A 56,642-nucleotide genomic window follows, 5' to 3' on the forward strand; every position below is an offset into this window, starting at 1 on the left:
TGAGCTCCGCCATAGTCCACACTCTTTTCCTCCGGCAGTAAGATCTTATTTATTTTGATTAAGCAGCGAAAATTTGAAAGAGACCAATGTATCCAGACAATATAATTCGTCCTGTACCACTTAAAAGTCAGGTTTTTCTTGACCAAAGAGGCGAGTCATTATCACGTTTCACGCTGGCTGCTTTCTTATTACTTTCGGGTGCCTTGTTCGTAGAAGACGAACGGCACTTAGAAGATCGTCTTGATCTTCCCACATCTGAAGAGCTTGAGTTTCTTGGAATTAATGCTGAGGTGCGTGAGACCGTGCCACGTGGCGCATTTAATCTTAGGCAGTTTTCGGTAGACGATTCGGATAACGTTCCTTCATCTGCTTTGGCTAGTTTAGCGGCAGAGGTAAATGAGCGAGGCAATCCTCGCGATGCAGCGCGTCTCGTTGCCTTGGGATGCAATTCAAGCGATGAGTTGGTCCGAATTTGTGCCTTGGGGTCTGCTGTTGATTTCTTCCGTCTGGAGACCATCAACATCCACCGCCAGCTTGTATGGTTTTTTGACAACGCCCTAGATCTCGATACATTCGAACTTCTCTTTGTGTTGATGGCCCGCGTTTTTCAGGTCGCCGCGATGGGGAATCTCTCCCCACCGACAAACGTACCGACCACGACCCCAACTGGCTTGATGGCCGTCCACGGCACGGTACTTCCCTACTCTCAGGCTAATAGGCCCGAATGGTCTGTCCCGCCAAAAGGTAGCCTCTTCTCCCACATAAAGACCTTCCGGAACGATATTTACGGATCACCTGACTTTTTCCGATGGGAGGGCGGATACACCGACTATGCCCGCGAAGTTGCGATCAATAGTCTGTGCGACTGGATCAACCGCAGGAGTCTTAACGGCATCGACGTAGTGGCGCACAGCCACGGTTGTAATGTGGTGATGGGCAGTACTTCGATCAGCACCAATTTCAGAAAAATCGTAATGTTGAGCTGCCCAGTTCATTGGGGAAAGTACAGTCTGCCAGCGGCCATGATCACAAATGATGTAGTTTCGATTCGTACTAGGTTTGACTTTGTTATCATGATGGATCGTGGCGGTCAGAGATTTCCAAATGGAACGATCAAGGATGTCATCCTACCATTCTGGTTCACATCGCACAGCTCGACCACCAAACCAAACATATGGAGATCACAAAATTTGGACCAATATCTTCGCTAAAAATTCGTCAAACCGCTAATTTTTACCTATTCGGACCCTACGGTTGCATTATCCGCAGTTTATGAATTCTCTAATAAATAGATTCTGCAGCGATATGACGTTTGTCTTCTGCGAAGGGGCGTACGGAGCAGAACATAGTTAGTCTAATCTTCGCTTCGGGCAGGAAACACAGCTTTGGCCTTCAGGTTTACAGGGCTGTATCGTGGGAACGGCAGTTCATTATACCAACTCGGTGGCATGCCGGTGATCGACGGTATATAGACTATTATATCCGGCAATCGGCGGGGTATAGCAGACAAAGTGGGGTTCGAACACATATCTTGGATCAACCGGCTGGCGCTTGACTGTTTCATAAGCAAATATCGGCTTTCAAAAATCTAACAAATTATTTGAACGATCAGAATGGGGTGAAAGCCTCCGCAAGGGTCGTCTATTTGAATATCCGCTTTTACCGATTGCCTTACACAAAGCAGACCTTCCGTCCCCACCCCATAGCTGACAAACTTCTCCTTTCCAGCATCCCTCAAAACCTTGAGAGCAGGATATTCCCCCGGCTGCGAGCGCCGCGTTCATACCCACAGCGCCGCAGCACCGGAAAAACGTCCTGGACCCACCGTCCATGCTCGGTGTCTTCCATGATGAGATGATCGGGCCACAACGCGGCCGGTGCCTCGCGGAAAAACGGCAGCAGCGCCCGGTCTTCGTAGCCTTCGATGTCGATCTTCAGAACATGCACGGCCGTCACATCACAGGCCTGCAGAATATCCAGAAGCGGACGGATCCGCACTGGAGCACCGTGCCCCGCGCCGATCCGACCGCCACCAAAATCCCCGTTCACCTGTACAAGCTGACCAGAGCCGTCCTGGTCGCCCACCGCAACACGCAAGAGATCGGCCCGCATTCCGTTCAGCCTCATATCGGTGGCCAGCCGTTCGAACAGGACCGGGTTCGGCTCGATGGCAATGACGCGGACCTCCCGCTGGGCGGCATAGAGGGAGAAAAACCCCATATTCGCACCGACATCCACAAACGTGCCGCCTTTCGGCAGATGACGACGCAGCCATTTCAGCTCACGATGATTGTAGCACGCGCCACAGACCGCCGATTTTGCATCCGTCTGGTTGTCATGGGGATAAAACCGCACTTTCAGCCCGAACAGGGTCGCATCAACAGGACCTGAGGAGCAGTCTCGTTTGAAGCGTTCCATGAACGGCCGTCGCAGACGGCTGTACCCCAAGGGTGTGTTGAAGAAGACTTTCCGGATCTTCTTCTGCGCCTCTGTCAGCGGATAGGAGCCGAAAGGAAGCGCACGCGTAAGGTCGTGTCCGTCCAGCACGATGTGCTCAGAAGATGGATCTGAGTGTTCTGACATAAGAGATGATGACCGTATGGGAGGGAGCAACAGGGCTTCGATGAAGCAAATGGCAGGGTCAGGACGCGCAGTGTCCGACGGACCGCTCCGTCACAGCTTCCCGACCTCGCGACAGAGCTGAAGCAGACTGCCCATCCGCTGCTGCAGCACGGCCCCGAGCACCATCACGCCCTCCAGCAGGCGCGCGCCTTCCGTATCGGCCCGCAGGCTCTCCAGCCGCCCTTTGAGCAGAGCATGCTCGATCTCGATCAGACGCAGCACGTCATGCAGACCGGCATGTAATTCTTCGAGACCGGCTGGACGGGGTGGTGGCAACAGTGGATCTTCAGGCATGACAATCCCTTGGACAAAAATGTCGGTTTCATGCGAGGATCTGACCATGACGAGTCACGGGCCACGCAACATTTCAATGCCAAGAGATACGGTTTTCCGACTTCCATATCAAGCGGAATATCGTATTCATGCCTCATTTCCGAATGAGGACCCTCCGCGTGCCCCGACATTCCAGGCGAAAGCGTAAACTCATGGACGACCAGATCCGCCTGATGCGCGAGCGCGGTGAGCGCCTCCGCGAAGCGGCGCAGAGTATTGGCATCACCCATGCCGCCAAGGCGGCGGGCGTGCCGTATACGACCCTGAGAGACTATATGAATGGCGGGGAGATGAAATTCTCCGCCCTTGCGTCACTGGCCCGGGTCTGCGGTGTCTCTCTGGACTGGATCGCCTTTGGCACAGTTGGCGGCTCACCTTCCGGCACGACGGCGGTCCAGACCACCTCGACCCGTCAGATTGTCGTGCCCTGGTATGATCATCATGAAGACGGCCTGCGGATTGGTCGCGACTGGTTGCAGAGCGTCATCCCCCGGGACCTCACGTCCCTCTGCCTCATCAGTAATGCGGGGGATGCGATGGAGCCGACTTTGTCCTCAGGCGATCTGGTCATCGTGGACCGGAGCGTCACGACCGTGACGGGCAGCGCGCTCTATGCGCTGGAGAGTGCGGGTGCCGTGCTGATCCGTCGCCTTGATCCCAAACTCGGTGGTGGCGTCCGGGTGATTGCCGACAATCATCGCTACCCGCCCCAGGACGTCGAGGCTGATCGCCTGGACTGCTTCAAGCTGCTCGGCGAAGTGGTCTGGATCGGCGGCGCGCCTCATCCCTGAGGCGTTCTTGATATACGGGAACCTGTTTCTACAAACAGGCGTATATTCGTATTGACGATGCGCGGGGAATCGTAGATCATCTGGCTTGTTGAGTTCGCCGGGTGGCAGGGTCGTCCTGCCACACAGGAACTGCAAGGAGCTGGCGATGATGTCTTTGTCCCGTTGTGTCTTCCGGTCTGGTCCCTGTTCTTGCCTGTCAGGGGGCGTCTGACATGGTCGTCTCCATTCTCCTTGTCCTGATCGTTCTTCTCCTGCTGGTGCTGGCGCTGGGGTCGTCGGTCAGGCTGTTCGCGTGGCTCAAGGCACGCGACGTCCTACCCCCTGCGGCTCTGATGCTGGGTACGGCGCTGGTCGTTCGGGTCGTCTTCCATGCCCACTGGGGGAGATAAGCGCTCATGACGTCTTCAACAGACGGTCTGTACAGCGAGGCGACCGAAGCAAAACGCGCGGCCCGTCTGGCTGCCTATCTCGAAGAATATGGTGCCGAGGAAGATGAGACACGGCTTCTGCTGAGATATGTCTCGTGGTTCGGAGCGGGCGCCTGTCTTTTGTGCGGCATCGCTCTGGCCCTGCCCTGGCATCCGCTCTTTGCATTCGTTGTGGGCATGAGCTGTTGGACGGCTCCCCGAGAACCGTTTCTTCGGAAACTGAAAGCCGCCGAAGACCGCCGCAGGCTTCGCGGGCTGGACTGAGACGGTCCGTTCGTTTTTTGGTGGGTCGTCCGCCTTTTTCCAATTGTCCCGTCATCGACTGTTTTGCAAAAACAGCAAAGGATCCCGCATGTCTGTACGTCTCCTCAGAACCCTTGCCGTCACGTTGTCTCTCACGGGGCTGGTCGCCCTGACAGGCTGTGCCTCGGAAGGGAACGAAGCCCTCAAAAACGAGACCGGTGCGTCCATCGATCAGAAGATCCATGATGGCGTGACAACCAAAGAGCAGATCCGGGCCCTGTTCGGAGACCCGCGCGAGAGCACGTTCACCGATAGCGGTCATGAGCAGTGGCGCTATGCGTTCACCAACGCTTCGTCTGACGCTGCCAACTTCATTCCGCTCTATGGCGATCTGCATCAGGGCACTCATGGCACGGAAAAGACCCTGACGGTGATCTTCAACGGCGATGTCGTCTGGCACCACACCATGAATGCCTCCGCTGTCAAAACCGGCAGCGGGCTGTTCTGAGGTTACAGGGGGAAAGCCCCCTCTGCTGTTGCGAGCAGAGGGGGTAACCCAGGCCGCTGAAGAGCTGGATGCATCGTCCGGGTCTGAGGGCATTTTCAAACCTTCCTAAGTCACCGTCGACGCCTCCGCTGGTCACTCAGTCTTCCAGCATGGCAGGACCTTGAGGCAGACAACTCCACTCTGCGGCCTGACCGAAGGGTTCCTCGTCGCCAGGCGGTGGAGAGACAACATTGCCTGACAGCACCAGCAGCCGGGTCAGCGGCTCCCACTCCAGCAGTGTTTCAAGCAAAGCAGCTGCGCAGTTCAAACGCAGAAAAGGGCTGTCCTGCGTCAGTTCTGTCATCAGGTCTGTCCGCAGTTCGAGAACGGATTCCTGCAACCCGCACGGCCGCAACCAGGACGCCCGCTGTCGTGCGAGCCGGTACAGGCAGAGATCATACGGTGGCCGATCCTGCGGTCCGCCCATCACACGGCGCAGGAACGACATGTGAAATCCCGCCAGAACAAAGGGTCGCGGGGCATCCACCGGCATCACGGCCCGGAACAGGGGATCACTGATGGTCAAGGCTGGCTGACCATGCTCATCGGGACTTTCCTCCAGACGACCCAAGGAACGCCGGGGGGCGCCGAGCCAGAGAAGGCTGCGTCCTTCGACAAAGCCGTCCCTTTGCAGCAGCGTGACGGGAGCGCCCGCATAGGGCGCTCCTTTCTGATCCGGCGTGATATCGAGCAGTTTCAGGCGCGTGACGGGCCAGCGCGGCAGCCGGATCGGACCAGGAGTCATGATCTGCCTCCCGCGCGAAGCTGCGCTACCAGGGCAAGGAAACGCTCCTGTAACTGCGCTGGCTCAAGAAGATCGTTGAGATACCAGATCTCGGGCTTAAGGCACTTCTGCCGGTAGACCTCCAGCCGCCGGTCAAACTGCGCCAGCAAATAGGCTTCCCAGTCATTGCGTGTCACGCGGTCCGCACCGCAGGCGCCCACGATCTCGATATGCATGACACGTGACCCGAAACGGATGGCGAAATCGGAATAGAACCGTGGCTGCTGCAACGGGTCGAGGGCAATTTCCAGATCCAGCGCAACATCCCGCGGAACGACGGGTTTGACGGCCTCATAGGCAATCCGTTCGAGTGCTGAATTCAGCAGGGTTCCGTCAGAGGCAACGCGGCCACGGCTGGGCAGACCCGGCCAGCGCTGCTCGACCCTGCGCAGGAGACAGGCCCAGACACTAGGTCGTTCATCACCGAGTTGCATGAGATGACGCCCCGCCGGCTGAAGGTAGCGGAACAGGCTTGAGGGCGGTTGCGCCTTCAGTCTGACGCTGATGTCGCGATACAGATCGAGATCGTCGTCTGTTGGCTCGAAGAAAGAGCGCACGTGACGAGGCGCGGTCGTCGCAGCGACCGGGATTTTTGTAAGAAGCATGAAGCCTCCAGATTTTTGTGGGGAGAAAATGAGAGGCCGGAGTTGTCCGGCCTGTCGGTGTCAGGTGTTACAGGCGATACGGGAGGCCGCTCCCAGGCACCTGTCCGGTCCAAAGGGTTTCGATCAGTCGGGCCGCGGCATAAATGCGGACGAGATCGGAAGCCGGATGAACGCCTGACCGGTCTTCCGCTGCAAACCGGGCCAGAAGGGCTTCGGTCGTGTTCCCGGTTTCTACCAGCTCTGGCGCAAGCTGGTGCATCAGATCGTCCAGGGTCATGACCTGTGGCTTCTCTGACGACCAGGGCCCGAGCCAGATCATCTCTCGTTCCCCGATAAGCAGAACGATATCTGGAAGCAGGACAGGAGAGAGAAAAGCGCCATCTTCAGTGTGCTCCGCTGCACCGGCTGGGGACGGCATGGGCTGCTGCAGGATCTGGTCCCGCAGAGCCTGTCTGTGTGCCGGGTCCTGATCGGCCTCCTGACAGGGAAACCACAGGCCCAACCGTTCAGCCACGGCAAAGGGTTCGGCCCGGGACAGAACAAGATCGTACAGGCAGACGGCAGTCCCGGTCGGCCGGAGCGGAGCGTCGGGGCGATCGCGGGAGGAGACAAGACCCATCAGGCGGACAGCCAGGTCCGTGCACAGGAAGGACGTCATGTCCGGTCTCCTGCGTTCTCCGTCAGCGCTCTGTTCAGTGAGCGGACTGTCTGCGCCAGAACGATCAGCGTGCCCTCAAGCCGCGTGTCGCTGGTGAAGGCTCCGGGCTGTGCGATCACATCGCGCAGTGTGGGAAGAACGACGCCCGCAAGCACGGCGTGGGCGTCGAAAAGCGTGTCGAGTTCGGTGACTAATCTGGTCATTGCGAAAGGCTCCAGAAAGAGAAGAGAGCCCCAGAGAGAAAACCCTCGCTCTGGTCGCACGGCGACCATTCCAGCTCACGCCCCGCGTGAGCCCTCTGGGGTGAGGACCAGCCCGGTCCTCCCTTGCGAAGCCAAAAAAAACGACAGAACCGCTCTGATCATTTTCCGTCATGAGAGAGAGGAAGAGAGGTTGAGTTCTGCACCGCCGCCCCATGGGCGGCGCGACCCCGGAACGGGGGCGCGTGCAGGTCCGGATGACGCGTCACAGCGTGATGCGGACGCCCACGGCAGCGCACGAACATGAAACGGTTTTAAGGCACTGTTTTGAAAGGGTTTTTGCTGCTTTGCGGCAAAAACCCAGTATCGTGCCATCTTAGGCGATCTGGCAGCCCGATTTTATGGCGCATTGCCATGGTCTGAGGTTGCTGATCGGGTATCACCCTGATCCGCCCTCGTCGTGTGACGCTTGAATGACGCATGCGTGACGCGTCATCGGGCTTTTGAGGGGCCTTCAGGGCGATCGGAAGAGTTCATGCATTTTGCCACAGACACGGAGACGGGGTTCTGAAGGCGCTGAAACCATTCCTTGTCCGGAAAGGTTTTCTGAGGTTTGAGACCCGGTCAGGCGTCTGAATCCCCGATGTCAGAGTCTTTCCAGGTGAAGAGCGGGGCGCTGTCAGGATTGGAACGCGGAGGCTTTGCGACCGCCTCCGTGGATTGCCCGGCACAGAAGCGTTCCCAGGCATGCATCATCTCGAAACGCCTGTTGAAGAGATCCCCGCGACGATAGGCGGCCTCAACCTTGTCACCGATGGCATGGGCCAACGCCATTTCGGCGACCTCGCGTGGAAAGTCGGTTTCCTCGGCCGCCCAGTCCCGGAAGCTGGAGCGCAAACCATGGATCGTCACATCCTTCGTGCCTGCGGCCTGATGGAGGGCCTTCGAGACTGCGACATCGCTTAGCGGTGATCCGACCCGGCCACCGGGAAACACGAAACTGTCCTCACCGGAACTGGATCTCAGAGTCTGGACTTTATATAGCAGGGCCATCGCTCCGTTCGTCAGGGGTACACGATGCTCCCGCCCGGCCTTCATCCGCTCGGCCGGGATGGTCCAGATCTTTTTCTTCAGATCGATCTCCGACCACAGGGCCTTGCGGACCTCGCCAGACCGGGTGGCGGTCAGGCAGACGAACCGTGCGGCCAGGGCTCCCACACCATGCTCGGCGCCGAGCCGGCTGTAGACCGGCGGGAGATCGCGATAGGGCAAGGCGGCATGGTGCACCACCTTCGTGACTGCTGTGGGTTTGGGAAGAATGTTGCCCAGGTGCCCCCGCCAGCGGGCCGGGTTCTCCCCCTCGCGCCAGTGATGGCTCTGCGCGTAGTCCAGAATACGCTCCATCCGTCCACGCAGCCGTGTTGCGGTTTCGGTCGTGCTCTCCCAGATCGGTCGCAGGACGGCGAGCACGTCTTCTGTCTGCACGCTGCCAATCGGTCTCGAGCCGAGGACGGGATAAACATGACGGTCCAGAGAACTGCGCCACATGGGCGCCGAGCGCGGATCTTTCCAGCCCGGCGCCTGTTCGGTGATGTACTGCTCGGCAACCTGTGCGAAGGTGCGCTCCTGAACGTCAGGTCCCTTCTGCCGGGCTTTTTCTTCCAGCGGGTCGAGCCCTTCTAGAAGCAGGCGCCGGTTCTCGGCTGCCCGGAGCCGGGCATCGGCCAGAGAAACATCCCGGGCGGGACCGAGTCCCATCTCCCGTCTTTTGCCGGTCTTTGGGCTTTTGTAGCGGAAGGTTCAGGCCCGGGTGTCGCCCCGGACGGTAATCCATAGATTTCCGCCATCGCCGTGAACCCCGTCTTTGAGAGAGGCGACCTTGCGGGCATTCATCTGGTTCGGCGAACGCTTGCTCATGGCTTTTCAGTCCCATCTTCCGTCCCACCTTACGGGCTGGGTTTCAATGCGTCTATCTGCTTCTTCAGGATGGCATGAATTTCTGTAAAACCATGAAAAACAACGGTTATTGCGCTGATCTGCATTTCCGTGACGCCCCAGGTCGGCGGACACCCTCTCCGCCATGATTTCTAAGATATGTATATCTGACCGTGACCCTTGCGAAGATTAGTCTCCGTCTTGAAGCGTGGGTTATGTCGCGGTACTGGGAACGCATCAGAGTAGATTGTAATCGCTCTGCAATCTTCGAAATTCCCAAGCTATGCGAGAAGCGTACTTCTCCTGCCGCTTAACGTGACTCTTGTACTTTCAGATGGCTGCGCTCGCCTCTAAATGGGCGGCTCGCATCCAGGAAGTCTGCGTTCGTTTGCATCGTATAAGCAATAACGACGAGGTAAGTGATTGCCCGGGTCATTTCCAGTCGCGTGACCAGATCCGTCTCATGCTCATCCAGAGCGCGCAGTCGTCTTACGGCCGCATTGGCGACACGAGCGGCCTTATCATGGCGTCGGGTAGACTGCTCGACGTAATGGAGCACCAGTTGGATCGGGCGTCTTGCGCTGTCGGGAAGGTATTCGCGGTCCAAGAGGGTTCGTAGGCGAATAATGTTCAGGCCCAGCGTGAGTGTGGCGAGCGTCCCCAGAATACAGGCTTCGATGAGCGGAGCAGGGGTGGGGCCAGCATGGCGGATCAGACGTGCGAAACGATCTGTGTTACGGCCGATCCAGATACTGATTTGTGGTGTCTGTGCGGGATCTGCGAGGCCGCGCAACTCAGCCAGCATAATTCTGCGGAGACGCAGCCGTTCATCAGAACTGTTGAAGGGCAATACTGTCCTGAAAACCAGAACGCTGATGCCCACTGCCATAACCACGGCCATATTGCCGTTATAAAATGCCACTTCGTTCATGACGTGATGGTTCTCCAACCCAAGCATGGCAGGAAGAAGAAGGCCGTAAGCTGCCGCGCCGCCAGCAGTGGAGGGGTTGCCTTTCGCCAGACCGCCAAGGAACATGGCCGGCCCTAGGAAAAGCGTCAGGGTTTCAAACGTTGTGACTTTGGGCATGAGCACAAAGACAAGTATCCAGGCCACAATGTAAGCGACCAGTGCTCCTTTCAAGAACTCCGTAGTCCCAAGGACTGGGTTTTCTTTGGTCGCAAACAGGCCACAGACCAGCGTTGTAATGGCGATAAAGCCAAGTCCGCTTGGCCACGCTGTGATTTCATAAATCAGGGCCGTAACCAGTACGGCGCATGCTCCGCGGAGGCCATTATGAATGGCTTCGCGTGTGTCGCGGTGGGTCTGACGTTGGAAATGAAAATGATCGCCTGGAATGGAGTGTGTACTGGCCTCGTATTCCTTGATGGCAAGTTCCAGGTCTCCGAGTAGCTCCCCAAGTGACATGAAGAGAACGCGTTCATCGAGGTGTGTCTCGGTATCCTGCTCATTCAGGCGTAGATCGAACGGGTCTGTTCCCGGAATGGGTTCATTGCTGTTCTCCAGATCGGTAATCCGGTGAGGGGCAGCATACAGGCGGCAAACATCACGGAGATGCTGGAGTTCTGCCAAAAGATCCGGAACGGACTCAGTATTTGCAATACGCTTCGGGAAATCCTTAAGAAACGAGAGGATCTCATCAGCGGCCTGCGTGAAGGCAGGGTGGTCATGGTTCAGAAGTTGCAGGCGCATTGCCATACCGAACCCGCGAGAGAGCAGGGCGGATACGGAGGCAAGAGCGGCACGGGCATGGTCACCTTCGTGTCCATGCGGGCCCATCTCGACTTCTGCAAATTCAATCTGGTCGTTAATGCTGAGGATGGTGCCAAACTGCCTGCGTGCTGCATTCAAGGCGCCGCGTTCCTCACCGAGAATACTCGTAAGCGTCTTCGTAACGAGAACCAGAGCAGATTCCAGCTTCTGGCGCAGTTGGATCCGGGCCTGCCGTTCCTGAGTGGTGGCAAAGATCAGACCCATGAAGGCTTCACACAGAACGCCAAGGGTAATGTAAGTGGTTCTGGAAACGGCAACGGTGAAGATATTGTCAGGATCGGAAGCCGCATCCATGCAGATGATCGAGCAGGTATATCCTGCAAGAACAAGAGCATAGGATCGGAAGTTACTTACGAATGTTGCGAGCCCACTGCACACGCCGATCCAGACGGCGATCATGGGGAAGAAGAGCCAAGGTGCCTGAGGCGCGGCAGCCATCAACGCAATGGATGCGACCGCTCCGGTAATTGTTCCAATGATACGCCATTTGGCTTTGGACTGGCTTTCACCACGGGTCGCCTGTGCAACAGCCCAGACAGTCATTGCGGCCCATGCAGGACTGTCCAGCTCCATCCAGAAGGCAATTCCGATGGCGAGACAGGCTGCAAATGTATTTCGCAGAGCAAAAGTCAGGGTCGCTGCTGATGGCGCATAGATCCATGACAGGGGCAGCTTGACCCTGGGCCGCAGAGCGGCTGACGCACCTGCACCTGATGGGGAACTGTTCGGAGTCGGACGTCCTGTTGACGTAGTACTGCCACTCATTGTGCGGCTTTCTTACTCCTGAAGCCGTCAATTAGGCGAGAGCGGAAATGGCCATTCTCAAATCTGCGACAAATTTTGTGTATTCGCGTGTCCTGCTGTCCTCATCCGGAATTCTGAGCAGGTAAGAGGGATGGACGGTCACAATGCCAGTACTGCCATCGTCCAAAGTCATGTAACGGGAACGCTCCCGTGAAATAGTGATGGGTCGTCCAAGAACGGAACTTGCTCCGGTCACGCCGAGCAGAACTGTAACCTTTGCCTGAAGGATACGCCGTTCAGCTGTGATCCACGGGGCGCAGGATTTTACGTCTGTCGCATCGGGTTTCTGATGAATGCGTCTTGCACCGCGGCGGACAAATTTGAAATGTTTGACCGCGTTACTGATCCAGGCCTGTTCCCGATTGCCCCCGGCTTCCTGAAGTGCGCGCTCGAAGAGCTGTCCGGCTGGGCCAACAAATGGTCTTCCCTGAAGATCTTCCTGATCTCCTGGTTGCTCGCCGACAAAAAGGATCTGGGCCTGCGTCGTGCCTTCTCCGGAAACGGTGCGTGACGCGTGGTGACAAAGATCACAGAGAGAACAATCGACGGCGAGGGACCGCAGGTTTGACAAAGAGGACGTCTTTTCAATCTCCTCCAGATCAGGTGTGACATGTACTGTGGCCGGGTTGGCCCAAAAGGCATTGTCTTGCCCGGCGGTCGCAGTTTTCTGTGCAAGATCAATCAGATCTGCCTCTGGTTGTCCTGCGTCACTAATGGGTGGTCCAACACGATACTTGTGGCCGTCCCAGCAAAGGGTCGTCTCGTCTGAAAGGAGAACCCAAGGGGAAACCCGCAGTCTGATGAGAGGGTATCTCTGACTGTCTATGAGCTGTAGTTTTTGGCGTGTTCGAATGATCTGCCAGTCTGTTATCCGGTTCTGTGGGAACGCGCCTCTCAATTCAAGAATCTGCTCTCGAACGGTGCTGGCAATCTGCTCAAACCGGGTGATGTCTGTCTCACGTGGGCTTCCGTGCTCTTGGATATGTTCCAGGGCGCGATAGAGAAGATCAAATCTCTCCGGGATATTGGATGCAAACACGGACGGGATCAGGGCCGCAAATTTTCGGGGCAGACGCAAAGGGGAGGGAGTGTCAGGTAAATCCCGATCTGTTTTCGCTGCGTAAAGAGCGGCAGGCGCTCTAATACTCCAAGTGATGGAAGACGCCGGGATTCGCTTGCTCAGGAAATTACGCGATTGTGTTCGCCATCCTGAAAAATCACTTGGTGAACAGAGTGTAGCGTCAACGGTTTGCATAAGGCTTCCCGGAAAGAAAATTAGCGAATTCCGAAACACGCTCTGAAGTGATTACTTCTTTTTTAAGGAACGTGTGGTCAATTTGGTATTAAAGTTGAGTGGCTATCTCGGTGGTATTGGGTATATATTCTGCAAACAGGCTCGGCAGAATGATTTCACGCTGTTGAGCATAGTAAAAATGCTATTTTGAATGGAAGGTAAGATATTATGTCGGAGAATACATCCCACCCGGATCTGTTGGAGCTTACAGCGCAGATCGTTGCTGCACAGGTTTCCAAGGGTAATGTGGATGCGGCGTCTCTCCCGGCATTGATCCGCCAGGTTTATGAAGCTCTTGCAAATGCTGGTGCTCCACAGGAAGAGCCGCAGCCAGAGCGTCCGCAGCCTGCTGTGCCGATCAAGCGTTCAGTATTCCCGGATTACATCGTCTGCCTTGAAGACGGTAAAAAGCTGAAGATGCTCAAGCGTCACCTTCAGAGCGCTTATAATATGTCCCCAGAGCAGTATCGTGAGCGTTGGGGTCTTCCGTCCGATTATCCGCTGGTTGCTCCGAACTATGCGCAGCGTCGCTCTGCTCTGGCTCGCGAAATTGGTCTGGGCCGCAAGATCAGCGCAACAGGCGAAAGCAAGAAAGAAACTGGCCGGACGCGTCAGTCCAAAAAGCAGGACTAATTCCCGGCTTTCTGGAATTGTCTTTCTAAAAAAGCACTATCTGTCATGTGGTCGGAGAATACTGTTTCATGAGTTTAGAGGCAGAGACGCTTCTCCGATCAATGGCTGACAGCAAGCGCCTCCTTCTCTGGAGAGGCGCTGCGGTTCTGTTTTTTCTTGCCGCGCTTATTATTGCTGTTGGTAAAAGCCACTCAACTGTTTCCAGTTTAGATGCGCGTCCGCACATTGCGCGTCTGGTTATTCACGGCGTGATCGGAAATGACGTTTCCCAGATCACGACGGCTCTTCGTAAAGCACAGAAGTCCTCTTCAGTAACCGGACTCCTGCTAGTTGTTGATAGCCCCGGCGGCGGTGTCACGGGCGGGGAGCGTCTGCACGATTCGATCGAGAAATTTGCACAGGTAAAGCCTGTTGTCGTCACGATGGGCGATATGGGCGCGTCTGCCGCCTACATGCTCTCAGTTCCAGCACAGCATATCGTGGCATTGCCTTCCACACTGACAGGCTCGATCGGTGTAATCCTGCAGCGGCCCGATCTTTCTCCGCTGCTAGGGCGTGTCGGCATTGATGTTGCTGCAATTACATCTGGCGCTATGAAGGATCAGACTGATCCTACAAGTCATCTGACGCCTGAAGGGCGCACGATGCTTCAGGGATTGGTCAATGATCTCTTCGATCAGTTCGTCGCCATGGTCGTTAAAGGGCGGCACATTCCTGAAGACAAGGTGCGAAGCCTTGCGGATGGTCGGGCCTATACGGGTCGTCAGGCTTTGAGCCTGGGCCTGATCGACGAGTTGGGAGACGAAGACACTGCTCGGCAATGGCTCAGGCAGCGCCTGAAAATTGGAGACGCACAGTACCCAGTGATGCCGTTGCTCTCTGTAAGCAAGCGACACTGGTATGATTTTCCTCGCAAACGGGCCATGCTCGAAGGTGTGTTTGGATCAGGCTTTACGGAGATGCTGGAAGGGCGATTAACCCTCAGCAGCCTTGACGGGGCCGTTGCGATTCTGCAACCCTGACAAGCCAGTTTCATGGGCGGAGGCAGATAGGCTGCAGTCATGACCAAATCGGAACTTATTGCAGAGCTTTCCACGATTTATCCTCACCTTCTGACGCGGGATATCGAACGGATCGTTCACACCATTTTTGACGAAATCAGTGCAGCTTTGACGCGAGGCGATCGTGTTGAACTTCGCGGGTTCGGCGCATTCATTCCCAGGCGCCGAGATGCGCGGACGGGTCGGAATCCACGCACTGGAGACACTGTTTCTGTCGAAGAAAAAAGCGTTCCCTTCTTTAAAGTGGGGAAAGAGTTGCGTGAGCGTGTGAATCAAAGCGCGACCAAGTCAGCCACGGCAGAATGACAGGAGTTTCTGTTCCCTGTGTTCTGGATGCCGCTTTTTGAAGCATAAAAGCGGAGCTAATGCTTTCAGGCACGCGTTGAGAAGCGTCGTGCGCTATTGTGGGGCAATGTGGAAAGCCCCTTCATTATCTGTCTGGATAATTTCGATTTTTATAGGGGCTCTGTGCTGTGCCGGGGCGTCCTCGGCAAAAGCTGCCTCAGGATCTCCTCTGAAAAAAGCAGCTTCAGTAAAAATGCTACAGAATCAGAAGGGTCGGGCTACTGTCACGCCCTGCTATCATTCCCAGTTGGGGCTAATTGTTCTCAAGAGTAATGTAGAGAGCACTCATTCCAGGCATGGAAATGGTTTTGCGCCTGTCGGGGAAGCTGTCTTCCGGTCCAGTGCAGCCCAACATGTTTGCATCACGGGGCATGGCCGCCGCGGATGAGCGCGGCGGCATTCTATGGGCTTTATTCCTGGCCTTTGAGGCTGCTGATTTCCGAAAGCAGAAAATCTCGGAATACGGCGATTCTTTTGGAAGTCCGCAGTTCTTCCGGATACACGAAGTAAGCCTCGACCAACGGAACGGCCTGATTGGGAAGAACTCTGACTAGGTTGGGGTAGGACGCAGCCGTGTAGAGCGGCAAAGAACCAATACCTGTGCCTGAAGCAATCGCAGTCGCAACGGCAGCAATATTGTTGATGGCCAGCCTGCTGCCCCGATGAGCCAGACCTTCATGACGAAGGAGGTCCAGAAGCCAGTTTACATTCGGCAATGGCAGGTGGCGTCCTGCAAAGCCGATGATCTGATGTTCCGCTAATTCCTGCAGATTTGTCGGCGTGCCGTACCGATCCAGATAGTCTGGGCTGGCATAAATTGGCATCGGGAAATTGGCCAGATGGCGCTGTACAAGGTCTGGCTGTGTCGGCGGATGCAGGCGAATAGCCACGTCTGCTTCACGCATTCCCAGATCGAGGTCTGCATCTTCAAGAAGAAGCGTGACCTCAATATCCGGGTGCAGTTCCAGAAAGCGATGCAGCCTTGGAGAAAGCCAACAAAGGCCAAAACCGGTGGTTGTCGTGATTTTTATTTTGCCCGCCGCTCGTTCCTTGCTTTCGCTCAGGAATGCCTGTGTCAGGGCCAGCTTGGAGAAGACTTCACGCACGGTGCGATTCAGAACCTCACCCTGTTCAGTCAGGATGAGGCCTCGTGCATGCCGATGAAACAGCGGAACACGCAGAACCTCCTCCAGAGCTGAAATCTGCCGCGAAACGGCAGACTGGCTCAGGTTAAGTCTGTCACCTGCATGGGTGAAGGACCCGGCTTCGGCGACTGCGTGGAAAATACGCAGTTTGTCCCAATCCATGTGGTGGTCTCCCCGATCGCTGGCGCGTCGGTCCTCGTCCTTCTTGCCCATGTCACCTGGCGTTGTTTAAAGCGGTGTGTCGTTGAAGGGACGAAACTGTCTGAACCTGCGACGAGGGTCAAGTTTTTGTCATAGCAGGTATGCCAGAAATGTAGCGTTCGGCTTCCAGAGCGGCCATGCATCCTGTGCCCGCAGCCGTCACAGCCTGCCGATAAATGCGATCCTGAATGTCGCCTGCGGCAAAAACACCCTCTACCGAAGTGCGCGTTCCACCGGCTTCCGTGATGATATATCCATCTTCGTCACAAGCCACTTCATGGCGGAACGGCCCCGTATTCGGGCTATGGCCAATGGCGACGAACACGCCATCAACGGGCAGAGTTTCGCTTTCTCCCGTCTGAGTGTTCTTCAGACGAACGCCACACACAACTTCCGGCGTTCCCGCACCAAGAACTTCTTCGACAGCACGATTCCAGTGAACTTCGATTTTCGGATTCGCAAAAAGACGCTCCTGCAGAATGCGTTCAGCCCGGAAACCGTCCCGTCGATGAATCACGTGAACCTTGTCAGCGTGGTGAGTTAGATAGAGCGCCTCTTCCACGGCCGTGTTGCCGCCACCCACGACTGCAACCGTTTTACCGCGATAGAAAAAGCCATCGCAGGTTGCGCACGCCGAAACGCCGCCAGCCTGAAGGCGTTTTTCCGACTCGAGGCCAAGCCATTTGGCCTGGGCGCCCGTTGCGATCACGACTGTACGTGCAAGAAACTCGTCCCCTGAGTCGCCTTTCAGATGAAAGTATCCATCTGCAGCCGGACCGTTCTTCAGGTCTGCCTCGGTAATCAGGTCATAGATCAGGCGTGTGCCGACATGTTCAGCCTGTTCGCGCATCTGCTCCATCAGCCACGGGCCCTGAATGGGAGCCGCGAAGCCAGGGTAGTTTTCAACGTCAGTCGTGATGGTCAACTGGCCACCTGGCTGAAGACCAGTCACGAGAATCGGTTTCAGACTGGCGCGTGCGGCATAAATGGCGGCAGTGTAGCCAGCGGGGCCTGCGCCCACGACCAGAAGGTCCGTATGATGGATTTCAGGCATGATCGATCCTCGTCCGTGTTTTGACCCCTCATATAGAGCTTTCAGACGCATGTGCCATCTTTGCGGACGCTGCCACCTGCCATATACGTCAGATTCAAATGAACGCTTCTTTCTCTTCCATCCCCGTTGAACTGGATGCCATTGACCGGCAGATCATCGCCGAGCTTCAGGCAGACGGTCGTATGACCAATGTGGAGCTGGCCAAACGCGCCGGTATTTCCGCTCCCCCCTGTCTGAGGCGTGTCAGGCGTCTGGAAGAACTTGGCATCATCAAAGGGTATCATGCAGAAGTTGACGCAGCCCTGCTTGGCTGGTCGCTCAATTTTTATGCCCTCATCGGTCTCGATAGCCAGAAGGGAAGTGTTCTGGAGGCCTTCGAGGCGCAGGTCGGCGCCTGGCCCGAAACCCGCGAATGTCACATGATCCGTGGCGGAGGAGACTTCCTCGTCCGTCTCGTCGCTCGTGATGCTGCCCACCAGAACATTCTGACCCGGCGTCTGACAGACAGTGTCCACGTCGTGCGGGTGCAGACACTCCAGACCATTCATACCAGTCGTGATCTGGCTGGAGTTCCTATCTGATGGCAAAAGCATCCCCAACGGTTAGCGCTGGGATGCTTTTGCCTGCCCGGATCAGCATTATTGTTCCCTGCTATAATGAGGCAGAGAATGTTGTTCCCCTTGTCGCGGCTCTGGATGCAGCTCTTGAAGGAGAACGTTGGGAAGTCATTTTTGTTGATGACAACTCCCCGGACGGAACTGCCGAGCGCGTTTCGAAAGTTGCGAACAATGATCCTCGTGTAAGGGTCATCAAAAGGGTAGGACGTCGGGGTCTCTCATCCGCTGTTATCGAGGGTTTTCTGTCGTCCAGCGCACCGTATGTTGCGGTCATGGATGGGGACCTGCAGCACGACGAGACTGTTCTGCCCAAAATGCTGGCAGATCTTGATGCCGGCTCCGATATTGTTGTCGCCAGCCGCCACGTAGAAGGCGGAGACAATGCCGGGCTGGCAGGTTATTGGCGGCATCTCCTGTCAGACACCGGAATTCGCGCTGCTCAATCGGTTTTGCCGCACCGCCTGACTGATCCGATGAGCGGGTTCTTTGCCATGCGGCGAGAGCTTTTTCAGGCTGTTCTTCCAAAACTTTCCGGAACCGGTTTCAAGATCCTGCTGGATTTGGCGATGTCCGCTCCGAAGTCCGTGAAGATCACGGAAGTACCCTTTGTTTTCCGTCCGCGCCTTGCGGGAGAAAGCAAGCTGGATGTCGTTGTTCTTCTCCAGTTCGCAATGATGATTCTGGATAAAGTCACGCATGGCTGGCTGCCATCCCGTTTTCTGGCGTTTGCGCTGGTTGGGCTTGTTGGCGTGGTCGTGAATGTTGCCGTGATGCAGATTGCCCGACTGGGAGGAATGGATTTTTCTCAGTCTCAACTGGTTGGAACGGCCGTTGCCATCCTGACAAATTTCCTGCTCAACAACCGTCTGACCTATCATGACCGCCGCTTGAAGGGTGCGAAGATGTGGGTGGGATTAATTATTTTCTTCGCCGTCTGTTCTCTCGGGGCGGCCGCTAATATCGGAGTGGCCCGTATGGTGCTGCACGATGTTGGCCATGGGCACTGGGACCGTGCGTCTGCCGCAGGGGCCGTGGTCGGTGTCGTCTGGAATTACGCTGTGTCTTCCACTCTCATCTGGCGCTGACGTGACTGATAATTTCAACAAGCAGGCCAGCCTGTTCTGGGCGCTTCTTGTTGCCCTGACTGTGACGCGCCTCGGATTGGCAGCATGTCTGCCGCTCACGCCTGATGAGGCTTACTATTGGGTGTGGTCCCGCCATCTTCAGGGTGGCTATTTCGACCATCCTTTCATGGTAGCCCTCTGGATCAGAATTGGGACATGGCTGGCTGGTGACACGTCTCTGGGGGTGCGTCTGCTCGGGCCGCTTTCCGTTCTTCCCGGAAGCTGGGCCCTGTACCATGCGGCCAGGCTGTTGCTCCCGTCGCGCCCTTGGCCGGTATCGGGCTTTCAGGCCGTTCTTCTCCTGAATGCAACGCTGATGCTCGGACTTGGATCGGCGACCATGACGCCGGATACACCGCTGGTATTCTTCGTTTCGGTGTCTCTTTTTGCACTCGGGAAAGCCGTTTCGTCGTCGGGGGGCAGAACAACCGGCTGGTGGCTGTTAACGGGTGTTTTGCTCGGTCTCGCCTTTGATTCAAAATATACTGCTGTTCTAATCGGTTTAGCCCTTGGGGGGGCAGTTCTCACGACCCCGAGGCTCAGGAAACAAGCTGGTCCATGGCTGGCAATGCCGCTTCTGATCATCACGACGACCCCGGTCCTTCTCTGGAATGCATCCCATCATTGGGTCAGCCTGCTGAAACAGGGTGGACGAGCAGGCGACTGGCATCTGGCTCGTGCATCCCAGTTTCTGCTGGAGCTTCTCGGAGGTCAGATTGGTCTGGCTACACCCCTTATTTTCGGGCTCTTTGCTCTGGGGGGCTGGGCATGCATCAAACGGAACAGGCTTCTGGCATGGCTAAGCCTTCTGCCTCTCGCTGTTTTTGTGACGCATGCTCTGGGCGATCGGGTGCAGGCAAACTGGCCGGCTGTCGTTTATCCCGTCCTGGCTTTAGCTGCGATAGAAGCAGGTCGGAGTGTTCGGTGGCCGGTCATCAGTGGAATAGCCTTGACCGTACTGGTTTATGGACAAGCCGTTTTCTCTCCGTTGCCGTTTCCCGCCGCTAAAGATCCGATCCAGCGACAGACGGCTGGATGGCCCGATTTCAGTCAAAAACTTGTCGCTCGTGCTCAGGAGACGGGAGCATCTGCTTTCATAGCTGAAGAGTATGGTCTCGCATCTCAACTCGCTTTGACACAGAACAGTCTTCCAGTTCTGGGATCAGATCCAAGGTGGAGCCTGTTTTCTTTTCCGCCTGCTGAGGTGCCGCTCGGTTTAAAAATTGAAGAGCTTCATCGCATTCCTGCCGCGCTGGATCAGGACACGCTGTGTCGCCAGAGCCATGGCCATAATGTGCGGTGTTACCGCGTTGACGTTGTGAAAATGCCGTCTGGTGTGCAGTTGCCAGGGCGGGCTTAAAGCTCTCCTTAACCTTTGATTGCCATACTGACCTCTCTCAGGAGGCAGCATGTCGAAAGCAAACGGCAAGGACGAGCGCAGGATCATCATCAAGCGTTTTGAAGTTGTAGAAGGTGGCCATCACGGCGGGAGCTGGAAGATTGCCTATGCGGACTTCGTGACGGCCATGATGGCGTTCTTTCTGGTCATGTGGCTCATCAATGCCACGACAGAAGAGCAACGTAAGGGCATCGCTAATTTCTTTAATCCGATAGCAGTTCAGCAGGACGCACCACCCAAACTGAGCGTCATGCCCGATCTCTCTCCCATCGCGTCCTCTGATCGCCCTATGGCGGTCAAGCCCGGTCAGGCCGCGGGGCCAAATCCAGATGACGGTCCATCAGGACAGAATCATCTTCCCCAAAAAGATGCGGAAAAGCACAGCGCACAGATTGTAGTTCTGCGTGATGGACAGATCGAGCCAGGAGAGCCCGTATCCGGCCAAGGGGCATTCCCCCACAAGCAGGCCTTCCAGAATGCTGCCGATCAGATCAGTAGAGCCCTGAATGCTCCGTCACAACTGGCAGACGTCCGAGATCAGGTTTCCATCCAGGTCGGTGATGACGGGTTGCATGTGGAGATTGCGGATTCTGAACATCAGCCAATGTTCGCGCTGGGTTCTGCCACGCCAATGCCGCGCGCTCTTCAACTCCTGAGGCTGGTCGCTCCCTATCTTGAAAAGCTTCCGGGACACCTCTCCATCGCCGGATACACTGATGCAGCGCCTTACAAAGCTGGTTTGCCATCCAACTGGAGCCTGTCCAGCAGCCGCGCGGTTGCGGCGAGGGACGTTCTTGTTCAGGCGGGCTTTCCGGACCGACGCCTGCAAACTGTCAGCGGCTATGCCGATAGAAACCTTTTTGATCATGCCAATCCGCTGAGTCCACGGAACAGACGCGTCGTTCTGGTTCTGTCTCCCGATCAACCATAATCAAGTCGCCACTCAGGAAATATTGAATGTTTATTCTTATCGGCCTTGGTGTCGTTCTGGCCTGCGTGTTTGGCTCCTTCGTGGCATCAGGGGGCGCCATAGGTCCATTGCTTGCGTCGATGCCCTTTGAACTCCTGACGATCCTGGGAGCAGCAATCGGCACATTTGTCATGGCCAACTCAATTTCCGCTGTGAAACACCTTCCGGCCGGTTTGAAGAAAGCCATGAAAGGCTCTCAGTACGGTCGACAGGATTATCTTGAACTTCTGGGGCTGCTGTTCCACGTCACCAAACTGGCGGCCAGTAAGGGGATGATGGCTATTGAGAGCCATATTGAAGATCCCCAAGGCAGTACAATCTTTGGGGCGTTTCCGAAGATTCGGGATAACGGGCAGGTCTGTTCCTTCATCTGCGATTACCTGCGGATGGCAGGCATGAATGCGACCGATCCGTTCCAGATGGACGACGTGATGGGACGGGAGCTTAAAAAGAACCTGCGGGAGGAGATGCATCTTCCTCACGCACTGCAATCCGTTTCCGATGCACTTCCAGCTCTTGGAATTGTTGCTGCCGTTCTCGGTGTGATCAAGACTATGGCATCCATCAGCAAGCCTCCTATCGTTTTGGGCGAGATGATTGCTGGTGCGCTTGTCGGAACGTTCCTCGGTATTCTGCTGGCATATGGCATTGTTGCCCCGATTGCTGGTCGTCTCGGGGGCGTTGTGGAAGAAGAGGCGTCTTACCTTGATTTGGTTCGTTCCGTCATTGTCGCGCATCTGCAAGGGAATGCGCCTCAGGTCAGTGTAGAAATCGGCCGCAAAAGCATTCCCTGTGACCTCATGCCGACCTTTCAGGAGGTGGAAGAGGCTGTCAGTGCCGTTGCCGTGGGGTGAGGTTGTTTTCCCGCGGGTGATCTTTACGATGCCGTCATCACTATGAATGACGGCCGAAAGGATCAGGCATGCGTCCCTCCGCACTGCGGGCTCTCTGTCTCTTACTTCCTCTTTTTCCTTTTGCGTCTGTACAGGCTGCTACGGTCACTCCCTCAAGGGCTCAGCTTGAGCAGGTCGATGGCGGAGCAGCTCTTCACTGGGTGAAGGCTGAAAATAAAAAAACGCAGAATGTTCTGGCTTCTGACCCCAGATACAAGCCGCTTTATGATCGGATCCTCTCGGCTCAGCAGTCACCGGATCGTCTCGCTGTTCCCACACAAATGGCAGGGGAGATCTGGAATTTCTGGCAGGACAAAGTTCATACCCGTGGGGTCTGGAGAAGCACGTCAGAGGCTGATTTCAAAAGCGGACATCCGCTATGGAAGACGCGCTTTGACTTGGATGAGCTCTCTCGGTCTGAACATGCCAACTGGGTGATGGAAGGGCTGAATTGTCTGGAACCAGCAGACCGGATCTGCCTTCTGGGCCTGTCCAATGCGGGCGAAGACGCGCACGAGCTGCGAGAATACGACACGACCACCAATCAGTTTGTGCAGAACGGTTTCCGGTTACCAAACGGAAAGCAGGCGGTTGCATGGCTCGATAAGGATACAGTTCTGGTCTCTCGAGACTGGGGCACGACGGATGCCGGTCTGACAACGTCAGGGTATCCGTATGTTGTTCGTGCCCTGAAGCGCGGGCAGAGCCTGTCTCAGGCTCAGGAAGTGTTCCGTGGAACCGGTCAGGACATGGAAGTCGTTCCCACTGTCCTGCGGGACGGGCAGGGGCATCAGGTCGTTCTGATCGATCGGCATAAGGATTTTTTCCATAGCGAAGTTGAGCGACTGGATCCGGGAACGCTTAAAACGAGCCAGCTTCCCATGCCGGAGAAATATGACGGTCTGAGCTATCAGGATGGCCAACTGGTTTTCCATCTGCTCCAGGACTGGCCCACGGCGAAGGGGACAATCCCTGCAGACAGCGTTGTCGCGGTAGATCCAGATCATCCTCAGGCCCCCGAGATCATTGTCACCCCGACCAAGCGGCAGACCATCGGGGATGGAATGGATGGCGCTATTGCGGCGACCAAGGATGGTCTGATCGTTGTTATGTATGACAACGTTCAGCCGGTACTGATGCTCTATCGACGGGGTTCGAGCGGCCATTGGTCTGGCCGGAGCATTGAGCTGCCCAAGAATATGGCCGCCAGTATTGTCTCCTCTGATCCCCACAGCTCAGAAGCATACCTCCAACTCGAAGGCTTCATTCAGCCGCCGCAGATCTGGAGCGTCAATACAGCCAGGCAGAACACACAGCTTCTCTATAGCCAGCCCGAGCTGTTTGATTCGTCCAAGCTCACGGTTGAGCAGCTTTTTGCGCCCAGTAAAGACGGAACGCAGGTCCCGTACTTTGTCGTGCATGCGAAAGACTGGACGAAGAATGGCGCGAACCCCGCGCTCATGACCGCCTATGGTGGCTTTGGCCTCTCGTACCTGCCTGTCTATCATCCAGACCTTGGGATCACGTGGTTCGAGCGTGGTGGGGTTTACGTGATGGCTAACATCCGGGGTGGCGGAGAGTTCGGCCCAGCCTGGCATGAAGCTGCGCGTCACGCAGGACGCCAGTCTGCCTATGATGACTTTGCATCCGTGGCCCGGGACCTGTTTTCGAGAAACATTACATCGGCCAAGCGTCTGGGTATTCGTGGACGATCCAATGGCGGCTTGCTGATGGGGGTAGAATTCACGCAGCATCCGGAACTGTGGAACGCGACCATCATTGGTGTGCCGCTGCTCGATATGCTGAATTACGAGCACATGGCGGCAGGTGCGTCATGGGCGGCTGAATACGGAAGTGTGTCTACACCCGAAGGAAAAGCATTCTGGGACAAGACGTCGCCGCTTCAGGCTTTGAAGCCTGATGTGCACTATCCAACACCATTCATTTTCACTTCGACCCGAGATGACCGTGTTGGTCCTGTGCATGCTCGCCTGTTCGCAGCGCGCCTTCAGGAACTCCATGTACCCTTCTTCTATTACGAAGATATGGAGGGAGGTCATGCCGGAACCGTCAATGCTGCCGAGGTAGCACATGAACGGGCCCTGGAAGCAGTCTATCTAAGCCGCAGGCTGATGGACCCACGCTGAGGGGAGACTTGCCTCCTTGCCGTAACAGGTAAGGGGGCAAATTCTGAAATCTTTGTGTGACGGCAATAAAAAAAGCCGCGCCCCTAAGGGCTGCGGCTTTTCTCGTCCGTTCAGATAACGGGAAGGACTTTAGAAGCCTTCACGCTCCAGACGCTTGCGCTCCATCTTGCGGGCACGACGAACAGCTTCTGCTGCTTCGCGGGCGCGACGCTCAGAGGGCTTCTCGAAGTGGCGACGCAGCTTCATCTCACGAAACACGCCTTCGCGCTGCATCTTCTTCTTGAGCGCCTTTAGCGCCTGGTCAACATTGTTGTCACGAACGAGTACCTGCACGGTGCCGTCAACTCCTTCTGGGCCCGCCTTTAGCGTCACCCGTGATATGGCAATCCAATTGGGATGGAGCCCTTAACACACTCTTTTGGAGATGTGCAATTCATTCGATGGTGCTTGTGCTGATTTTTATCCATGCGCAATCTGCGGGCGATTTGTGCGTTAACGTTCTGCAACTGATAGAGGAAGCTCATGGCCCTGCTCAAGATTGCCCGTATGGGTCACCCTGTCCTGCACCAGATTGCAGAACCTGTTTCTGATCCAACATCCCGGGAAATCCGCCATTTGATTAGGGATATGCTCGACACGATGGTCGATGCAAATGGCGCCGGGCTGGCTGCGCCCCAGGTTCATCACCCATTGCGACTTTTCGTCTATCGCGTGCCCGCAAACCGGGTTTCCGATCCTGAACAGGCTCTGTTGCCACGTGTTCTGATCAATCCGGAAATTACACCTCTTGGTGAAGAGATGATGGTTTGTGGCGAAGGATGCCTCTCGATTCCAGATTTGCGAGGCGATGTCCTTCGCCATGCCAAAGTCCATTATCGGGGCGTCGATGAAAATGGAGAAGAGGTTGAAGGCGAGGCGGTCGGGTTCCACGCCAATGTTCTTCAGCATGAGAACGATCATCTGGATGGCATTCTCTACCCGCAACGCATCGAAGATTTCAGCCGCTTCGGGTACGTTGAGGAAATAGTTCGGTGACAATGCGCCTTCCGGACGGACCACCTTCTGCGACCGCACATCTCTATCTTCGTGAAGAGCAGATTCGTCAGTCCTACGAAGCACTCATGCTCGCGTGGCGCAGTCTTAACTCAGAATGCGAGACGCTTCTGCGGGAAAACGGCTTGGGTTCTGCGCACCATAGAATTCTTTTTCTGGTCGCAGCCCATCCCGGGATCACTCCCAGTGCGCTGCTTGCCAGCCTTGGGATCACAAAGCAGTCCCTGGGTCGAGCTTTGGGAGACCTGCGTGAGCGAAATTTTCTGGTGCAGGAAGAAGACCGGCATGATCGGCGCAAGCGCCCGCTAAAGCTCACGCCTGAAGGGGAGGCGATCGAGCGACAGCTTTTTCAGCTGATCCGTGATGTCATGACGCGGGCCTACAGGGAGGCAGGAGGAACTGCGGTTGAGGGGTTCAAGCGCGTTCTTTCACCTCTCCAGATCGCTCCGGGAGGAGGTTTTCGATGAGTGACGAGCATATTCTTGTTGTCGATGATGATTCTCGCCTGCTCAGGCTCCTGCAGCGGTACCTCGCTGAAAACGGCTATCGTGTCACTACGGCGCAAGATGCTCGTCAGGCTCGCGAAGTGCTGCAACTGATCCAGCCAGATGCCATCGTGCTGGATGTCACGATGCCAGGAGAAGACGGGGTTTCGTTAACACGGGCACTCAGAGCGGAGGGACTGTCGTTACCGATTCTTCTGCTTACGGCTCGTGGCGAACCTGCGGATCGGATCGACGGGCTGGAATCCGGTGCGGATGATTATCTGGGCAAGCCTTTCGAACCCAGAGAACTGCTGCTTCGCCTTCGTGCACATCTAAGAAGAATTGTGCCCGCCGTTTCCGCAGTTTCCGAAGTGCCCTCTCTTTTACGGCTAGGCGTGCTGGAGTTCGATGTGCCCCGTGGCCTTCTGACCGGCCCGGATGGACCGGTCCATCTGACAGGAGGCGAGGCTGCCCTGCTGGGGGTGCTGACCAGTCGCCCAGGGATTGTTATGTCGCGCGAAGACATTGCCAAAGCGCTCGACATGGATGAAATCGGAGAACGTGCTGTGGATGTGCAGGTGACGCGTCTCAGGCGGCGCATTGAGGTCGATCCCAAGGAGCCACGTTTCCTCCATACGGTTCGCGGGAAGGGTTATGTTCTCAAACCCGGGATCTGAAGACCACTGGGGGCGGCTGGATCGTCCGCTAAGGCGGGTTCTTCCGCGCTCCCTCTTAGGGCGGTCCATGCTGATCGTCCTGACGCCGCTGCTTGTCACGCAGGCAATCGTCCTGATTTTGTTTTACGGGACTTACCTGAATGTCGTCTCCCGGCGCCTGTCTGATGGCATCACGGGCGAGGTCTCGCTCGTCATATCGATGCTGGAGCGGACGCCTGAGCAGGATCGGCGCGAAGCTCTTCTGCGAGATGCGTCTGCACGAACCCAGCTTGAATTCGTTTTTCATCCGAATGCGACTTTAGGGCGCGAAGGGACGAATCATGTTCTCGGTCCCATCGACGATGATTTTGAGCGTGCTCTGCATCAGGGACTGGGACGTCCCTTTTTTGTGGACTGGTCTGCCGTTCCGGAAACCGTCAGAGTCTCTATCGCTCTGCCTGATGGTGTGCTGGATGTTCTGACGCCTCATAAGAGGCTGAGCATTGGCCCGATCTGGATGTTCGTTGCCTGGGCGTTCAGCAGTTCTGCGCTTCTTTTTGTCATTGCCGCACTGTTCATGCGCAATCAGGTGCGCGCCATTCGCAGGCTCGCTCAGGCAGCTGAGCTTTTTGGATTAGGCCGCGACGAAGGGGCTATCCGCCCACAGGGTGCGCGTGAGGTGCGTCAGGCCGCTATCGCGTTCAACCGCATGCAGGATCGCGTCAATCGGTTTGTCGCGCAAAGGACAGCGGTTCTGGCGGGGGTTTCCCATGATCTACGCACCCCCTTAACGCGGCTGCGCCTCAGTATGGCCATGCTCCCGACAAAAGGACGCATTCAGGCTGAAGATCTTCAGCCCGATATTCAGGACATGGTGACGGATATCGAAGATATGGAGCGGCTGATTGGCAGCTATCTGTCTTTTGCGCGTGGAGAAGGATCGGAACGTCCCGTACTGACAGATCTCCGATCCCTAATTGATGAGGTTGCTGTGGCTGCCAGACGTGCTGGCGGTCAGGTCTTGGGGGTCGAGGGACGGGAAGGTGTTGAAATACCAGCCCGACCAGATGCGCTGAAGCGTGCGCTCACCAATTTGGCGGATAATGCCAGACGGCATGGGGGCGCCATGCGAATCTCTCTCTGGGAAGGAGAGAGAAGGATCGAGATTACAGTGGAAGATAATGGTCCCGGTATTCCCCCTGATCAGCGGGAGACAATTTTGCAGTCAACACGATCAGGGAGTAACGGCGGAAGCGGTCTGGGGCTGACGATTGTCCGCGATATCATTCATGCCCATGGGGGCACCATCAGGCTGCTCGAAAGCCCACTTGGCGGGCTGGGCGTTCTGCTCAGCCTGCCAAAATAAGCGGAAGATCAGGGTAGGGTATTACCCGCACCACCATTGCCGGTGCCCTGATTGCCCAGCGGGCCCTGGCTGCCACCAAATGTGCTGCTCATGTTGCTCATTGGGTTGTAACGACCAACGTTACCCAGCAGCTCCTGAATGACCGACGTCTTGGTGCCCGGTGTTGGGGTTGTGGCACCCACCATGCCGACGCGGATGGAATCCTTGCGGTTCAGGGTATCCATCTTCCGCAGTACGCCGGAGTTGTCGAAGTTCAGAACCACAACCTGCTGCTTGTCCACCGTTGGGAAGCCCAGCGGCGTTGGAGACGTGATCATGGACACATAGATCCATGTGTTGTCGTCAAAGGTTGCGTGTGCGGTTGGCGAGCCGAGGCTGTCGAGCACGTCAGACCGTGTGCTGGTGCCTGGCACCAGCTGGGCATAGTCGGTCTTCTCGATGAGCGAACCGCGCGGCTCGGGAATCGGACTGAATACCGAGCATCCTCCCAGAAGGAGCGGAGCACAGGCCAAACCGGTGAAACCGAGGCGTTGCACAAGACGTGTTCTGCTTTTGGTCGTCAGAAAAGATGCGTTATTCATGGAACCGGAAACTATCCTGTGCAAGAGAACCGCTCAACCCTGCGGGTGCCTTAAACGATACCTGCCTGTCAACGATTTCCCCTATGTAACCGGGGATGGAGTGCTCAAATGTCTCATTCTCCCGAATTTTCACGTCGTATCCCCCTGAGTCGGGTAGGGGCAGGAACAGAAGAAACCGTGACGGCAACCCCGCAGGAGCGTGAAGCCCTGGCGCGGCGGTTTGGCATTCCGGCAGTGCATCACCTTGAGTGTCGCTTCGTTCTGACACCTGAAAGCAAGACCGAAATTCTTGCTCAGGGCCGTCTGAGCGCGAAGGTGACCCAGGAATGCGTTATCACGGCAGAAAAATTTGACGATGTGCTCGCCGAGACCTTTGTTCTGCGCTTCATTCCGGAATCCCAGATGCCGGAAGATGAATTCGACATCGATTCCATTAATCTGGATGCCCCTGACGACGTTCCGCATGATGGCAGGGCGCTGGACATTGGCGAAGCCGCTGCCGAACAACTGGCCCTGATGCTGGACCCATATCCTCGTCTTCCGGGTGCCGGTCTGGAAAATGCTGTTGACGTGGCCCCTGCGGAAGGGGAAGAAGGGGACGATCAGTCCGAGGACCTGCCTGAGTCAGAGCGTCGCCCAAACCCATTTGCAGCGCTCGTGGGTCTGAAGAACGGGGATAAAAAAGAATAAAATCCCTCGCTTTAGCTTGCGGGTTTGCGTTTGCTCTGCTAGAGCCGCCCGCCTGAACTCGGCGTAAATACGAGACGACGAACAACGGGGCACCGGATGCCGCTGGGAGCGGAGCAAGGGTGCCGACACAGAAGCAGAAAGAGGCATAAAAGCCATGGCCGTCCCTAAAAGAAAGACCTCGCCGTCCCGTGCTGGCATGCGTCGCAGCCACCATGCCCTGCAGGCTGAAGCGCATGCGGAATGCGCGAACTGCGGCGAACTGAAGCGCCCGCACCACGTTTGCAGCCATTGCGGTCATTACGATGGTCGTGAAGTTGTTGCAGCAGGCAAGAGCCTGAAGACGGCCGTCCGCGCCTGATCTCTTCTGCGGATGCTCTGATGGAGTATCCGCATCTGCGATGCTGTCCGGGAAACTGTCTTAATGTCTAAAGCGCCTGTCACGCCTGTTCGTGACGCCGCGGCCCTAGGGCCTTATGCCCTTGCCGTCGACGCAATGGGGGGAGACAGGGCACCGGATATCGTCCTTGCCGGTCTCGAACTGGCGGCTGATCGTCATCCGACAGCCAGACTGCTCCTGATCGGAGATGAGGCGGTTCTTAAACCGGCTCTGGCACGATATCCTAAAGCTGCCCGCATCTGTGACATTCGTCACACTCCAGCCAGCATTTCGATGGAAATGAAGCCGACCGCAGCGCTGCGTGTTCGTGGCTCTTCCATGCGTCTGGCTATGGAGGCCGTATCTTCTGGTGAGGCCTGTGGTGTTGTGTCTGCTGGAAACAGTGGAGCGATGCTAGCCCTGGCCAAGATTATCGTCAAAGCGCTTCCTGGAATTTCTCGTCCTGCGATGGTTGCTGTGCAGCCTTCTGCGCGCGGTGACACGGTTATGCTGGATCTGGGCGCTAACATCGCGTGTGACGCCCGAAATCTGGTAGAATTCGCCGTCATGGGCGAGGCTTTTGCTCAGGCCGCGCTGGGTTTGCCAAAGCCAACAATCGGGCTCCTGAACGTCGGCTCTGAAGACCTCAAGGGTGACGAAAGGCTGCGTCAGGCTGCCGAGCGCCTTCGGGACAGCGCGCTGGCGGAACAGTTCCACGGCTTTGTTGAAGGTCATGACATTACCGCCGGGACGACGGATGTTGTCGTGACAGATGGTTTTACGGGAAATGTTGCTCTGAAAACAGGCGAGGGGGCTCTTAAGCTTGCTTTCGGTCTGTTGAAGCGTGTTTTCGAGACCAATCTGCTGACTCGTATCGGTTATCTGCTGGTTCGCCCCGGGCTGGAGCGAATGCGGGAATGGATTGATCCACGGCGTTATAATGGCGCCGTTTTTGTTGGGTTGAATGGCGTTGTTGTGAAGTCTCATGGTGGCGCAGATGGCGAAGCTTTTGCCTCAGCCGTCGATATCGCAATGGATGCCGTAACCCATAACCTGAACGACAAGATCCGTGCCCGCCTGGATCAGCTCGGTATGCTTGGAGCTGATGTAGCTTCTGCTGCTGCCAGCACGGTCGCCCCAGAACCTGTGAGCTGAGAAACTTTATGTCCGGTCCCCTTCGTGCCCGCCTGACAGGCGTGGGTGGCTATCTGCCACGCACGATTGTCACGAATGACGATCTCGCTCAGAAGATCGAAACATCCGACGAGTGGATCCGGGCACGCACGGGCATCACGCAGCGTCACATCGTTTCAGGGGATGAGACGACGGCGTCCATGGCCGCCGCCGCGGCGCGTCAGGCTCTTGAGCAGGCCGGTGTAAACGCTGAAGACGTTGACGCCATCATTGTGGCAACCTCAACGCCAGATCAGGTTTTTCCCGCTGTGGCGACGCAGGTGCAGGCCCTGCTCGGGATCACCAAAGGGTTCGGCTTCGATATCAGCGCTGCGTGTTCGGGGTTCGTCTATGCGTTGGCCTCAGCAAATTCGTTCATTCAATCCGGGTTGGCCAAGAAGGTTCTCGTGATTGGGAGCGAGGTCTTTTCCCGGCTGCTGGATTGGAATGACCGCACAACCTGCGTTCTGTTCGGAGACGGCGCTGGTGCTGTACTTCTGGAAGCCGGAACTGAGGAAGGTGAGGGCATTCTCTCGACCCATCTTCATTCTGACGGTCGATCAGGGGATATTCTGTACGTTGACGGGGCAGTAGGCTGCGCAGGCACAACTCAACATCTCAAAATGCTTGGGCGAGAAGTGTTTCGTCATGCGGTTGTTAAGCTGTCTCAGGCTGTTGATGAAGCGCTGGAAGCCAACAACCTGACGGGTCAGGATATTCAGTGGCTTGTACCGCATCAGGCCAATCTCCGTATTATTGACGGTATGGCCAAAAAGCTGGCTCTTCCTGCTGATCGTGTTGTGGTGACAGTAGACCGTCACGCTAACACGTCTGCCGCGTCCATCCCGTTGGCTCTGAATGAAGCCGTCAGAGACGGTCGTATCCAGAAGGGCGATCTTGTTCTGATGGAAGCGCTGGGTGGCGGTTTGACCTGGGGTTCTGCGCTCGTCCGCATGTGAGGCGGCGCATCGTCTTTCAAGGTTAACGATTGATTCCTTTGACTGTTCTGAACGTCATGATACGCATGTGTCATGAGTACAGTCACGCGCGCGAATCTTGTCGAGCACATCTATAGCCGTGTTGGGCTGTCCCGGCACGATTCCTCCATGATTCTGGAAAGTGTGTTGGAAAAAATTTCCTCCACACTTGAAGCAGGTGAGTCCGTGAAGCTGAGTGGCTTCGGGACCTTCTCTGTTCGCCAGAAGGGAGAACGCATCGGGCGAAATCCCAAGACCGGGGTTGAGGTTCCAATCTTGCCTCGCGCTGTCTTGGTGTTTCGGTCTTCGCAGCTTCTGCGGGACCAGATGAATGGCGTGGAAAGCCATGCTGACGATGTGGACGACGCAGATGATTGATACCAGCTCGATTAATAGTGCTGATCTCTCCGACGATAATCTGGCTGATTCTGGCGCTGGGAAAATCAAAAAGGGCCCAGACGCTTACAGAACCATCAGCGAGGTCGCGGAAGAGCTCCATATTCCGCAGCATCGACTGCGTTCGTGGGAAACTCTCTATCCGGGTGTGAAGCCATTTCGTGGGGAGAGTGGGCGCCGTTATTACAGCCCTGAACACGTCGAGACGCTTCGTCTTATTTCCGATCTTCTCTACGTACAGGGCTATAAGGGCCAAGGCGTTCTGCGAGTTTTAAGAGAAGAAAAAGCTAGGAAATCTTTAGAAAATCGCACTGCTTCTCCTAAGGCTGAGGAGAATATTGCGAGTGTTCATGCGACGCCTGCTCCAGTTGCGGATCCAGTTTTAGGAGGCGCTGCGGATGATATTATCTTTCCTGAAGCTCCGGCGGTGCCAGAGATATCTGGTACTCCTGAACTGAGAGAAGAGAATGTCTCCGTTAGTGAGACGTCAGTGTTTCGCGATGAAGAAGACATATCGCTTTCAGAGTATCGCGAAGCTCTTGAAGTTGGAGAAAAAGCGGATCAAGTGCTTGACGAGTGTCTGACGGGAAGGACATTCGCCGAAGCCGAAGCCGAAGCCGAAGCCGAAGCCGAAGCCGAAGCCGAAGCCGAAGCCGAAGCCGAAGCCGAAGCCGAAGCCGAAGCCGAAGCCGAAGCCGAAGCCGAAGCCGAAGCCGAAGCCGAAGCCGAAGCCGAAGCCGAAGCCGAAGCCGAAGCCGAAGCCGAAGCCGAAGCCGAAGCCCCTTTCTCAATTTATGACACAGAAGAAGTTCTGGTTCTTCAGGATGCGAATCAGCACCTTGCTGCCTCCGTCAGGCATCTGGATGCAGAAAACGAATTTTTGCGTTCTGAAATGAAGGAAATTCTGGAAGAACTTCAAATTTTGAGAAGTCTTCTTCCGGTATAGGGCAGATGCCCCATTGCGGTGATCAGTTTGCACTGCTAAACCACCGCCACCGCAGGACGAACGGGCAGTAGCGCAGCCTGGTAGCGCACCAGTCTGGGGGACTGGGGGTCGTGGGTTCGAATCCCGCCTGCCCGACCAGTCCTGCGGTAATTACCTTAAAAAATGATGGTATTATAAAAGGCCTTTTCAGGCCTTTTTCTTGTCTGTGCGCTCTTCTGTCCAGAGCGTCCACAGCAGATGAAGTGCGGCCATAATTGCTGGTCCAAGGAACAGGCCAAGAAGGCCCCACGTTTCTGCTCCGCCCAGAATGCCTAGCAGGACCCAAAGAAATGGCATCTTGGTGCTGCCGCCAATTAGAACCGGGCGGACAAAATGGTCAGCTACAAAAATAACAACTGAGCCCAGAGCCATTACGACAATGGCGCCAATCATGCTGCTTTTAGCCAACAGCAAGAGAGCGACCAGTCCGACGGTTGGCCAGGCGAGGAATGGTATCATGGCAGCCACGGCCGTGAGCATGGCAAACAGTAAGGGTTGAGGAGCGCCTGTCAGCATATAGGCGGCTCCCATGATTGCTCCTTCTCCCAGGCCAACCAGCACAAGCCCCGCGAGTGTTCCGTGGACGGATGAGATCATCTGTTTGGCAAGACTTTCGCCTTGTTCACCAAACAACCGATGGGAGCCCACCAGCCCCTTACGAATCACGTAATCTCCATCCTTCAGCAGGAAGAAGAGCGTCAGTAGGGAGAACGCAAAAAGTGTGCCGCGGCGTGCGACCTGCGACCCAACCTGCTTTGTCATCTGCATGCCATGAGCGACATCGACTGAGTGGAGCAGATGGGACAGCCGTTGGGGGCTGGTCATATGGTTTTGCCACCATGTGGTTGCCTGCGTAGACACGAATGGAAGGCGCGGGACCCATTCAGGCATTGGAATGCCGTTATTCCGCACGTCTTCAATCCATTCCAGCGCGCTTCTGATTTCGTCGGCAAGTTTGACGCCAACGAGAGAAACCGGGACCAGAAAAATCAGGGCAACAACCAGGGTGAAGCTCATCGGCAGCCAGTCATTGCGGCCAAACCGACGCTCAGCGCGCTGGTAAAGCGGCCAAAGGGAAATGGCGAACACGCATCCCCATAACAAAGCCGGAAGAAAATTTTTCAGTGTGTAAAGACCGATAGCCACGAAAAATAGGGCCAGAAACCCCCGTGCCCGACGCTGTATGGTTCCGGTGGAATCCGAGGCTTCCACCGGAATGACTTCAGGGGAACGAGGAGGAAATTGATCGGTCATGGGGGTCCTGAAAATAGTGGCCGGAAATTATGGCTGATGCGCTATCTGTTCGCGCACTGGCGAAGTGTTTGCACCATGCCCGTAGGTTCTCAGTTGAACAGCGAGCATCCGGACTGGATGGTGAGGCCCACAGCCTGTTGGGAGAACTGTTGCCGGTAAGCGGCCTGAATTGCACGTAGATTGTGCTGAAGGTTCTTGTCGGGAGGTGTCACAACCCAGAGAATTCTGGACGGTTCCCTGCCCACCACGTGGGTTACAGTATTCATCCATTGCCCATCAGCCTTGAAAACGGTCAGGCCGCTCGGGAAATAGGGGGTAATTTCGGATGTAACGAATGTCTGCCATTCATCATCCGTTATGGGTAGTCCGCCGGGACGCGTCTGCCCGAACATCATTCTGATCTGCAATGTATCCTGAGCACGCATTTCGCGGCAGAGGTCGGGCGTGACACTCACCGGGACGACGCAGCCTCCCAAAAGGGGAAGCGAGAGGAACAGGGCAGTGAGACCGAGGTTTTTCATGAGTGTGTTTGTGCCAGTGCATTTTTAAGGATGGTACATTCGCTGGGAGTGAACAGACCCCGCCGGATAAACAGATCGATCAGAACAAGATTGACGTTGAACTTGAAGTCATCGGTGTCCCGAACGAGAGAGAATGCATCCGCTAGCGGTATCAGATGAAAGCTCTCAACTTCACCATCTTCTGCTACCGGGACAAAATCTGCTGGCAGGATCAGGTCGTAGCAGTGAAGAACATCCCTTCTAAGCCCTTCAGGGCGGTCCATGGCGTAGTGCAGTCGGCTGACGGGCACTGCGCGGCGGGATAGCTCTTCAGGGATGCCAGCCTCTTCCTGAGCTTCCTTGATAACGGTCATCTCTGGGTCAAGCCCGGCACTCATGCCGCCAGCGACCAGATGGTCCAGTTTTCCAGGATCAAGACGCTTGGACATACTCCGACGGGCGATCCATAGCATTGTGCCTGTGGAATGCTCCACGAGGCCATTCATATGGATACCTTCTGCCGCTACTCCCAGAACAGGAATGGCACCCCGGTCAACACGCCCAATGACATGGCCTTGCGCGTTGCGAACGTCGAAGGGCTCATCATGCGAAGCATATACGCCCTGTCTGGCAAGAGTTTGGGAGAGGGGAAACAAGTCCTCTCCTGACGCAACGCCAAATTTTTCCTGTGTTTTTAATCCCAAAGATTCAAGCTGGAGGGACGTTTCCGGGGAAATCCATCCAATCTGCTCGTGAGCACAAAAAAACGGGAGCCGTCCGCCGGGAAGGCGTGCGCTATTGCAGGCCTCTATATGTCGGAGGAACGGATCAAGATTCGGGAATGGAGACTTTTCTAGCACAATCGAAAGTTTCGCATGCGCGCGGGCGATTGCAAAGCGGAGCCTCTCTTTCTCATAGTCTGGCATGTCAAAGAAACACGATTCGAAATCGGAAAGCCTGTCTCTCAAAGAACTCTGGAAAAAAATCCGCCCTGAAAACCCAGGCCGTACGGCGTTCTGGGTCGGGGTGGCGATGGTTTTGCTTCTTGTAGAAAGTGGGACGACAGTTGCGACCCCCTGGCTATTCAGTCGGATGGTGTCGGCGTTGTCAGAGCATCAGGCGCTGCTGGCGGTCCCGTTCTGGTTAATTGGCCAGTACGCGATCATCCGTGTTGTTGCCGGGCTATCGACGCCTCTCCGTGAAATGCTGATTGCTCCTATTGAAGCTGACCTGCAGAGGCGTGTTGCGCTGGTGGGATTGGAGCATCTTCACGCCATGAGCGTGCGGTTTCACCTTGATCGGCAGACTGGAGCTCTCACGAGAACACTGGATCGTGGCTCGGATGCGATTGGCACACTGCTCAGTCTTGTCCTCTTCAACGTTCTGCCAAACACCATCGAACTGTTGATGACGCTTTTCGTCGTGTTTCGGATCTTTGACTGGCGGTATGTCGTGGTGGCTGTCGGCGGGATCGGCGTTTATGCAGCTGTATCGTATGTTTTTACACGTATGCGAATGACAGCTCGGCGTGCGCGGAACACAGCCAACAGTCAGGCACAATACCAACTCGTTGACAGTATGCTGAACTTCGAGACAGTCCGCAGTTTTGCCAACAGTCATCAGGAAATTCTCCGCTACGACCGGTCGCGCGTCGCTCTGAAGAACGCTGAAATTCGTTTGAAACGATTGGTCGGCCTTTCCCAGATGGCGCGAAGCCTGCTGATTGCGGGGGCAACCGCGGTCATATTGTTGCTGGCTGCTCATGACATCGTGCAGCACAGAATTGGTGTCGCGCAGTTCGTTCTGATCGGTAGCTACCTTCGAGGGCTGTATAGTTCTGTAGGAGCGCTGAATTACGTCAGTGCGGGCTGGAGAAATGCCCGGGTAGATCTTGAAAACTACCTTGAACTCCTTGGTACGCACTCAGAAATTGTTGAGGCGAAAAATCCAGCACCCTTACCCGTCAAGCTCGCGACAGGTGGGCCTGCTGCGATCAAGTTCGAGCATGTTTCCTTCAGTTACGACCCGTCCCGCGAAATCCTGCATGATATCAATCTGGATATTCCGGCGGGAACATCTCTGGCAATCGTCGGGCATACGGGCTCCGGAAAATCAACTATCGGGCGTCTGTTGACCCGCGCTTATGATCCGACATCGGGCTCTATCTTTATTGACGGGAAAAACCTGCGGGATGTGGCGCTGGAAGATCTGCAACGAGTGATTGGAACCGTCCCCCAGGACACGGTTCTGTTCAATGCAGGAATTGGCGAAAATATTGCCTATGGAGATCCTTCTGCTCCGGAAGCGGCTGTCGAACTTGCGGCCGCCCGTGCGCAAATTCATGACTTCATTAACGAGCTGCCAGAAAAATATGACACTGTCGTAGGAGAGCGCGGGTTGAAGCTCTCAGGGGGCGAAAAACAGCGGGTCGCAATCGCGCGCGTCCTGCTCAAAGATCCCAGAATTCTCCTTCTGGATGAAGCAACAAGTGCCCTCGATACGTGGACGGAAGCTGCGATACAGCAGGAATTGCGCGCGCTTTCTCTGTCCCGAACAACGGTGATCGTTGCGCACCGTCTATCTACCATTCAGGACGCTGATCAGATCGTTGTGCTGGATGCGGGAAGGGTGGTCGAACGTGGAACGCACACGGAATTGCTGCAAAAAGACGGCTATTATGCAAGAATGTGGTCGGTTCAGGCGGGAGAAGCGGTCATGAGGGCTTGACGAAAGCCCTCTCGTTCGCGATAAGCCGCGCCTGATTTACGGAACGCGCCGGGCCTCCGCTGTCCTGCGTCATCCAGCATCGAGGAAAGTGCTACCATGTCTCGCCGTTGCCAGGTCACGGGCAAGGGCGTGCTGACGGGCAATAACGTCAGCCACGCCAATAACAAGTCCCGCCGTCGTTTTCTCCCGAATCTGCAGGAGACCACGATGATCTCCGATATTCTTGGTTCTTCAGTGCGCATGCGCCTGTCCACCAACGGTATCCGTACGATCGAGCACAATGGTGGGCTGGATTCGTTCCTGCTGGGAACGCCAAACCGCAAGCTTCCTGAAGAAGCTCAGGTCATCAAGCGTCGTATCCTGCGTGTTCAGGAGCGTAAGGCTGCACAGACAGCCTGAGAAATCTTTCCAGCTTCGGCTGGTTCATAAAGATTACTCTTGAAAACCATGGCGGTCTGGGTCATTCAGCCGCCACTGGGACAAATCAGGTTCGGCTTTAACGAGCCGCAGCGGAGGTGTTTCAGTCCAGACTGAAACACCTTTTATTGTTTTTTGGAGGTTCTCCGTGTCCGAAAGCGTTCAGGAAGCCAAATCGGCTCTCTCGAAGATCCGCAATATCGGTATTACCGCTCATATCGATGCTGGTAAGACCACCACGACCGAGCGCATCCTGTATTACACGGGTGTCTCCCATAAGATCGGTGAAGTGCACGACGGTAACACCACCACCGATTACATGGCGCAGGAGCGTGAGCGCGGCATCACCATCACGTCCGCTGCCGTGACGTGTGAGTGGAACGACCACCGCATCAACATCATCGACACCCCGGGCCACATCGACTTCAACATCGAAGTGAACCGTTCGCTCCGCGTGCTCGATGGCGCTATCTTCGTGATTGAAGGTGTTGCTGGCGTGCAGCCGCAGTCCGAGACCAACTGGCGTCTTGCTGACCGCTACAACGTCCCGCGCGTCATCTTCATCAACAAGCTCGATCGTACGGGTGCAGACTTCTATTACGCTTTCAGCACGCTGAAAGAGAAGCTGGACATCGTTGCAGTTCCGCTGCAACTGCCGATCGGCGCTGAAGAAAACTTCGTTGGTGTTGTCGATCTGGTCGAGATGCGCGCCATCGTGTGGGAAGGCGGCGAACTTGGCGCCAAGTTCCATTACGAAGAGATCCCGGCTGACCTGAAGGAAAAGGCTGAGGAAGCTCGCCAGACCCTGCTCGACACCGCTCTTGCCGTCGATAACGACGCAATGGAAGAGTACTTCGAGAAGGGCGACGTTGACGTTGCAACGCTGAAGAAGTGCATCAAGAAGGGTGCAATCTCCGGTGAGTTCCGTCCCGTCATGTGCGGTACGGCCTTCAAGAACAAGGGCGTTCAGCCTCTGCTCGATGCGGTCATCGACTATCTTCCGGCTCCGGACGAAGTTGAAGGCATCCGCATTGCTCCGCCGGAAGGCGAAGAGGTTGACGAAGACTTCCTGCCGATCGTTCCTGTCGATCCGGATGGCAAGTTCGCTGGCCTGGCGTTCAAGATCATTTCCGACAAGTACGGCACGCTGACCTTCGTTCGCGTCTATCGTGGCGTTCTGAACGCTGGCGACACGATCCTGAACACGACGAAGGGTCACAAGGAACGCGTTGGCCGCATGTTCCAGATGCATGCTGACAAGCGTCAGGAAGTGAAGTCCGTTGGTGCGGGTGACATTGCTGCGTTCGTTGGTCTGAAGGACACGGTCACGGGTGACACGCTGGCTGATGCCGCTGATCCGGTGGTTCTGGAGCGTATGCAGTTCCCGGTTCCGGTTATCGACATCTCTGTCGAGCCGAAGACCAAGGACGGCGTCGAGAAGATGACGCTGGCTCTGCAGAAGCTGACGGCTGAAGATCCGTCCCTGCACCTCAAGACCGATCAGGAAACGGGTCAGACCATCCTGTCCGGCATGGGTGAGCTTCACCTGGACATCATTGTTGACCGTCTGCGTCGTGAATACGGTGTTGATGCCAACATTGGCGCGCCTCAGGTGGCCTATCGTGAGACGATCACGAAGTCCCACATTGAGACGTACACCCACAAGAAGCAGTCGGGTGGTTCGGGTCAGTACGCTGAAGTCAAGATCGAGTTCGCTCCGTCTGACAAGCCGGACGAGATCGTGTTCACCAACAAGGTTGTCGGTGGTACGGTTCCGAAGGAATACATCCCGGCTGTCGAAAAGGGCATCCGCATGCAGAGCACCACGGGTGTTCTCGCCGGCTTCCCGACGGTGGACTTCCAGTTCACGCTGCTCGACGGTAAGTACCATGACGTTGACTCGTCGGCTCTGGCCTTCGAAATCGCCGCCAAGGCTGCTTTCCGTGAAGGTATGAAGAACGCCGGTCCGGTGATTCTTGAGCCGATCATGGACGTTGAAGTTACAACCCCGAACGATCACGTGGGTGACGTTGTTGGCGATCTTAACCGTCGCCGCGGCATCATCCAGAGCCAGGAAACGTCTGGTTCGACCGTGATGATCCGTTCCCAGGTGCCGCTGAAGGAAATGTTCGGCTACATTTCCCATCTGCGTTCTGCAACGAAGGGTCGTGCATCCTTCACCATGCAGTTCCACCACTATGAGGCTGTTCCTCGTAACGTGGCTGAAGAAATCATGGCGAAGTCCGCTTGATTTTTTCACCTCGGTGAGACATCTGACCCCGCCAGAGCAATCTGGTGGGGTTTTTTGTTGCTATATTCTATAAAAACACCCGATACCGCTGCCTGAAACGCAAGCGTCTGTTATCGCAGCTCTTTCTATGAATAATTTTCCGCAAGCAAAGTGTTTCTCGTCTTGTCAGGTTTTCTTCTGAGAATGTTAGCACTCAGGAGCGCCAGCTTTTACTGAGTTCTGATGGTGTCGCTCTTAATCTGACGCAGGCTGTCTCAACGTTGGCGTCTAGACCAAATGTTCGCTTGAAAAGGGCACCCCAGCGATCGAGCCGTAGCGTGTATGCGAGTTTTCAATCAGACGCCTCGCCAGAGCTTTTGTTCAGATAGGCTAGCCTGCTGACTCATAAAAAAAAGCGACGAAAGGTTGCCCCTCCGTCGCCTTTTCTGAAAACGCTAGAGATCAGTGCAGATTGTCTGTCCGGCGGATAAATGCTGCGACATTGTCATGAAGCTGCTGCAGGGCTGCCGGGTCTACGTAGACCATGTGTCCGGACGAATACTGAGCGTATTCGATGTTCTTCTGAAGGCTGGTAGCCATCGGAAGATGCTTCATCTCGTAAATACCTTCGTAGTAAGGCGTTGCGAGATCGTAGTAGCCACCGTTCAGCATCACATGCAGGTTCGGGTTCGTCTTGATGGCCATGGCAAGGTCGCTCATGACGTTGGGAACGCCTTTGGGCTGGTAGCCGTGTCCTGGCTGGGTGTGTTTGTTGTCCCAGTTCCCTTCTGGATTGAAGAGGCGGTAGGTTTCGTCTGTGCCATACTTCAGAGTGTTCCGCACATAGTCATTGAAGACCGAAACATAGGCAGAGCTGATTGCACTGGACTGCGGATCGTAATCCGCTTCCTTTGTCATCGGATCAAGCGTCGGGCTGGAATACCGCGTATCGAGGCGACCTGTTGCCATTCCCGTTGCAGCCTGAAGCTGCTGTTCGAACTGGCCGCCGTTCACGCGGAGATCAGAACGCAGAATATAGTCCACCGGCAGGCCAGTGTAGGTGTGGAGCTTCTCTGCAATAGCCTGACGCTCGCTTTCCGGCAGGTCTGCTCCCTGACGGAGCGCAACGGTATAATCCGTCACAGCAAAATGCTCGACTTCCTTCAGGAAGGCCTTCAGGTCCGGGTGCTGCTGTGGCAGGCAATGATGATACCACGCCGTCGCAGCATAGGTGGGTAGAGCGAGAACATACGGGTCATCAACGCCAGGGTTGAACTGCGGTGCATCAGCGCTGTTGTCGTAATTCAGGATCTGGGAGAGCAGGATGACACCATTGAAATCGATGTTCTCTTCCTGCTCCAGATCATTGATGACGACTGCGGAGCGCATGGTGCCGTAGCTTTCGCCAAACAGGTATTTGGGCGAATTGTAGCGGTGGTACTTTGCAAGAAACTTCGAGATGAAGTGGGTGAATGCTTCTCCGTCACCATCGACACCAAGGAACTCCTTGGCGGCATCCTTGCCCGCAATGCGTGAGAAGCCGGTTCCCGGAGCATCAACAAACACAACGTCCGACACGTCCAGTAGAGACTGGGGATTGTTGATGAGAGCGTAAGGCGCGGCGGGAAGATGCTGGTCACCGGGTGTGTTGACGCGACGTGGCCCGAACGTGCCCATATGAACCCAGACAGACGCCGACCCAGGCCCGCCGTTATACAGGAAGGTAATGGGACGCTTCGCTGATGGAGCGCCATCCTTGAAGTAGGCGGTATAGAACATCGATGCGACAGGCGGGTTCTTGTCGCTGTCGTCTTTGCCGGCTTCAACCTTGATGCCGCGCTTGGTCAGAACCTCATTGGAATCATTGTATTCTGACCCGTGCACGAGAATGGTCCCGGCAACAGCCTGATAAGGAATGGTCGAGCCATCCACGACTACCGTGCCGCGTGTAACGCTGTCGGCATTGGGGGCAGGAGTGTCCTTGGCGGGTTCAGCGGCAAGAGCGGGTGTTACCATCATGGCAACACCCAGGAAGAGAGCCTTGCGAAGCATTCAGAAGGGCCTTGTGTTAAGTGTTCTGCCCTTCTCTAAACGCATAGCTGACTTGCAGACAAGCCAGATGTTATAATGTTTCGTTCTTAACCGAATGCACGGTTCGTATGCATGATTGCCACGCCGATTTCCCGTAGCAGGTTGAACGAGCGTTCCAATGGCTGGAAAATTTCCCGGTGTTCCCGGGCAAAGCCACTCTCTTCACCTGCGTCGCCCGGCTCGCCAAAGTCCAGATTGGCCACGCTGGGGCCAGAGACCGGGAAGAGGTCATCCAGCAGATGCAGAGAGCGCGGGATATCCAGACACAGGATCAGGTTGGTGATGGAATCACGTGTCAGGTTATTGCGCGGACCAAAATAGGGAATGCGCGTAGATAGAACCCACAGGCGATCAATCAGTGCAAAGCGGATGGCGTGCAGTAGCTTCTCGCGGGGCTCCATATGCGGTGCATCCGGCCATGCGGCGCGTAGGGCAATATGATCCGTCTGGATACGGCGGAACATTGCCGGTGCGCTCGTCCAGAAGCGTAGAACTTCCAATCCATGGGAAATGGTCAGGAAATTCTGACGCTCCTCTTCGTCCTGCGCCTTGGAGGCCCGATCCAGCCAGGTCCCCGGATCAAGCTGACGGATTGTTGCGCGCAGGACTTCCAGATCGGAGTGAGCCAATGCCTGCCGCGCAAAGTCCATGGCTTCGCGGAAACGTGGCGAACTGGTGACAAACTGCTCGAATGTTTCCGGATGACGCTGCGCCGCACTTCCAAGTCCGTGCAGCACATTGGCCCACCAGCCAAGCTGCTGAAGGATGGCATTGTTCGGGATGGCGCGCAGCTGACTTGGATGCGTGATGCGCGTCACTGTAGCGGCGTCAGACTGACGCGCAGAAGGACGGGAGCCTGTCTTGTCGATCAGGGATGGTCCGAAAGCACTCAATAGTGCCGCATATCCAGGATCGTTGACTAGCGCGCCCATGTCCAGCGCGATGGTCGAAAAGAAGTCTGCTGCAAAATCCGGGCGTTCATAAACGGGATCATTCACGCTCGTCGGAACGTGCGCCACATGCTCGGCCAATGTCGCAATCGTGGAGGCTGCAATGCTTCCCGTTCCGAACAATGTATAGCCGTCGCCACCCTGGAATGCGGTTTCTACACGGCAGCCGACACCTGCATTCTGGAATGCAATCCGCGTTCTGGCCGGAGAAAAATAGTCCAGACGCTGGCGAAGGCTGAAAGGATGGGCGCCGCGGCCGATGCTTTCGCCATGGGTGTCGAACAGTGTGAGGGCAACGTCCTCGAGATCATGTTCTTTCAGCAGGTCCAGCGTCCGCATCCGCAGGCGCTCAACCAGATTCGTGGCTGCTAACTGCCCCACATAACGGCCCGAGTCCGAATAACCGAACTGGAGGGATAGTCTGCCATTCGCCCGCAGATAATCCCGCCAGTGTGGGGAGCGGAACGCTTCCTCAAGGATGGTCTCTCCGTTTTCGAGTGCGCTTTCTGTCTCGAAAAGAGGAGAAATTTCGATCTGACGATCCTGAATGCCAAACAGGCGGGCGAGCCACAGCGTGGCCAGCAGCGTGTATCCGCTTTCTGTTTCAGCAATAAGGAAACGGATGGGGGAGCCGGTATCGATGTGCTTGAGAATCTGCGCCATCGTCATCATCAGACGCGCGGCCGATGCCGGCTCGACGAGCAGAGAGCCAAAATCAACATGGCGTGCTGTCAGATCATCGAGGGCATCGTTAATCCGAGACAACAGCACGCGGCGGCGGGACGGAAGAGCCGGGTCATCCGTCAGGCCGAGGCGCGTTCTGGCAACGTTGTAAATCTGGGCGGCATTCAGACGCGTGTGAATGTGCGCAATACCCAGCCCGTGGCTCATGAACCCAGCCCGGAGTGTGCGCAGACGCAGGGCATCTGAAGCTTCCAGTCCCGATGCGGCGTCCCGGAAGAAGGGCTGAAGCTCTTTCGCGTCCAGCAGGGCTTTTTCCCGGTGTGCGATCAGGGTCTGTGCAAAGTCGCGAATGTCTTCGGGGGTAGCACTTTTGCTTCTTGGACATGCAGCATGTTGTGTCCGGACCGCTTCCATGGCGCGGCGAACACGCATCGCCAGTGACGTATCCTGAAGGCGGAGTTCAGTCAGGCCCGATTCAAGACGTTCAAGCTGGGCAAGTTTGAGTTCCAGACGGATGCGAATTGTGTCCCACCAGCCAATGTCATTGCGCCCGTCTGTATCAAAACCGACCCAGCTTGCGAGAATGACGGGTGAGGGATCCACATGATCCGCCTCGTTTGCCCACCGGGATGTCATTTTTTCAATGAGAGATGTCGTGAGCTCATCAAGTGCATCGCGGCCACGCAAAACGGCAGCCAGGGCGAGGGACTGCTCATCGGCAAGTGTCGGCGGTGCCGACCGGCGATGTGTTGTCAGGCATGGGAGAGGCGCTTCCGGATTGGAGGCACGTTCGGCCATGAGCGCATAGACATGGTCAGCCAGAGCAAACGTCGGGTGAGCTGTAAACACAGCGGCAATTGCTGGTTTAGTAAGGGCTTCCGGCGACGGTGCCTGCTCGACCAGTTTGGCCGCAACCTGCTTCAGACGCTCTGTCGGGTCCGCATCTTCAAGGCCGACATATTGGCGAAGATGAGCGGCACGCTGCGAAAAATATTCGTCCCGCAATGTTCGAACTGTGTGTTCCAGCTCCTCGATTTTCTCACCTTTTCCGATGGACAGTTCATCACCAATGGAGGCAATCAGATCACTAAGACCGTTGCGTTCCTGTGTCAGGCGCGTGGTCATGGCGTCGATGCGGTCGGAAAGGGATGTGTCGTGCCGGGAGGCGCAGTCAGACATCGGGAGCAGTCTCGCTTCTGCGGGAGGTAAATTGAAAACGGGCAAGTTATGTTCCATGCCCGGCCTGTAAGCGCAACCTTGTTGCGGACGCGACAGTGCGTCCGGATGATGCTATCGGAGGCTTCATGCATCCGGATATGAAGAAAGATGTCAGTCAGGCCACTCCGCAGAAAGGATCTTCGCCAACAAGATTGGCCGGAGGCCTTCTAATCGGCATGGGCGCGGTTGCCACAGGCACGACCTATCTCGCGGCCAGACATTTCTACGATGATAGCCTGGCGTTAGGTGTACTCCGGGCAGGCTCACGAGCTGGCGTTGTTGGAGGCTTGGCGGACTGGTTTGCAGTGACGGCCCTGTTCCGACATCCGATGGGGCTTCCTATTCCTCATACGGCTATCCTTCCCAGACAGAAGGTGCGGCTAGGGCAGGCGTTGGGCCGGTTTGTGTCCGGTCAGTTCTTTACGGATGCAGACGTTCATCGGGCCCTCTCCAAGATTGATCTGCCAGGTCTGATTGCGGACGCTCTCAGCGAGCCATCTACCCGACAGACGCTTGTCGCCACGCTGCGCGCCAGTATCCCCAGCCTGTTTGATCGCCTTGAGGACGGTCGGGCGAGTGCTGCTCTATCGCGCGCGCTGCCGGTCCTGCTCAATGGTGAGGAAATCGCGCCACTCGTCTCTCGCGCCATGAGGGCGATGGTGGACAGTGAAATGCATCAGGAAGTGCTCTCTTTCCTTCTGGCAAAGCTCAAGGCCACCGTCGCTGCCAAGGAGGGTGATCTGAGGCAGTTCGTCGAGGAGCGGGTGCGTGAGCAGGGGGGACGCTTCCTCGGCTGGGCCATTGGGGGATCGGTTGCCAATCGGGTTCTGACGGCTCTTCAGGCGGAAATTGAACGGATCGATCCGATGGACTCGGATATTCGGCATGGTTTCACGGCGTGGGTGCGGGCTGAAATCGATCGGATGGAAACGGATCCGGACCGCCGACAGGATCTGACGCGAGCGATTGGCTCGGTTCTGACGCATTCCAGCCTGAAGGCTTGGAGCGGCGAACTCTGGGAGCGCGTCCGCCGGATGGCAGAAGAGGATTGCGCAAAAGAGGACGGTTGGAGTGCCTCCGTTCTGGATACGGCAATTAGCGGCCTGGCAACGTCCATGCGTGAAAATGATCCGCTGAGAGAGCGCATCAATACGACCGTGGAGCGCATGGTCTCGAAGCTGCTTCCTGGCGTCAGAGACAAGCTCTCCGGGTTCATCGCCAACGTCATGGCAGGATGGGATGGTGATGACCTTGCGCGCCGTCTGGAGGCACGTGTAGGGCGGGATCTGGCCTATATTCGCGTCAACGGGACTGTCGTCGGTTTTTTGGCCGGAGCTGGCCTTGATCTGATCTCCCGCCTGTTTTTCGGTGTCTGAAGAGGTTATAACTCCGTTTAAGACATCACAAACTTCTTGACCTTTGTGACAGCATGGGTCATCTGGAACCTAATCAGGACTTCATAAGTCTTGAATGAATGTAATGTGAGTGTGCAAGCTATGCTGAGGCTCTCCAAACTAGCCGATTATGCCACCGTCCTCCTTGTCCACCTCGGACAGCACGAGGGTCTGGCAACAGCCGCCGCGCTGGCAGGAGAGACCGGAGTACCCGAGCCAACCGTTGCAAAGCTGCTTAAGGGTTTGGCTTCGAGCGGACTCGTCATCTCTCATCGAGGGGCACGTGGCGGTTATCGGCTGGCAGGTGCGCTGGAAGAAATTACGATCGCCACGGTTATCGCCGTTGTTGATGGTCCGATTTCAATTACAGCCTGCTGCGACGGTCGGGAGTGCGAACATAGCTCCCTGTGTGGCCTTTCGGGGCAATGGGACATGGTGAATGACGCCATTCTCCGAACGCTCAACAGTATTACGCTTGCGGATATGGACCGACATTCCGTTCTACATAGCGGGAAGGAGCCCAAGGAGCCTTCTCTCGACACTACCGGCGCCGGGCCAGTCCCCGTGGCTGATCCGGTCAACTGAGGACACCAAATCATGCCAGCTGTGACGGAGACCCGCGAGACAGTCGAAAAGCTCGCGAAGTCCAGTTACGAGTGGGGCTTCGAGACTGATATCGAAATGGATATCGCTCCCAAGGGCCTGAATGAAGATACGGTTCGCCTGATCTCGGAGCATAAGAGAGAGCCTGAGTGGATGCTGGAATGGCGTCTCAAGGCTTTCCGCATGTGGCTGGAAATGAAAGAGCCTGAATGGGCCAAAGTCAGCCACCCTCCGATTGATTATCAGGATGCGCATTACTTCGCTCAGCCCAAGAAGAAGCCTGGCCCGAAAAGTCTGGATGAAGTCGATCCCGAACTTCTCAAGACCTATGCCAAGCTAGGTATTCCGCTGCATGAGCAGGCGTTGCTGGCTGGTGTCGAAGGTGCTGAAGATCAGAAGCGTCTGCCTGTTGCCGTTGACGCTGTTTTTGACAGCGTGTCGGTTGCTACCACCTTCCGCAAGACGCTTGAAGAAGCCGGTGTCATCTTCTGCCCGATTTCGGATGCCATTCGCGAACATCCGGATCTCGTAAAGCAGTATCTTGGTTCGGTTGTACCAGCCGCTGACAATTTCTTTGCGGCACTGAATTCCGCCGTCTTTACGGATGGGTCGTTTGTGTTCGTTCCAAAGGGTGTGCGTTGCCCGATGGAGCTCTCCACGTACTTCCGGATCAACGCCCGCAATACCGGCCAGTTCGAGCGGACCCTGATTATCGTCGAAGATGGCGCGAGCGTCTCTTATCTGGAGGGGTGTACGGCTCCCCAGAGAGATGAAAACCAGCTTCATGCGGCGGTTGTCGAGCTGATTGCGATGGATGATGCGTCCATCAAGTACTCTACGGTGCAGAACTGGTATCCGGGAGACGACGAAGGTCGCGGTGGCATTTATAACTTCGTGACGAAGCGCGGAGCCTGCCGCGGCGCACGGTCCAAGATTTCCTGGACGCAGGTTGAAACCGGGTCTGCGATTACGTGGAAGTATCCATCCTGCGTTTTGGCAGGCGAGGGCTCGGTTGGCGAATTCTACTCTGTTGCTGTGACCAACAATCATCAGCAGGCCGATACAGGTACGAAAATGATTCATCTGGCGCCGAATACGCGCTCGACGATCATTGCCAAGACCATCTCGGCCGGTCGCTCTGACAGCACATATCGTGGTCTTGTTCGTATGCAGCCGAAGGCACGCAATGCGCGCAATTTCACGCAGTGCGACAGTCTGCTGATTGGTGATCAGTGTGGTGCACATACGGTTCCGTATATCGAGAGCCGCAACATGACCGCGCGTATCGAGCACGAAGCAACGACGTCTAAAATCTCCGAAGACCAGCTCTTCTACTGTCGCTCTCGCGGGCTTTCTGAAGAAGACGCAGTTGGTTTGATTGTTAACGGATTTTGCCGCGAGGTGCTCAAGGAGCTGCCAATGGAATTCGCGGTCGAGGCTCAGAAGCTACTCCAGGTCAGCCTCGAAGGAAGTGTGGGTTAAGACATGAATGATTTTCTCAAGATCCAGGGCCTCGAAGCACGCATTGATGCCGATGGGACGCCAAAGGAAATCCTGAAAGGGATCGACCTCGAAATTCCAAAGGGCGAAATTCATGCCATCATGGGCCCAAATGGCTCGGGCAAATCTACGCTCTCCTATGTCCTTTCCGGCCGCGATGACTATGAAGTAACGGGCGGAAGCGCGACCTTTAAAGGCCAGGATCTTCTAGCTCTGGACCCGGAAGAGCGTGCGGCTTTGGGCGTGTTTCTCGCATTCCAGTCTCCCGTCGAGCTACCGGGCGTCAATAACGCCAATTTTCTGCGGACAGCCGTCAATGCTGTGCGCCGTGCGCGTGGTGAAGACGAACTGGACGCTGTTGCTTTCCTGAAGGCTGTCCGGGCTGAGACCAAGCGTCTGTCCATGTCTGACGAAATGCTCAAGCGTGCTGTTAATGTAGGCTTCTCCGGCGGTGAGAAGAAGCGTAATGAAGTGCTCCAGATGCGCTTGCTGCAGCCCTCTTTCGCTATTCTCGACGAGACAGACAGTGGTCTGGATATTGATGCCCTGCGTATCGTTGCAGATGGCGTGAATTCTCTTCGCGGGCCTGACTTCTCGGCGCTTGTCATCACGCATCATCAGCGTCTGCTCGATTACATCGTTCCTGACCGTGTGCATGTCATGGCCAAGGGCAAGATCATCTTTAGTGGTGGTCCGGAAGTGGCGAAAACGCTTGAGAAGCAGGGCTACACCCAGTTCCTTGAGGCTGCAGCGTGAGTACAGGGACCGCAGTTCAGTCGTCCCCCGCCCTGAGCGCTTTCGTCGGGCGTGCAGCGGGACATGGCTCTGTTCTGGCTGAGCGCGGGATTCCCACGCGGCGTGTTGAGGCATGGCGATATACGCCCCTGCGGGCCTTTACGGAAACGGTGTGGAACGAAGCGCCTGCACTGTCGGATCACGACGTACAGTCGCTGTTGGATGCGCTGGCGTTGCCAAAGGCGGAAAGCCGTGCGGTTTTCGCGAATGGGCAGGAAGCTGCATCTCAAACACGCCTTTCGGAAAATCTCGTTCGTTCGCAGGGTGAAGCCGTTGACCCGTTAGAGGATCGCTTTTCAGCTATTCTCAATGCAGCCCTGCGTCAGAATGGTTTGTCCATTCGCGTGCCTGCAGGCGTTGCTGCTGGAACGCTGGTCCTCGTTTCCCTCACCTCAGGGAACGCCATTTCTACACATCTGCGCCATCAGATTGTTCTGGAAGACGGTGCATCTCTGACGGTGTTCGATTTTAACGCAGGGGACGGTCAGTATGTGACCAACCCGCGGTTTGACATTGTGGTTGGGAAGGGTGCCCAGCTGAATCACGTCAAACTGCAGCGTGAGGGCGCGGACGCGGGGCATCTTGCTCTTGTTTATGCATCCGTGGACGCGAACGGAAACTACGACAGCTTTACCCTGAATCAGGGTAGTGAGCTGGCGCGGCACGAAGTTGTTGCGACGCTAACCCAAGCCCATGCACAGGTCCATGTGAACGGAATTCAGATCGTGGATGGCACGCGCCTGAACGACCTGACGTCCATGATTCATCATGCAGCGCCTGATTGTGGATCGCGCCAAACGGTTAAGACTGTGCTCTCCGAGAGCGGACAGGGCGTGTTCCAAGGCAAGATTCTCGTCGATCGTGTTGCCCAGAAGACTGACGGCTATCAGATGAATCAGGCGCTTCTTCTGTCAGATAAGGCGCAGATTAACAGTAAGCCTGAGCTGGAAATTTACGCGGATGACGTGAAGTGCAGCCATGGCGCGACTGTGGGCGCACTGGATGACGAGCAGCTTTTCTATCTGCGCTCTCGTGGTGTGCCAGAAGCAGAAGCGCGCGCTATTCTCGTTCAGGCCTTCCTTCTGGATGCACTTGATCTCGTAACAGACGAGACCCTGCGCGACGTACTGATCCGGAGCATCACAGCATGACGCCGGCCGTACGCGCGCAGTTTCCGATCCTGTCTGAGCAGGTGCATGGTCGCCCGCTCGTCTTTCTCGACAGCGCCGCTTCAGCCCAGAAGCCGGAATGCGTGATCGAAGCTATGCGCGATGCGGCGTATCATCAGTACGCCAACATTCATCGCGGCTTGCACTGGATGAGTGAGCGGACAACAGAAGCTTACGAACGTACGCGTGATGCTGTCGCAGGGCTCGTCAATGCACCCGATCGCCATGAAGTTGTCTTCACGCGAAACAGTACAGAGGCCATCAATCTGGTAGCGCACAGTCTTGGCTCTTTGATGAAGCCAGGGCAGGCGGTTCTGATTTCGGAACTGGAGCATCATGCCAATATTGTCCCATGGCTTATGCTGCGGGACAGGGTTGGTATCGAACTCCGTGTGGCACCAATGGATGAGAGTGGTGACATCGATCTTGAGGCGTATGAAGCGCTTCTGGACGATGGCAATGTCGCTCTCGTATCCATTACGCATATGTCGAACGTGCTGGGGACCGTTACGCCTGCCAAAAAACTGGCAGAAATTGCTCATGCTCATGGCGCGCGCATCCTGTTTGATGGGTCGCAGTCTGTCGTACATCGGAAAATCGATGTGCAGGATATCGGAGCAGACTTTTTTACCTTCACTGGCCATAAGCTTTATGGGCCAACAGGTATCGGCGTGCTCTGGGGTAAGCGGGAGCTTCTAGATGCCATGCCGCCGTTCCTGGGTGGTGGCGAGATGATCCAGAATGTCTCTTTCGAGCGTGCGACCTGGGCGACTGTCCCTCATAAATTCGAAGCGGGAACCCCTGCCATTCTGGAAACGATTGGTCTGGGCGCGGCCGTTAAGTTCGTGGAGGGGATTGGCTACGACGCCATCTCTCGTCACGAAACAGCCTTGACCACATATGCCGAGCAGCGTCTGGGCGAGGTTGAGGGGCTTAAAGTTCTTGGGTCTCCGCAGGTTCGTGGTGGCGTTCTGTCCTTCGTGATGGACGGCGCTCATCCCCATGATCTGGCTACCTTGCTGGATCAGTTGGGAATTGCGATCCGTGCTGGTCAGCATTGTGCGGAGCCGCTTGTCCGTCGTCTCGGTGTGCATGCTACGGCACGCGCCAGCTTCGGTATTTACACGACACAGGATGAGATTGACGTCCTGATCACAGGCCTTGAACGGGCACGGAAGATGCTCACATGAGTGATGCCATGACCGAACAACACCCCATTGATGAGAGCACTCCCGTAACAGGTGAGGGCACCGGCCCGGACCAGGACGCTGTTATAGCGGCCATTGCGACCGTTTATGACCCGGAAATTCCGGTAAATATTTATGAGCTGGGCCTGATCTACGCGATTGACCTGCATGATGACGGCCGGGTCAATGTAGAAATGACCCTGACAGCTCCAAATTGTCCGAGTGCTCAGGAACTGCCGGAAATGGTGCGTGACGCCATTCTGAAAGTGCCAAATGTGACGAATGCCACTGTGGAAATCGTATGGGATCCGCCGTGGGACATGAGCCGCATGAGTGATGATGCGCGTCTTGCGCTTAATATGTTCTGATCTGAGGGGCAAAAGTCATGTCTGAAACCCTGACACGTCGACCACTTCCCGCTCTGATGTCTGTGTCTGATCGTGCTGCTGAGAGGTTGCGCGTTCTCTATGCCGGCGCTCATCAGGGACAACTTTTACGCATTGGTGTGGGCACGCGAGGCTGTTCAGGCCTGTCTTACGAAATGACTTTTGTGGATGAGCCAGCCGTAACGGACGAGCGCGTAGAAGACCAAGGTGTGACCCTGCTTGTTGATCGCAAGGCCACACTTTTTCTAACGGGAACAGTCATGGACTACGAGATCAAGGATCTCGAAGCCGGATTTACCTTCAGGAATCCAAATGAGAAGGGACGTTGTGGTTGCGGCGAGAGTTTTCACGTTTGATCCGTTTAGGATCACGTGAAAATACCAGAACCGTTTCCACTTCTGTGGACCAGAGGAACTGGTCCACAATTGTCCAGTTCAGGACTGAATAGCCTGCCTCTTTTAATGCACGGCCATCTTTTTCCAACGCAGCAGGATTACAGCTCACATAGACGATGTCTTTAACGCCAGACTTGGCGAGTGGCATTGTCTGTGCACCAGCACCAGCATAAGGCGGATCAAGAACGACAGCTCGCGTTGACTTCAGATCCTGAGGCAGAAGAGGCTGACGCATAAGATCACGATGGAATCCGTCCACCCGTCGACCGCCTGCTGCGGCCTTTAAGCAAGTTGCAGCAGCAAGATCGCCTTCATACGCTATTACGCGGCCTTTTTCCGACATGGGGAATGTCAGAGTACCGCAGCCTGCGAAAAGCTCGACTGTGATATCTTTTTTGTTGAGTGGCGGAAGCCCATCAACAACAGCCTGTACAATGGCGTTTTCCGCATCTTCAGTCGCCTGAAGAAAGGCAGCAGGAGGCGGAGTGATTTCCACGCCTCCAAATGCTTCCTTGACTGCCCGCGTCTGTGAGACCGTTTCAATAGAACGATCTTTCGGGTTTTGCCATGAAATCCGCGGCAGTCCGTGTTGCCTCCCGAAGGCGGCAAGTTTCGTGCGGTCAGCGGTAGTCAACTCAGCTGGCGTCGAAAGCGTCAGGTCTGGCCCACTATCCAAAAGATTGAGGACTAAGCCTCCACGGCCGGTCAACGCACCCAGAGAAGACAGGACCTCACGGAGTGGCTTCAGCAAAGCAAAAAGGGTCGGGTGCAGGACATGACACTCCGTCATATCCACCGGATCGCCATTGCGTCGATGAAGCCCGAGGATAACGCCACCTGGAACACGCTGGATCGCGAGGTCCATGCGTCGGCGCGTGTATGACGGCGTTTGATAACGCTGTGGAACAGGAAGATCTTCAAAGCCCGCTGCTGTTAGAGCTTCAGCGACTCGCGTTGTCTTCCAGTCCAGCAGCGCAGGCAATGACATCTGTTGAATCGCACAGCCACCGCATTCGCCAAAGAGAGTGCACGGAGGTGCAACTCTATCTGACGACGGAGCCGTAATTTCAATCAGTTCAGGGCGCGTACCAGAAAAACGGGCTAGCACTTCCTCTCCTGGCAACGTGCCAGGAATGAAAAGAACATGCCCGTCGTGATGAGCCACGCCGTCAGCCGCAGCGCCTAAACCTTCAATCCGGAGGGGAAAAGCTCCGGTCCCGGGGTTATTCATCACCGTAATGACGAGCATCGTGCTGAACGGGAAGGGTCAGGTCTGTTTCGGCTGCCACCGACAGCCTGTGTCGCCGAGGCACCAGCATGAATGCAGGTGTATCGCCGCCAAAGCCTGTCTTCGGCGCATCGTTTTCAAAGGCAGGGGCAAGTTCAACGGACTGGCGATCATGAGGAGCAGGCTGCGCAACGGGGGTTGCAACAGGCTGTGGCGCGTTTGCCACCTGTGTCTCGTCACGATCCGTGCGATTGCGCTTGCGCCCTCCACGTCGGCGCTTGTTACGGCGCTGTCCTTCCGATTCGTCCTCGATGCTGGATTCTTCGGAAGTCTGCGATGGGAGTGCCTGCGTGGGTGTCTGAATCAGGCGACCGTTCTCGTCTTCCTGAGCCCAATCAACGGACTGTATTCCGGCGAATTCCAGACGGGGAATAACCTTCCCTGTCAGGGTTTCAATTGCGTCCAGGAGGCGGCGGTCACGCGGTCCAGCAATGCTGAAGGCATGACCATGCTTACCGGCACGACCGGTGCGTCCGATGCGATGCACATAGTCTTCCGCATTGAACGGCAGATCAAAATTGAAAACATGCGACAGACCGCCGATGTCAATTCCACGCCCGGCAACGTCAGAGCAGACCAGAATCTTCAGCTCGCCAGACTTGAAGCTATCAAGCGTCGAAAAGCGTAAGGACTGTGCCAGATCGCCATGCAGATGACCTGCGGCGAATCCATGCTTTGTCAGATAACGCTGGAGCATGTCCACGTCGCGCTTGCGGTTACAGAACACAATGGCGTTCTGAACATTTTGCGCCTGAAGCAGCTTACGCAGTGCCCGGCGCTTCTCGTCTTCTTCAACGACGATCAGGCCTTCTTCAATCGTGGTCGCAACAGAAGATGGGCGGGAGACCGTGATCTGTACCGGATTTCTCAGGAACGCATCTGCAAGGCGACGAATTTCCGGTGCCATAGTGGCGGAGAAGAAAAGCGTCTGGCGATTTGCGGGCAGCAGGCTGACGATTTTTTCAATATCGGGAATAAATCCCATATCGAGCATACGGTCAGCTTCGTCGATAACCAGCGTGCTTGTCTGCGTCAGTAGCAGGCCGCCACGTCCGAACAGATCGAGGAGACGCCCCGGAGTCGCAATCAGAACATCCACGCCACGGTTCAGAACTTCGCGCTGTTCGGCCATGCTTTCACCGCCGATAAGCAGTGCATGAGTCAGGCGTAAGTGCTTGCCGTAAAGCTTGAAATTATCTGCAACCTGGAGGGCCAGCTCACGTGTCGGCTCAAGAATGAGCGAACGCGGCATTCTGGCCCGAGCGCGAGAACCAGACAGCTTCTCGATCATCGGAAGCGTGAAGGATGCTGTCTTGCCCGTTCCGGTTTGAGCAACACCCAGAACGTCGTGCCCCTTCAAAACTTCAGGGATAGCCTGAGCCTGAATAGGAGTCGGGTGCTCGTAACCGAGTTCCTGAATGGCGCGCATGATAGCGTCGGAAAGGCCAAGATCAGCAAAGCGCGGACGGTCTTCTGAGGTCTCAACAGCAACTACAACTTCAGCTTGGGCCGGCTCAGCTTTAATCTCAGCGACCACTTCCTGAATAGCTGGCGCAGTGACCGGAGCTTCAGCCTCGGGCCGAACCTTCCGAGGGCGTCCACGACGAGCTGGTGCTTTCGCTGGAGCCTCTGCTGCCTCTACCGGAGGAGCAACTTCAGAACGTGCTTCGGCTTCTGCTGGTTCAGGTGCGGACACCTCGGCTGCGACAGCAGCTTTGGGTTTACGCCCGCGACGTGGCTTCGGTGTCTCGGCTGGCTCCACGGCTTCAGGTGTAGCCTCAACAGCAACGACTTTCGGTTTACGACCGCGCTTTTTGGGAGCAGGCGCTGCGACTTCTTCAACGACAGCGTCACTCACAACCTTCGGCTTACGACCGCGGCGCTTGGGCGCAGGAGTTTCGGTTGCTTCCGGAGCAACAGCTTCGACGGACTCGGTTGTTTCCGGAGCTGGCTTGCGTGCCTTGCGGCGAGGAGTGCTCACAGTGTCAGTATCAACCGTCTCGCTCTTGGGGCGACGGCCACGACGTACTGGGGCAACTTCAGCAGTTTCTGGTGCGCTTTCCTCTTCGGAGATTGCAACTGCCTTCGTGCGCCGACGAGAAGGTGTTGCGGTCTTGGCAACGGCTTCTGTCTCTGTCTTTTGAGCGGCGGGACGACGACCGCGAGGCTTCTTTTCAGCTACGACCGGCTCAGGAGTAGCCGAATCGGCATCTTCCGTTTCGATCGGGGAATTCTTGATTGCCTTCGCACGGCTGCCTACGGGGCGTCCGCGTTTTGCAGGGGCAGAGGTACGGGGCTTGGAAGGACCGGAGGTCGTTTTCGCGCTCAAATGACTCTCGAGACTCTCGTTGACGGTACAGACCTGACGGAATGGACCGGAGTTGAGGGCGGGCACATGTCCCGCAACTTTAAAGTGGTGCGTTATCGGCTAAACGCTGGAATGGCAAGCGATACAGCCCATGAAGCGCCATATCGCTACCACAATCACATG

The 56,642-nt window shown here is 56.1% G+C and carries 55 protein-coding genes, 1 tRNA gene and 1 pseudogene (1 of these 57 only partly in view); 36 read left to right on the forward strand and 21 right to left on the reverse strand.

Going from position 1 to position 56,642, the window contains the following annotated elements; genetic code table 11:
• The first annotated feature begins 86 nt into the window (after positions 1-86).
• Positions 87-1,211 carry a hypothetical protein gene (locus GCE01_RS07675; protein WP_099212171.1) on the forward strand — a complete coding sequence of 375 codons (1,125 nt, stop codon included), beginning with the start codon at positions 87-89 and terminating at the stop codon, positions 1,209-1,211.
• A gap of 523 nt (positions 1,212-1,734) precedes the next feature.
• On the opposite strand, the gene GCE01_RS07680 is transcribed toward GCE01_RS07675, so the two are convergent.
• Together GCE01_RS07680 and GCE01_RS07685 are read right to left on the reverse strand one after the other, a co-directional pair.
• A complete protein-coding gene (locus GCE01_RS07680) occupies positions 1,735-2,583 on the reverse strand; it encodes an FkbM family methyltransferase (RefSeq protein WP_099212173.1) in 849 nt (282 codons plus the stop codon).
• Between the two features lie 90 nt (positions 2,584-2,673).
• Positions 2,674-2,916, reverse strand: coding sequence for a hypothetical protein (locus GCE01_RS07685; RefSeq protein WP_099212175.1), 243 nt, complete (start codon positions 2,914-2,916; stop codon positions 2,674-2,676).
• A 191-nt stretch (positions 2,917-3,107) separates the two neighbouring features.
• On the opposite strand from GCE01_RS07685, the gene GCE01_RS07695 reads away from it, so the two are divergent.
• The 4 genes from GCE01_RS07695 (at position 3,108) to GCE01_RS07710 (ending at position 4,925) form a co-directional block, all read left to right on the forward strand.
• On the forward strand, positions 3,108-3,746 hold the full coding sequence (locus tag GCE01_RS07695; protein WP_174694818.1) for a LexA family transcriptional regulator: 639 nt from the start codon (positions 3,108-3,110) through the stop codon (positions 3,744-3,746).
• Positions 3,747-3,910: 164 nt separating this feature from the next.
• Positions 3,911-4,135 carry a hypothetical protein gene (locus GCE01_RS07700; RefSeq protein WP_099212181.1) on the forward strand — a complete coding sequence of 75 codons (225 nt, stop codon included), beginning with the start codon at positions 3,911-3,913 and terminating at the stop codon, positions 4,133-4,135.
• Positions 4,136-4,141: 6 nt separating this feature from the next.
• On the forward strand, positions 4,142-4,438 hold the full coding sequence (locus GCE01_RS07705; RefSeq protein ID WP_099212183.1) for a hypothetical protein: 297 nt from the start codon (positions 4,142-4,144) through the stop codon (positions 4,436-4,438).
• A gap of 88 nt (positions 4,439-4,526) precedes the next feature.
• Positions 4,527-4,925: an outer membrane protein assembly factor BamE gene (locus GCE01_RS07710; protein WP_099212185.1), complete on the forward strand. Its 399-nt coding sequence runs from the start codon at positions 4,527-4,529 to the stop codon at positions 4,923-4,925.
• A 136-nt stretch (positions 4,926-5,061) separates the two neighbouring features.
• Here GCE01_RS07710 and GCE01_RS07715 read toward each other — a convergent pair whose 3' ends face one another.
• The 7 genes and pseudogenes from GCE01_RS07715 to GCE01_RS07745 form a co-directional block, all read right to left on the reverse strand.
• A complete protein-coding gene (locus GCE01_RS07715; RefSeq protein WP_099212187.1) occupies positions 5,062-5,709 on the reverse strand; it encodes a hypothetical protein in 648 nt (215 codons plus the stop codon).
• Positions 5,706-6,353 carry a hypothetical protein gene (locus GCE01_RS07720; RefSeq protein ID WP_099212188.1) on the reverse strand — a complete coding sequence of 216 codons (648 nt, stop codon included), beginning with the start codon at positions 6,351-6,353 and terminating at the stop codon, positions 5,706-5,708. Before GCE01_RS07720 ends, GCE01_RS07715 begins: the two co-directional genes overlap by 4 nt.
• Before the next feature lie 67 nt (positions 6,354-6,420).
• The gene (locus GCE01_RS07725) at positions 6,421-7,011 is read right to left on the reverse strand and encodes a hypothetical protein (RefSeq protein WP_099212190.1); all 591 of its coding nucleotides are present in this window, start codon (positions 7,009-7,011) and stop codon (positions 6,421-6,423) included.
• The gene (locus tag GCE01_RS07730) at positions 7,008-7,214 is read right to left on the reverse strand and encodes a hypothetical protein (RefSeq protein ID WP_041240822.1); all 207 of its coding nucleotides are present in this window, start codon (positions 7,212-7,214) and stop codon (positions 7,008-7,010) included. The genes GCE01_RS07725 and GCE01_RS07730 overlap by 4 nt, the downstream gene beginning before the upstream one ends.
• Positions 7,215-7,835: 621 nt before the next feature.
• Positions 7,836-9,128: pseudogene (locus tag GCE01_RS07735) on the reverse strand (tyrosine-type recombinase/integrase).
• A gap of 328 nt (positions 9,129-9,456) precedes the next feature.
• Entirely contained in the window at positions 9,457-11,703 is a 2,247-nt protein-coding gene (locus GCE01_RS07740; RefSeq protein ID WP_046901387.1) for an FUSC family protein, read from the reverse strand.
• A gap of 31 nt (positions 11,704-11,734) precedes the next feature.
• Positions 11,735-12,997 carry a UdgX family uracil-DNA binding protein gene (locus GCE01_RS07745; RefSeq protein WP_099212192.1) on the reverse strand — a complete coding sequence of 421 codons (1,263 nt, stop codon included), beginning with the start codon at positions 12,995-12,997 and terminating at the stop codon, positions 11,735-11,737.
• 207 nt (positions 12,998-13,204) lie between these two features.
• Here GCE01_RS07745 and GCE01_RS07750 point away from each other — a divergent pair, with 207 nt between their 5' ends.
• The 3 genes from GCE01_RS07750 to GCE01_RS07760 all read left to right on the forward strand — a co-directional run bounded on the left by GCE01_RS07750 (position 13,205) and on the right by GCE01_RS07760 (position 15,036).
• On the forward strand, positions 13,205-13,669 hold the full coding sequence (locus GCE01_RS07750; RefSeq protein WP_086634139.1) for a MucR family transcriptional regulator: 465 nt from the start codon (positions 13,205-13,207) through the stop codon (positions 13,667-13,669).
• Between the two features lie 68 nt (positions 13,670-13,737).
• Positions 13,738-14,691 (forward strand): signal peptide peptidase SppA, encoded by a 954-nt coding sequence (gene sppA / locus GCE01_RS07755; protein WP_099212194.1) that lies wholly within the window; start codon positions 13,738-13,740, stop codon positions 14,689-14,691.
• Positions 14,692-14,730: 39 nt separating this feature from the next.
• On the forward strand, positions 14,731-15,036 hold the full coding sequence (locus GCE01_RS07760; protein ID WP_046901391.1) for an integration host factor subunit beta: 306 nt from the start codon (positions 14,731-14,733) through the stop codon (positions 15,034-15,036).
• A gap of 449 nt (positions 15,037-15,485) precedes the next feature.
• Here the strand turns inward: GCE01_RS07760 and GCE01_RS07770 are convergent, their stop codons facing one another.
• Entirely contained in the window at positions 15,486-16,382 is an 897-nt protein-coding gene (locus tag GCE01_RS07770) for a LysR family transcriptional regulator (RefSeq protein WP_046901392.1), read from the reverse strand.
• A 118-nt stretch (positions 16,383-16,500) separates the two neighbouring features.
• Positions 16,501-17,475: a thioredoxin-disulfide reductase gene (gene trxB / locus GCE01_RS07775; RefSeq protein WP_099212196.1), complete on the reverse strand. Its 975-nt coding sequence runs from the start codon at positions 17,473-17,475 to the stop codon at positions 16,501-16,503.
• A gap of 98 nt (positions 17,476-17,573) precedes the next feature.
• Here trxB and GCE01_RS07780 point away from each other — a divergent pair, with 98 nt between their 5' ends.
• The 6 genes from GCE01_RS07780 to GCE01_RS07805 all read left to right on the forward strand — a co-directional run bounded on the left by GCE01_RS07780 (position 17,574) and on the right by GCE01_RS07805 (position 24,625).
• Positions 17,574-18,056, forward strand: coding sequence for an Lrp/AsnC family transcriptional regulator (locus tag GCE01_RS07780; protein WP_046902047.1), 483 nt, complete (start codon positions 17,574-17,576; stop codon positions 18,054-18,056).
• Positions 18,056-19,177 carry a glycosyltransferase family 2 protein gene (locus GCE01_RS07785; protein WP_167386139.1) on the forward strand — a complete coding sequence of 374 codons (1,122 nt, stop codon included), beginning with the start codon at positions 18,056-18,058 and terminating at the stop codon, positions 19,175-19,177. The genes GCE01_RS07780 and GCE01_RS07785 overlap by 1 nt, the downstream gene beginning before the upstream one ends.
• Entirely contained in the window at positions 19,089-20,576 is a 1,488-nt protein-coding gene (locus GCE01_RS07790) for an ArnT family glycosyltransferase (RefSeq protein ID WP_174694819.1), read from the forward strand. The genes GCE01_RS07785 and GCE01_RS07790 overlap by 89 nt, the downstream gene beginning before the upstream one ends.
• A 49-nt stretch (positions 20,577-20,625) precedes the next feature.
• Positions 20,626-21,546, forward strand: a complete 921-nt coding sequence (locus GCE01_RS07795; protein WP_099212198.1) for a flagellar motor protein MotB — start codon at positions 20,626-20,628, stop codon at positions 21,544-21,546.
• A gap of 26 nt (positions 21,547-21,572) precedes the next feature.
• Positions 21,573-22,439: a flagellar motor stator protein MotA gene (gene motA / locus GCE01_RS07800; RefSeq protein ID WP_046901396.1), complete on the forward strand. Its 867-nt coding sequence runs from the start codon at positions 21,573-21,575 to the stop codon at positions 22,437-22,439.
• 68 nt (positions 22,440-22,507) lie between these two features.
• Positions 22,508-24,625 (forward strand): prolyl oligopeptidase family serine peptidase, encoded by a 2,118-nt coding sequence (locus tag GCE01_RS07805; RefSeq protein ID WP_099212200.1) that lies wholly within the window; start codon positions 22,508-22,510, stop codon positions 24,623-24,625.
• A gap of 129 nt (positions 24,626-24,754) precedes the next feature.
• On the opposite strand, the gene rpsU is transcribed toward GCE01_RS07805, so the two are convergent.
• Positions 24,755-24,958, reverse strand: a complete 204-nt coding sequence (rpsU, locus tag GCE01_RS07810) for a 30S ribosomal protein S21 (protein WP_007283570.1) — start codon at positions 24,956-24,958, stop codon at positions 24,755-24,757.
• 189 nt (positions 24,959-25,147) lie between these two features.
• On the opposite strand from rpsU, the gene def reads away from it, so the two are divergent.
• The 4 genes from def to GCE01_RS07830 are packed head-to-tail and all read left to right on the forward strand — an operon-like array spanning position 25,148 to position 28,185.
• Positions 25,148-25,660: a peptide deformylase gene (gene def / locus GCE01_RS07815; RefSeq protein ID WP_099212202.1), complete on the forward strand. Its 513-nt coding sequence runs from the start codon at positions 25,148-25,150 to the stop codon at positions 25,658-25,660.
• 2 nt (positions 25,661-25,662) lie between these two features.
• The gene (locus GCE01_RS07820; RefSeq protein ID WP_244591164.1) at positions 25,663-26,145 is read left to right on the forward strand and encodes a MarR family winged helix-turn-helix transcriptional regulator; all 483 of its coding nucleotides are present in this window, start codon (positions 25,663-25,665) and stop codon (positions 26,143-26,145) included.
• Complete coding sequence (locus GCE01_RS07825; protein ID WP_046901400.1) at positions 26,142-26,840, forward strand: response regulator; 699 nt, start codon at positions 26,142-26,144, stop codon at positions 26,838-26,840. Before GCE01_RS07820 ends, GCE01_RS07825 begins: the two co-directional genes overlap by 4 nt.
• A complete protein-coding gene (locus GCE01_RS07830; protein ID WP_099212206.1) occupies positions 26,818-28,185 on the forward strand; it encodes an ATP-binding protein in 1,368 nt (455 codons plus the stop codon). Before GCE01_RS07825 ends, GCE01_RS07830 begins: the two co-directional genes overlap by 23 nt.
• An 8-nt stretch (positions 28,186-28,193) precedes the next feature.
• Here GCE01_RS07830 and GCE01_RS07835 read toward each other — a convergent pair whose 3' ends face one another.
• Complete coding sequence (locus GCE01_RS07835) at positions 28,194-28,766, reverse strand: outer membrane protein assembly factor BamE (RefSeq protein ID WP_086634131.1); 573 nt, start codon at positions 28,764-28,766, stop codon at positions 28,194-28,196.
• A 108-nt stretch (positions 28,767-28,874) separates the two neighbouring features.
• On the opposite strand from GCE01_RS07835, the gene GCE01_RS07840 reads away from it, so the two are divergent.
• The 7 genes from GCE01_RS07840 to GCE01_RS07870 all read left to right on the forward strand — a co-directional run bounded on the left by GCE01_RS07840 (position 28,875) and on the right by GCE01_RS07870 (position 33,462).
• Entirely contained in the window at positions 28,875-29,456 is a 582-nt protein-coding gene (locus tag GCE01_RS07840; protein ID WP_046901403.1) for a YceD family protein, read from the forward strand.
• 154 nt (positions 29,457-29,610) lie between these two features.
• Complete coding sequence (gene rpmF, locus GCE01_RS07845; protein ID WP_046901404.1) at positions 29,611-29,814, forward strand: 50S ribosomal protein L32; 204 nt, start codon at positions 29,611-29,613, stop codon at positions 29,812-29,814.
• Between the two features lie 63 nt (positions 29,815-29,877).
• The gene (plsX, locus tag GCE01_RS07850) at positions 29,878-30,987 is read left to right on the forward strand and encodes a phosphate acyltransferase PlsX (RefSeq protein ID WP_086634129.1); all 1,110 of its coding nucleotides are present in this window, start codon (positions 29,878-29,880) and stop codon (positions 30,985-30,987) included.
• 8 nt (positions 30,988-30,995) lie between these two features.
• A complete protein-coding gene (locus GCE01_RS07855) occupies positions 30,996-31,964 on the forward strand; it encodes a beta-ketoacyl-ACP synthase III (protein ID WP_099212208.1) in 969 nt (322 codons plus the stop codon).
• A gap of 72 nt (positions 31,965-32,036) precedes the next feature.
• Entirely contained in the window at positions 32,037-32,360 is a 324-nt protein-coding gene (locus GCE01_RS07860; protein WP_064273136.1) for an integration host factor subunit alpha, read from the forward strand.
• Positions 32,314-33,324: a MerR family transcriptional regulator gene (locus GCE01_RS17000; protein ID WP_176579577.1), complete on the forward strand. Its 1,011-nt coding sequence runs from the start codon at positions 32,314-32,316 to the stop codon at positions 33,322-33,324. Before GCE01_RS07860 ends, GCE01_RS17000 begins: the two co-directional genes overlap by 47 nt.
• Positions 33,325-33,385: 61 nt before the next feature.
• Positions 33,386-33,462, forward strand: a tRNA-Pro gene (locus GCE01_RS07870).
• A gap of 48 nt (positions 33,463-33,510) precedes the next feature.
• On the opposite strand, the gene GCE01_RS07875 is transcribed toward GCE01_RS07870, so the two are convergent.
• From GCE01_RS07875 to GCE01_RS07885, 3 genes are all read right to left on the reverse strand, one after another.
• Positions 33,511-34,617 (reverse strand): AI-2E family transporter, encoded by a 1,107-nt coding sequence (locus tag GCE01_RS07875; RefSeq protein WP_099212210.1) that lies wholly within the window; start codon positions 34,615-34,617, stop codon positions 33,511-33,513.
• Between the two features lie 89 nt (positions 34,618-34,706).
• Positions 34,707-35,138 carry a DUF3574 domain-containing protein gene (locus GCE01_RS07880; RefSeq protein WP_099212212.1) on the reverse strand — a complete coding sequence of 144 codons (432 nt, stop codon included), beginning with the start codon at positions 35,136-35,138 and terminating at the stop codon, positions 34,707-34,709.
• Positions 35,135-35,773, reverse strand: coding sequence for an NUDIX hydrolase (locus GCE01_RS07885; RefSeq protein WP_244591129.1), 639 nt, complete (start codon positions 35,771-35,773; stop codon positions 35,135-35,137). The genes GCE01_RS07880 and GCE01_RS07885 overlap by 4 nt, the downstream gene beginning before the upstream one ends.
• Positions 35,774-36,041: 268 nt before the next feature.
• On the opposite strand from GCE01_RS07885, the gene GCE01_RS07890 reads away from it, so the two are divergent.
• From GCE01_RS07890 to fusA, 3 genes are all read left to right on the forward strand, one after another.
• On the forward strand, positions 36,042-37,844 hold the full coding sequence (locus GCE01_RS07890; RefSeq protein ID WP_099212216.1) for an ABCB family ABC transporter ATP-binding protein/permease: 1,803 nt from the start codon (positions 36,042-36,044) through the stop codon (positions 37,842-37,844).
• A 96-nt stretch (positions 37,845-37,940) separates the two neighbouring features.
• Complete coding sequence (gene rpmB / locus GCE01_RS07895) at positions 37,941-38,243, forward strand: 50S ribosomal protein L28 (RefSeq protein WP_007282133.1); 303 nt, start codon at positions 37,941-37,943, stop codon at positions 38,241-38,243.
• Positions 38,244-38,409: 166 nt separating this feature from the next.
• Entirely contained in the window at positions 38,410-40,512 is a 2,103-nt protein-coding gene (gene fusA / locus GCE01_RS07900) for an elongation factor G (RefSeq protein WP_099212218.1), read from the forward strand.
• A 441-nt stretch (positions 40,513-40,953) separates the two neighbouring features.
• Here fusA and GCE01_RS07905 read toward each other — a convergent pair whose 3' ends face one another.
• Both GCE01_RS07905 and GCE01_RS07910 read right to left on the reverse strand, forming a co-directional pair.
• Positions 40,954-42,543 (reverse strand): S10 family peptidase, encoded by a 1,590-nt coding sequence (locus tag GCE01_RS07905; protein WP_099212220.1) that lies wholly within the window; start codon positions 42,541-42,543, stop codon positions 40,954-40,956.
• Between the two features lie 86 nt (positions 42,544-42,629).
• Positions 42,630-45,395, reverse strand: a complete 2,766-nt coding sequence (locus GCE01_RS07910; RefSeq protein WP_373321844.1) for a phosphoenolpyruvate carboxylase — start codon at positions 45,393-45,395, stop codon at positions 42,630-42,632.
• 125 nt (positions 45,396-45,520) lie between these two features.
• On the opposite strand from GCE01_RS07910, the gene GCE01_RS07915 reads away from it, so the two are divergent.
• From GCE01_RS07915 to GCE01_RS07950, 8 genes are all read left to right on the forward strand, one after another.
• Positions 45,521-46,810 carry a DUF445 domain-containing protein gene (locus GCE01_RS07915; protein ID WP_099212696.1) on the forward strand — a complete coding sequence of 430 codons (1,290 nt, stop codon included), beginning with the start codon at positions 45,521-45,523 and terminating at the stop codon, positions 46,808-46,810.
• A gap of 120 nt (positions 46,811-46,930) precedes the next feature.
• A complete protein-coding gene (locus GCE01_RS07920; protein WP_046902051.1) occupies positions 46,931-47,413 on the forward strand; it encodes an SUF system Fe-S cluster assembly regulator in 483 nt (160 codons plus the stop codon).
• 12 nt (positions 47,414-47,425) lie between these two features.
• Positions 47,426-48,913: a Fe-S cluster assembly protein SufB gene (gene sufB / locus GCE01_RS07925; protein WP_099212224.1), complete on the forward strand. Its 1,488-nt coding sequence runs from the start codon at positions 47,426-47,428 to the stop codon at positions 48,911-48,913.
• Between the two features lie 3 nt (positions 48,914-48,916).
• Positions 48,917-49,687, forward strand: a complete 771-nt coding sequence (gene sufC, locus GCE01_RS07930; RefSeq protein WP_046901416.1) for a Fe-S cluster assembly ATPase SufC — start codon at positions 48,917-48,919, stop codon at positions 49,685-49,687.
• Positions 49,684-50,877 carry a Fe-S cluster assembly protein SufD gene (sufD, locus tag GCE01_RS07935; RefSeq protein ID WP_099212226.1) on the forward strand — a complete coding sequence of 398 codons (1,194 nt, stop codon included), beginning with the start codon at positions 49,684-49,686 and terminating at the stop codon, positions 50,875-50,877. Before sufC ends, sufD begins: the two co-directional genes overlap by 4 nt.
• Positions 50,874-52,085 carry an aminotransferase class V-fold PLP-dependent enzyme gene (locus GCE01_RS07940; RefSeq protein WP_099212228.1) on the forward strand — a complete coding sequence of 404 codons (1,212 nt, stop codon included), beginning with the start codon at positions 50,874-50,876 and terminating at the stop codon, positions 52,083-52,085. Before sufD ends, GCE01_RS07940 begins: the two co-directional genes overlap by 4 nt.
• Positions 52,082-52,450 (forward strand): SUF system Fe-S cluster assembly protein, encoded by a 369-nt coding sequence (locus GCE01_RS07945; protein ID WP_064273147.1) that lies wholly within the window; start codon positions 52,082-52,084, stop codon positions 52,448-52,450. Before GCE01_RS07940 ends, GCE01_RS07945 begins: the two co-directional genes overlap by 4 nt.
• Before the next feature lie 17 nt (positions 52,451-52,467).
• Entirely contained in the window at positions 52,468-52,824 is a 357-nt protein-coding gene (locus GCE01_RS07950) for a HesB/IscA family protein (RefSeq protein WP_046901420.1), read from the forward strand.
• Here the strand turns inward: GCE01_RS07950 and GCE01_RS07955 are convergent.
• The 3 genes from GCE01_RS07955 to GCE01_RS07970 form a co-directional block, all read right to left on the reverse strand.
• Positions 52,769-54,112: a class I SAM-dependent RNA methyltransferase gene (locus GCE01_RS07955; protein WP_099212230.1), complete on the reverse strand. Its 1,344-nt coding sequence runs from the start codon at positions 54,110-54,112 to the stop codon at positions 52,769-52,771. The genes GCE01_RS07950 and GCE01_RS07955 overlap by 56 nt on opposite strands.
• The gene (locus tag GCE01_RS07960; protein WP_099212232.1) at positions 54,087-55,847 is read right to left on the reverse strand and encodes a DEAD/DEAH box helicase; all 1,761 of its coding nucleotides are present in this window, start codon (positions 55,845-55,847) and stop codon (positions 54,087-54,089) included. Before GCE01_RS07960 ends, GCE01_RS07955 begins: the two co-directional genes overlap by 26 nt.
• A 788-nt stretch (positions 55,848-56,635) precedes the next feature.
• A protein-coding gene (locus tag GCE01_RS07970; RefSeq protein ID WP_099212234.1) for a hypothetical protein crosses the window boundary here: on the reverse strand, positions 56,636-56,642 show its final stretch. Its footprint extends 446 nt past the window's final position; the window shows 7 of its 453 coding nt (coding positions 447-453); its start codon lies beyond the right edge, outside the window; it ends in the stop codon at positions 56,636-56,638.

The organism is Gluconobacter cerinus (assembly GCF_002723935.1).
GTDB classification, from domain to species: Bacteria; Pseudomonadota; Alphaproteobacteria; order Acetobacterales; family Acetobacteraceae; genus Gluconobacter; species Gluconobacter cerinus.

Coding starts and splice junctions, on each gene's coding strand:
- GCE01_RS07675 (WP_099212171.1), top strand. CDS start 87: ATGTATCCAGACAATATAATTCGTCCTGTACCACTTAAAAGTCAGGTT.
- GCE01_RS07680 (WP_099212173.1), bottom strand. CDS start 2,583: ATGTCAGAACACTCAGATCCATCTTCTGAGCACATCGTGCTGGACGGA.
- GCE01_RS07685 (WP_099212175.1), bottom strand. CDS start 2,916: ATGCCTGAAGATCCACTGTTGCCACCACCCCGTCCAGCCGGTCTCGAA.
- GCE01_RS07695 (WP_174694818.1), top strand. CDS start 3,108: ATGGACGACCAGATCCGCCTGATGCGCGAGCGCGGTGAGCGCCTCCGC.
- GCE01_RS07705 (WP_099212183.1), top strand. CDS start 4,142: ATGACGTCTTCAACAGACGGTCTGTACAGCGAGGCGACCGAAGCAAAA.
- GCE01_RS07710 (WP_099212185.1), top strand. CDS start 4,527: ATGTCTGTACGTCTCCTCAGAACCCTTGCCGTCACGTTGTCTCTCACG.
- GCE01_RS07715 (WP_099212187.1), bottom strand. CDS start 5,709: ATGACTCCTGGTCCGATCCGGCTGCCGCGCTGGCCCGTCACGCGCCTG.
- GCE01_RS07720 (WP_099212188.1), bottom strand. CDS start 6,353: ATGCTTCTTACAAAAATCCCGGTCGCTGCGACGACCGCGCCTCGTCAC.
- GCE01_RS07725 (WP_099212190.1), bottom strand. CDS start 7,011: ATGACGTCCTTCCTGTGCACGGACCTGGCTGTCCGCCTGATGGGTCTT.
- GCE01_RS07730 (WP_041240822.1), bottom strand. CDS start 7,214: ATGACCAGATTAGTCACCGAACTCGACACGCTTTTCGACGCCCACGCC.
- GCE01_RS07740 (WP_046901387.1), bottom strand. CDS start 11,703: ATGAGTGGCAGTACTACGTCAACAGGACGTCCGACTCCGAACAGTTCC.
- GCE01_RS07745 (WP_099212192.1), bottom strand. CDS start 12,997: ATGCAAACCGTTGACGCTACACTCTGTTCACCAAGTGATTTTTCAGGA.
- GCE01_RS07750 (WP_086634139.1), top strand. CDS start 13,205: ATGTCGGAGAATACATCCCACCCGGATCTGTTGGAGCTTACAGCGCAG.
- sppA (WP_099212194.1), top strand. CDS start 13,738: ATGAGTTTAGAGGCAGAGACGCTTCTCCGATCAATGGCTGACAGCAAG.
- GCE01_RS07760 (WP_046901391.1), top strand. CDS start 14,731: ATGACCAAATCGGAACTTATTGCAGAGCTTTCCACGATTTATCCTCAC.
- GCE01_RS07770 (WP_046901392.1), bottom strand. CDS start 16,382: ATGGATTGGGACAAACTGCGTATTTTCCACGCAGTCGCCGAAGCCGGG.
- trxB (WP_099212196.1), bottom strand. CDS start 17,475: ATGCCTGAAATCCATCATACGGACCTTCTGGTCGTGGGCGCAGGCCCC.
- GCE01_RS07780 (WP_046902047.1), top strand. CDS start 17,574: ATGAACGCTTCTTTCTCTTCCATCCCCGTTGAACTGGATGCCATTGAC.
- GCE01_RS07785 (WP_167386139.1), top strand. CDS start 18,056: ATGGCAAAAGCATCCCCAACGGTTAGCGCTGGGATGCTTTTGCCTGCC.
- GCE01_RS07790 (WP_174694819.1), top strand. CDS start 19,089: ATGGGCACTGGGACCGTGCGTCTGCCGCAGGGGCCGTGGTCGGTGTCG.
- GCE01_RS07795 (WP_099212198.1), top strand. CDS start 20,626: ATGTCGAAAGCAAACGGCAAGGACGAGCGCAGGATCATCATCAAGCGT.
- motA (WP_046901396.1), top strand. CDS start 21,573: ATGTTTATTCTTATCGGCCTTGGTGTCGTTCTGGCCTGCGTGTTTGGC.
- GCE01_RS07805 (WP_099212200.1), top strand. CDS start 22,508: ATGCGTCCCTCCGCACTGCGGGCTCTCTGTCTCTTACTTCCTCTTTTT.
- def (WP_099212202.1), top strand. CDS start 25,148: ATGGCCCTGCTCAAGATTGCCCGTATGGGTCACCCTGTCCTGCACCAG.
- GCE01_RS07820 (WP_244591164.1), top strand. CDS start 25,663: ATGCGCCTTCCGGACGGACCACCTTCTGCGACCGCACATCTCTATCTT.
- GCE01_RS07825 (WP_046901400.1), top strand. CDS start 26,142: ATGAGTGACGAGCATATTCTTGTTGTCGATGATGATTCTCGCCTGCTC.
- GCE01_RS07830 (WP_099212206.1), top strand. CDS start 26,818: ATGTTCTCAAACCCGGGATCTGAAGACCACTGGGGGCGGCTGGATCGT.
- GCE01_RS07835 (WP_086634131.1), bottom strand. CDS start 28,766: ATGAATAACGCATCTTTTCTGACGACCAAAAGCAGAACACGTCTTGTG.
- GCE01_RS07840 (WP_046901403.1), top strand. CDS start 28,875: ATGTCTCATTCTCCCGAATTTTCACGTCGTATCCCCCTGAGTCGGGTA.
- rpmF (WP_046901404.1), top strand. CDS start 29,611: ATGGCCGTCCCTAAAAGAAAGACCTCGCCGTCCCGTGCTGGCATGCGT.
- plsX (WP_086634129.1), top strand. CDS start 29,878: ATGTCTAAAGCGCCTGTCACGCCTGTTCGTGACGCCGCGGCCCTAGGG.
- GCE01_RS07855 (WP_099212208.1), top strand. CDS start 30,996: ATGTCCGGTCCCCTTCGTGCCCGCCTGACAGGCGTGGGTGGCTATCTG.
- GCE01_RS07860 (WP_064273136.1), top strand. CDS start 32,037: ATGAGTACAGTCACGCGCGCGAATCTTGTCGAGCACATCTATAGCCGT.
- GCE01_RS17000 (WP_176579577.1), top strand. CDS start 32,314: ATGGCGTGGAAAGCCATGCTGACGATGTGGACGACGCAGATGATTGAT.
- GCE01_RS07875 (WP_099212210.1), bottom strand. CDS start 34,617: ATGACCGATCAATTTCCTCCTCGTTCCCCTGAAGTCATTCCGGTGGAA.
- GCE01_RS07880 (WP_099212212.1), bottom strand. CDS start 35,138: ATGAAAAACCTCGGTCTCACTGCCCTGTTCCTCTCGCTTCCCCTTTTG.
- GCE01_RS07890 (WP_099212216.1), top strand. CDS start 36,042: ATGTCAAAGAAACACGATTCGAAATCGGAAAGCCTGTCTCTCAAAGAA.
- rpmB (WP_007282133.1), top strand. CDS start 37,941: ATGTCTCGCCGTTGCCAGGTCACGGGCAAGGGCGTGCTGACGGGCAAT.
- GCE01_RS07905 (WP_099212220.1), bottom strand. CDS start 42,543: ATGCTTCGCAAGGCTCTCTTCCTGGGTGTTGCCATGATGGTAACACCC.
- GCE01_RS07910 (WP_373321844.1), bottom strand. CDS start 45,395: ATGTCTGACTGCGCCTCCCGGCACGACACATCCCTTTCCGACCGCATC.
- GCE01_RS07915 (WP_099212696.1), top strand. CDS start 45,521: ATGCATCCGGATATGAAGAAAGATGTCAGTCAGGCCACTCCGCAGAAA.
- GCE01_RS07920 (WP_046902051.1), top strand. CDS start 46,931: ATGCTGAGGCTCTCCAAACTAGCCGATTATGCCACCGTCCTCCTTGTC.
- sufB (WP_099212224.1), top strand. CDS start 47,426: ATGCCAGCTGTGACGGAGACCCGCGAGACAGTCGAAAAGCTCGCGAAG.
- sufC (WP_046901416.1), top strand. CDS start 48,917: ATGAATGATTTTCTCAAGATCCAGGGCCTCGAAGCACGCATTGATGCC.
- GCE01_RS07940 (WP_099212228.1), top strand. CDS start 50,874: ATGACGCCGGCCGTACGCGCGCAGTTTCCGATCCTGTCTGAGCAGGTG.
- GCE01_RS07945 (WP_064273147.1), top strand. CDS start 52,082: ATGAGTGATGCCATGACCGAACAACACCCCATTGATGAGAGCACTCCC.
- GCE01_RS07950 (WP_046901420.1), top strand. CDS start 52,468: ATGTCTGAAACCCTGACACGTCGACCACTTCCCGCTCTGATGTCTGTG.
- GCE01_RS07955 (WP_099212230.1), bottom strand. CDS start 54,112: ATGCTCGTCATTACGGTGATGAATAACCCCGGGACCGGAGCTTTTCCC.